The sequence below is a fragment of the Psychrobacter sp. CX5 genome (genome assembly GCF_057621535.2).
In genome coordinates this window covers 519,045-576,715 of the sequence record NZ_CM177735.1, presented here as the reverse complement: position 1 = coordinate 576,715, position 57,671 = coordinate 519,045, and the positions used below count along the sequence as shown (strand labels likewise).

The following is a 57,671-nucleotide window of genomic DNA, read 5'->3' as shown; positions in this document are numbered from 1 at the left end:
GCGCGTCTTAGCCAATCAAGCTTTAAGGAATTTTCATGCGTACACTAACCAGCACTGATGCTAATTTTGATAAACAACTCATCGAATTATTGGCGTTTGAAACGGTCAATGACAAACAGCTACTAAGCACCGTAGATGACATCATTAATCAAGTTCGGAAAACGGGCGATGAGGCTGTATTGTCTTTGACGCAGAAGTTTGACGCCCATCCAGCAAAAAGTATGCAAGACTTGATAGTAACTGCAGATGAGCTTAAAAATGCTTTTAACACCTTAGAGTCTGATATTAAAACAGCGCTTGAAACGGCAGCTAAGCGCATTAAAGATTTTCATAAACGTCAAGTACAACAGACGTGGGATTATACCGACGAGCTTGGTAATCGTTTGGGTCAAAAGGTGACGCCATTAGATCGGGTAGGCATCTATGTACCTGGAGGTTTGGCCTCCTATCCTTCATCGGTATTAATGAATGCCATACCCGCAAAGGTAGCAGGTGTTGGCGAGGTAATTATGGTAGTGCCAGCGCCAAAGGGCGAGCTGAACCCCTTAGTATTGGCAGCGGCGCATTTATCAGATGTTGATAAAGTATTTACCATAGGCGGCGCGCAAGCAGTGGCAGCATTAGCCTATGGTACTGACACCATTGCACAGGTTGATAAAATCACTGGACCTGGGAATAAGTATGTGGCGGCCGCTAAGCGTGCTGTGTTTGGTCAGGTCGGTATTGACATGATTGCTGGCCCCTCTGAGGTGTTGGTGTATGCTGAAGGGGAAGCAAATGATAATGCGGACTGGCTAGCGATGGATTTATTGTCGCAAGCGGAGCATGATACTGTGGCGCAGGCCATCTTTGTGACCACAAGCCAAGCTCAGTTAGAGGCAGTGGCGCAGGCTATCGAAAAAGCTTTAGAACAATTGCCCAAAGCTGACATCGCTCGTGAAGCCTTACAAAATCGCGGCGCTCTAATCTTAGTAAAGGATCGGGCACAAGGAATAGAGGTCATCAATCGTATTGCCCCAGAGCATTTAGAATTGTCGCTTGATAATCCTAATGAGCTGATTAACGATATCCGCCACGCAGGGGCGATTTTTATGGGACGCCACACCCCTGAAGCCATTGGTGACTACTGTGCAGGTCCTAATCATGTCCTGCCAACCTCAGGGACTGCCCGCTTTTCTTCACCCTTAGGTGTCTATGATTTCCAGAAAAAATCGTCTTTGATTTACTGCACACCTGAAGGTGCAAGACCTTTAGCGCAAGTGGCTGATACCTTGGCTATGCAAGAGAATTTAGAAGCGCATGCGCGTTCGGCACGTTTTCGCAGCGCGTAGCCGTTTCTCACAAAACGTGTAGCACTTAATTGTAAAAGCTATTTTAAATGAACTACTCAAACATTATATATTCAATATCCAATCATGCTCATAACATAAAACTTTACTTATAAAATGATGAAACAAAATTATGGAATTTAAACCCGATACTCGATTATGGTCAAATAAAACACGCCATTTAACCCCCTATGTCCCAGGGGAACAGCCAAAACATGACAATTTATGCAAGCTTAATACCAACGAAAATCCTTTTCCACCTTCTCCAAAAGTAGCGGAAGCCGTTGGTCACGTATTAGCCAATCAAGCAGATTTACTTCGGTTTTATCCCGATCCAGAATCAGAGGATTTAAAACAGGCGCTGGCGGAACTTTATGACTTAAATGCCAACCAGGTATTTGTCGGTAATGGCTCTGATGAAGTGTTGGCTTTGGTGTTTGCCAGTTTCTTTTTAAAGGAGCGTCCTTTATTAGCGCCAGATATTAGCTACAGCTTTTATCCAGTTTATGCTGAAGCCTTTGAGGTCGAGCTGATCAAAATCCCGTTACGTGACGATTTTACGATTAAAGCCGATGATTATCGTCAGCCGTGTTCAGGTATTATCATCGCCAATCCGAATGCTCCGACCGGCATTTTGATGCCCTTAGATGCCATCAGTAAGTTGGTCGGCGAGCATCCGAATGCGGTGATTGTGATTGATGAGGCTTATATTGACTTTGCGGACAGTGAACAGGGTAACGTATCTGCCGTTAGCTTAATTAATGAGTACGATAATCTTTTAGTCACTCAAACCTTTTCAAAGTCACGCTCTTTAGCGGGTCTGCGAGTGGGCATGGCATTTGGTGATCCATCGCTTATCGAAGCTTTAAATCGTATGAAAAACAGCTTTAACAGCTATCCGCTAGATCGATTGGCGCAGGTAGGAGCATTGGCTAGTGTACAGGATAAGGCGTACTTTGAAGATGTTCGTCAACAGGTTATTTCTTTACGCCAGCAATTGACTCAAGCCTTAACGGCTTTAGAATTTGAGGTGTTGCCGTCGCAAGCCAACTTCATATTTGCCCGTCCAAAGCTAGGTAATGCTAGCGACATTGCCTTAGCCCTTCGTGAGCAAGGAGTGGTTGTTCGTTATTTCGATAAGCCTAGAATCGATGAATACTTGCGTATTACCGTTGGTACCGCTGAGCAAAATCAGCGCTTAATTGAGGCTTTAAAAGAGCTGTTGAGCGAATAAGGCGTCGTGATAATCTGAGTGTTATCAATACGTCTTTATCTCGTAATATACATTGATCTTATCAAATCACTTTAAGCCCTTTCTTTATATAAGCCCTTCTTTTATAAAAGGAAGGGCTCTTTTTTTGAAGTAAAAGGGTATACGGATATGCCCTAACTCTCATTATTTAAAATACGCAGTAAATTACCCACCTTATCATGGCACTCTTGATATTCGGCCTGACACTCTGAACCGACAGTGATACCGCCACCCGCCCATAAATTTACCTCACCATATTGGTTTGCTTGAAGGGTGCGAATCAGGACATTCCATTGACCTGTCCCATCAAAATTTAGATATCCCATGGTACCGCAGTATGCACCTCGTGGACCGGATTCAAGCTCACTGATAATTTCAACTGCCCGTTTTTTTGGGGCGCCAGTAATTGATCCGGCAGGTAAACTGTCAAATAACACGGTAAGCGGATGGTGTGTTTTATTAATAATGGCGGTAATCGAGCTGACCATATGATGGACATTACTAAAGCTCTCAATTTCAAACAGCTTCGGAACCTGTACACTGCCTATTTCAGCATATTTGCCCAAGTCATTGCGCAGTAAGTCGACTATCATCACATTTTCTGCTTTGTCTTTAGCACTGTTGGCCAGTTGACACTTTAACTGCATATCTTGTTCAGCGGTCTGGCCGCGAGGTTGCGTTCCTTTGATGGGCTTGGTGAGTATCTGCTGTTTGCCATCTTCAGTTCTATTGAACTGAACAAAAAGCTCAGGTGAGCAGCTGAGTAGCTCAAAAGAGTGCCGTTTTGACTGATCATGAGCGCTGCCATAAGACGGATTAATCGCTAAATAGCCCGCAAACGGAGCCTGGGTTTGCTCATGTAGAGCAGTCAGATAATTAACCAGTTTGATACGGTGCGACATTGATTCAATAGGGTCAGTCTGATTTTGACCGTCAGACATTATTGTTAATTTAGTCGCAGAAGGGTTGTCAACACATGAGCGTTGACCTAGTCGACCTTGCCATTTTTGAGTCAGATTAATTTGGTAGCTGTCGCCTTGATACAAATAATTTTGGGTTTGGGCAAATGCACGTTGATAGTCATCAAATCGCCAGACGTGATGTAAGGATAATGCTGGCGTAGGCAGGTTAACCATTTTATTGCTATTACCATACTCATAACCACTATCATGGCTTTGTAAAGGATTGTCATCGGTTTGCGATGCTAAGGAGGCTAAACTATCCTCAAAGCGTTGCAAATACTGCAAAACAAACTCTATCACGGCCATGTCAGTTTCAGGCTGAACATGAAGTTGCCAGCCTAACGTTGTATGGTGGGTCAGATATATATCATAATGAGCCATAAAGGCGCAGGGCTGATCAGCGACCTCAATATTCGAATGAGGACTAAGCGCCTTTGCACTCAGATCATAGCCGATAAAGCCCACCAAACCGTGCTGATAGCATTGGTTTGATTTTTCTAAAGGTTTTTTGGGCTTAGGGTTGGGTTGATTATTAGTTGGGTAATGTGGTGGGGTGCTAGTATTGGCTTCATTTTTTGTATGATTAATTGTTGTAGAATTTAGTGTTTGATTAAGGTTTAACGCTACAGTTTTGGGTAAATCCTGCGCACCTCCCTTTTGATAAGAAGAATGATCATGATGCAAATTGGCATAGTCAATCAGCTCATCGATCCATTCGCTATAGGACGTTAAATAAGTGCTACTTGTGAATAAATCAGCGCTTTGGCTGAGACAGTTAGGGTTATCGTTTTTTGGAAGTTTACGGGTAGATTTTAAGATCTTAATAGTAAGACTGTGATGGCCATCCTGATTATGATTGTACTCAGGACGCTGTTTTTGTCCATCGCACTGCTTTGATGCAGATTGCTTTGGTTCACAAGAGTGTTGTTTAACCACCGTCCACGATGTTTTAGGTAATAGCCCAATGACCGCTTCACCTTCATTATTAAGCCAACATAACTGCCAAAGTTCGGAGTTGTCAAAATCAGTATTGCTAAAACCAGTCCTGTCAAAAAAGGTCACTAAACGAGGCACAAGGTGGTGCGCCGGCATATTATCAAATGAAAAGGTACGATAAATCATAAACACTCAATGTGATTAAAATAGTACAACTATAGAAACAGGGCAATGTCTAAAAAAGGATTTGTATTACTTAACATTCTTTAAAACATGGAATTATTTTACATTGAACCAAAGCCTGATAACACTGTTTAAACTGATATTGTGTGAAGGATTACATAAGATAGAGTAAATAGCGTCAAAAACTAGTGCCCTATCTTTAAATGAGTTACGGTATTTATCTTATTGAGTCTATTATCGTAACTTTATAATTGGGTCTATTATCTTAATTATATAATTTTACTGAGACGGGGAAGCTTTTATTCTTATTTAAAGGAATAAATCGACACTAGTATCTAAACAAGATAAACAATTGAATTACTTTAACTTTCAAAACTTTTAAACTTTATATCACTTAATTTATTGAGGAAATATTGTATGAGTAACAAAAAATCTAATTCAAAGTCTAACAGTAAGGTTATTAATGGTATAGATACGGTCGGCCATATTGCCCGTAATAATCTTGAGCGTTTCGGGTCGTTGCTTGATGGTATCAATGCCAAGTCAGGTAAAGCCAATCACTTTAAAGCGGTCGACTTATCTAACTTTGAGACAGGCAATGCGAATAATTTACTAAGTCAACAAACCTTAAAGACATCTCAACAACTTATGGGTGGTCGTTTTTCAACCTATGGTAAGTTTGCAAAAAAGGTGTTACCAGACAGCATGGTGCAAAAGGCAACGGATAGTGTCTTTTCACAAGTTGCCAAATTGGCGGCAACGTGGAGTCAAATTGACTTACCCAGCGAGCATCGCTTAGAAGGTATTCAAGAGCTAAATGATCAACAGCGTAATGCTTTGGCACGTGATATTGCCAATCAAAACCGCGCTTTGGCGACAATGGGCGGTGTTAGTGGGCTTGCAGGATTGCCCGGTATGTTAGCCGACACTTTTTGGTTATTATTAGTATCGTTACGCTCTGTCTATCAGTTAGCGTCTGTCTATGATAAGCCGCTCACTGGTAAGCAAGGCGTTAAAATGGCCTATGCCGTATTGTCTCATGCTGACTTAAGCAAAATGCAAGAAAAACAAACCGTTCTAACGGCGTTAGGTATTGCTAAAGGACTTGCGAGTAATGTTGACAATGCCACTGTGCGTGACGAAATTACCAAAGGCCTCGGTAATGTCAGTACCAGTGTTAAGTTTTATGCCGAGCAAGTCGACAAGTTGGCTGAGCAGTTTGACTTAGATATCAATAACGTTAACTTAGGATGGCTTACCAAACTGTTGCCAATCGCATCAGTGGCAACAACAGTACATTACAACAGCCATCTTATTGATCAAGTTATTGGCGTGGCTCAAGCCACCTTTGGTCCTGAACCTATCCCTGCTAAAGAAGCCCTTGTCGATAAAAGCGATTCTGATAAGACCGACTCTGATCAGTCAAATAAGTCGTCATCTGAGCAGTCTAAAGATAGCGCTGCGTATGAGGATAAAGACTCAGCACATTCATCAGCTAACCAAAAGTCTGAATCTGAATCTGAATCAAAGTCTGATCATCAGTCAGACAATAAAGACACTCAGAAGGATTCTGGTAAAGCGTCTAAAAACGACTCTAAGACGGATACAAAATCTGATTCAACCAAAGACAGCAGCGCTAATAATAAATAAGCAGTTATCACAATATAAGCACAACTGATTAGCACAATGGCTATAGTTTTTAAGCTATAGTCATTGTTTGTTTTTAGCTATTTATAACTAAGTTTGTTTTTGATATTAGAGTATCAGTAAAAGCAGTTAGATATCAGTAAAAGCGGTTAGATATAGTAGCCGAGTGTGAGATAGCGAAGTTGGTTGCGGTTATTTAGCGACTATTTAACTTGCAAGTAGCTTTGTAAGTCTGTAAAATTACCGCCTTAACTTCCCACTGGGGAAGGCTAGAGATGCAAATGATTGGTGTTTTGTGCTGGAATACGCCAGTGACACGATGGCTAATCATACAAATGCGCTAGTGCCTCAGTTACGTACAGCTAATACAGCTCAGCTGTATATCGGACAAAGAGAGAAATCAAAATGCGTAAAGATATCCATCCAGAGTACCAAGAAGTATTATTCCACGACACCAATGCTGACGTGTACTTCTTAACCCGTTCTACTGCAAAAACCAAAGCTACTCGTGAATACGAAGGCAAAGAATACCCTTACTACCCACTAGATATCTCAAGTGCGTCACATCCTTTTTACACAGGCGAGCAACGCAAAACGTCTAACGAAGGTCGTGTGGCAAGCTTCAACAAACGCTTTGGCGCGTTTGGTGGCCGTAGTAAAGGCAAGAAAACTGACGCTGAATAATGGCGTATATTCATTCTGAATAATAGCTCATTTTAGGGTTATTTATTTAGAAAGGGTATTGCATAGCATCAAAAAAATTGCACAGCATAAAAAAGCCACCGTTTATCGCGGTGGTTTTTTTATGGAGCTACTCTCGCTTTGCGCTACTATCTGCTTGAGCACGCATAGCGGAATGCTAAAGGATGCCGTGTCTCCTGCTTCGCGAGCCACTGCATCCTAAGCCTCCGCAATTTGCGCGCTCAAGCAGTATATCCGCTGCAATCGAGGCTAAACCGCTCTATCCTAAAACGCTTAGCACTCGTCATATAGATAGTCTAAAGTGATACAAGCTTATTAAATCCTAGCCATGTTTTAACTGACGAGGGCGGAAGCCTGACGCCAGTAATACAACGCCATATACCACAGCACCGACCGCACAGATAAGCAATAGGGCAAATACTCGGTGCCAATGTGAGGCGTTCGTAGGGAAGTATGGCAGCATCATATATAGACAGCCGACCATCACGATACTGGCAAACAAGAACTGAAAAAATAGTTTTTTCCAGTGTGGTCCAAACCGAAACAAATTGCGCTTATGCAACAGGTAGTACAATAAACCCGCATTCACAAAGGATGCGCCGGTAGTGGCCAACGCCAGTCCACCATGAAGAGGCAGTTTTAAGTAGTAGAAGAGACCGACAAATATTAAGCTAAATATCATATTGGCAACGACTGTAATAATACCAATTTTGACCGGTGTCTTGGTATCTTGACGCGCGAAGAAGGCAGGTGCAAAGATTTTAATGAGCATAAAGCCTAATATACCACCTGACATACAACGTAGCGCAAAACCACTCATACTCGCATCGTCTAGTAAAAACTCACCACGCATAAATAAAGTCTGCATCAATACATCGGATAACACAAACAGCGCAAAAGTAGCTGGCAACCCAACGACAAGAATAAGACGGGAGGCCCAGTCTAGAGTCTTACGAAAGCTGACATCATCTTTATTGGCTTCGCTGGTCGATAAACTCGGTAATATTACCGTACCAATAGCGACACCGATGAGGCCTAATGGCAATTCGGTAAGGCGTTCTGCCGCGTATAGCCAAGAAACAGAGCCGGTTATCATTAATGAGGCGAGTACAGTATTGAGTAACAAGTTAATTTGGGTAACTGATACGCCAAAGATTGCAGGTAGCATAAGCTTCAAGATACGACGAACCCCTTCATGCTGCAAATCTATTTTGGGTCCGACTAACAATTTTTGCTGATACAACTGTGGTAACTGAATAAAGAACTGTAGCAGACCCGCTATGGCAACCGCATAACCTAGCGCCATGATGGGTTTGTCAAACATCGGTGCGAATATCAAAGCTCCCGCAATCATACTTAGATTTAGTAATACGGGCGCAACGGCAGGTGCGGCAAAATGACCATAGCTTTGGAGTACACTGCCGGCAAACGCGGTCATTGAAATAAATAGCAGGTAAGGGAAGGTTAAACGCAGTAGGTCACTGGCGGTTTGAAACTTTTCAGGGTCGTCAGAAAATCCTGGGGCAAATAGAGTGATGACCCAAGGTGAGGCTATCATCACCACGACGGTCAACATACTGAGCACTAAAAGCAGTGCCCCCGAGGTACGGCTTATCAGTATTTGAACCTCTTGTAAGGTAAAGCGTTCTTTATATTCAGATAATACGGGAACAAAGGCTTGACTAAACGCCCCTTCTGCAAATAATCGACGTAAAAAGTTGGGAATTTTAAAAGCGACTAAAAACGCATCCATCAGACCGCCCGCCCCGAAGACACCCATCAATACGATATCACGTACTAAGCCCAAAATACGTGAAAGCATGGTCATGGAGCTAACAATCATAGTCGAGCGAAACAGTTTACTTTTTGCCATGTCGTCGTAACGCCTATTATTTAAAAGGTCATAAAATTTGCGCAGATTATATCATTATCTTTGGGTAAGAATGATACGCTCATATGGAACTCACGTGAATTAAATGCAGGCTCTCTCATTGAACCTTTATATTTAAGATGGAAGCCTTAACATAAAAGCTTTAACATCATGAGATGACTTCGCTGACCATACGGCGTATTTTAACCCAATCAAAATGCTCACCGGGATCTGTCTTACGGCCTGGTGCAATGTCACTATGACCTGTTAAGTGACGTCGAGTTTTAGGATAGGCTTGATAAAGGGCAGCAATGACGGTTGCTAAAGTCTGGTACTGTTTTTCAGTAAAGGGTTTAAAGTCTGAGCCTTCAAGCTCAATCCCAATACTATAGTCATTACATTCAGGCTGAGCTAAGTAGCTTGAGCGACCCGCATGCCAGGCCCTATCTTCAAAATTAACAAATTGCGTGACTTGTCCATTACGCTCAATAAATAAATGGGTTGATACCTCTATGCCTTCGATACTTTTGAAATAAGGATGTGCATCCCAATCTAGGGTGTTGGTAAATAGCGCCTTGACATAGTGCTGACCATTAGCGTCTGTTTGCTCAAATTGATCTGGTGGCAAACTGATATTGTGAATGACAATCGCACTAATATCAGTGTTGTCTGGACGCTGATTATAATTTGGCGACGGCAACCACTCGGCTGAAATCAGACGGCCAGACTTTATCTCTAACGCAGAGCTCTTAAAAGGTGTCTGATGGATAGGCGACTTGTTAATATTAAATTTTGAAAGAGGATTCTTCATAGGTATACTGTTAATTAACCGGTTTTGTTGATGAGGTTATAAGAGGTTAGATGTATATTATCTACTATATTAGCGGTATTAAAAATCTAAATGATATCTAACGGTAGGCTCGTTTTTTATGTCAGATAACAGGGTTTCAAATAAGTGTCATAGTATCATTATCTAATGTCTATAAAATAGTTTGTAAGCTAATTTCATGCGTCTTTAAGAGTTAAAAAAGTTATTGTTGTCAGTTCTATAAAATATGCTCATAAATGAATAATAAACCACCAAATAAATAAGAGCCGACTCTACTATACATAAGGTGAATCATGTTTAAGACTAGATATGTGTTATCCACGCCTCTACAGCTAGATAATGAGGTAGGTCTGAAAAAAAAAGCGGCATATTTAATGGTCTTTGGTGCGATGGCTTGTTGGACACCCTATACGCATGCAGCTGCGCAAAGTCAGTCCCAAATCGAGCCGACGCTTAGCAATAGTGTCATCAATACTGGCATAAATAGTGACACACCCACAATAGCTGATACGGCAGATATTGAAATCACTAGTATGGGTCATACTCAAGCCACTCAGCTTGCGAAGCGACTGATACAACTGGCTAATAACAAAAAGCTTGCGACTCACCCCACATGGTTGCGACTACATTATTATAATGAAACACCATTAAAGATGCTCAATCGTTCAGCAAGCCATCAATCATCAGACTATTATTCAAATTATGCTAGTAAGGTTGAGAAACCAGACTTTTTCATCAGTAAAAACGGTAAAAATAATCCTCAAACAGAATTGGAAGCGTTTATTACCAAGCTAGTGGAAGAGGGGATTGCAAAGCAAACAGCTAACAATGAGAGTGTGGCGTGTCGTTTTCCAGCCCGTACGCACTGGGTAAGCGCTGAGCTTGGAATGCAACAGCCTTCAATAAGTTGTCCTAAACTTAATGCATGGATGCAAAAAATAGACCCCCAGCGCTTCTCCATTGTATTTGCTGAAGAGTATCCGGACAGACCTGTCTCAGCTTTTGGTCACACTTTATTATTGATAGATTCGACCGCCAGTTTAAAAGATCCTACCGCTGTCGATAAAGCCTATTCACTCAACGATACGGTAGGGGGCGATCCTAACGACCCCTTTATGGTTTATGCAGCGAAGTCCATTTCTGGACGTTATCCAAATGAAATTACCATTGAACCTTATACCGCAACTCTTAAAGAGTACTTGCAACAGGATAATCGAGATGTTTGGACCTATGCACTCGATCTAAGTCATGCCGAAGTACAACAAATCATGCGTCATGTTTGGGAGACCAAAGATCTTAAATTGCCTTACTACTTTACGTTAGATAATTGCGCATCTGAGATTCTGCGGTATATCGATGTCGTTCGCCCAGAAGGTAACTTATTGGATCAGTTCAAGGTGGCAGTAGTGCCAAAAGATGTTATCCAATTGCTCAATCGACAAGGCCTTATCATACAACAAAGCTACTTGCCCTCTGATAAAACGCTTGCACAAGCCAAGCTTAATTATCCTAAAAAACAACAGCAACAGCAGACTCATTCTAAATCTTACTCTTACCCTGAGCAAAATCCCCAATTAAATGAATTAAGCCAATTGCCTTCTAGCAGTCTTGCTGATACTCAAAAGTTGGTTATCACCAACCTAACCCCTGCGGACAACAATGCCCTTGATGTGCATGCCCGCCAACAAGTTATGGTGGGAGTAGGCTCACAAGATAATACGGGCTATCTAAGCTTGGCATATCGGGGCGGCTTTAATGGGCCATTGGATCGTCCTAGTGGTTATCCACAAAACTTTCATCTAGAAACAGGGGCGGTCGAACTAAGAGCTTATAAAGAGTCAGATAAAGTAAAAGGCAACCATGACCGATTAGATCTGCAAGCGTTGACAATATTGCGTGGCCGCTCATTTAATCCCATTAATACTGCACGAAACGGTGATTCGCTATTATCCAGTTGGGGGGTTAATTTACAAGCGACACAAGTTAAAGATGGCGCACAAATGGATGTCAATGATCATAAGACTCAAGGCGACAGTCATTTAGTGGGAAGTTTTGGCTATGAAAAGGGCCTATCCGTTGCATTCGGCACCCCTAAAGCCGGTACTGGTGAGTTACCGCCACATCTATGTTATGCCCTAGGGACAGGGACAGCGCAAGTGGGTAAAAGCTTGAGTAAAGGATATCGGGTGGGCGCCGGAGTCAACCTAGGGTGTCATTACCAATTAGGTGATAGAGCACGTGTTATTAGTGAGGTGCAGTTGCCCTATTGGTACCATGGTAGCTCAAGTGTTAATCATGTCAAAAGTGGATACTGGCAACCGATCTTAAGCCTAGGTGCTCAGTATGATATCGATAAAAACCAAGCTATTAGGTTGCAAGGTAGCTATGAGCTACAGAATAGCATTGACGGTCGTGATGACATACAGTTGGCGTATATTAAACACTTTTAATACTGCGATAGTATTTAAGGACTGGTAATAGTATTTAAGGACTGGTAATAGTATTTAAGGACTGAGAATAGTATTTAAGGACTGAGAATAGTATTTAAGGACTGAGAATAGTATTTAAGGACTGAGAATAGTATTTAAGGACTGAGAATAGTATTTAAGGATTGAGAATAGATGCTAACAATACTCATCCCATCGTTATAGGTTATAGATAGGTATAGCAGTTAGGATGATTTATCATTCGATATAAACAGAGTGTTATTGAAGTCATGTCATATTTAAGATAAAAATAGTCAACTGTAGGGTGTGAATACAGCTTCTAAGTATTAATTAGATAATATACATAGTATTATGAAGTAACTTAAATGGATTTTAAACTATGACAGGCTCGAATTTACCAAATAACCATCAGGTATCTCACAATATATGTGCGCACACCCTTTCAGAACCACTCACGTTAGATAATATGCTAGCGGGTATCAGCCAGCTGTCGATTACCGGAGTTATTGAGACGACGACGATGGTAGAAGCCATGCATCGTGAAATTGCACTCCGGCCCTTCAGATTGTTTAATGATAAATATAGCCGTCTGTGGCGCATGGGCATTAGTGGGCGGGTCTATAGCGTTGTACGGAGTATTACCACGCTGGTTGGACACAGTTTGACCTTAGGTATGTCTCAATACGGACAGCTTATGCGGTATAGACAGCCACAACCTCTGCCAAACTATATGACAACCGCCGTCCATATACTCAATGGCGTATTAGGCGATCATTTAGTGACCCAAGGTAATCCCTTAGCGCTCCCTATGCGCTTTTATGATAGGGACGGCAAGCCTTATTGTCTATGCTCGGCTAAGTCAAAGTCTATATCACCATCTAAGTGGCAACAGTCAAATACTAGACAGTCGGCAAAAGTCTCCATTAATATGACTGACCAATCGTCGGATCAAGTTATCGGTCAAAACTCTGACTCAGTGTCACAACCGCTTACTGGTCCAGTGGTTATCATTATGCATGGCTTGTGTATGAGTTACTTAAATTGGCAGCCCACCAGTGAAGAGGGGTTAGGCCACTATATACTAAAAAGCTATGCTGATACTAACCAGCCAACACCTACTTTGCTATACCTAGACTACAATACAGGGCAACGCATTTCTACCAATGGACGACAGCTTTCCGAGATATTACAACGTTTAATTATGCATAACCCAGATATCACCACCATAGATTTGGTCGGGCATAGTATGGGTGGGCTGATTTCACGAAGTGCTTTATTTTATGGTAATGAGCAAAACCATGACTGGGTACATCATATTAATAAGTTGATTGCCATAGGAACGCCGCATCACGGTGCCGCTTTAGAGCGGATTGGGAATATGGTTCAGCAAACCATCGGTAAATTACCTTTTGCCAGTGCACTATCAAAGCTTGGAGATATTCGAAGTTCCGGCATTCTTGATCTGCGTCATGGCAGTGTCAGAGATGAGGATTGGCAGTCATTAACCACCCGTAGTGTGTTATCAGATGATGAGCGTTATTTTACGCCTTTACCAGATCACATTTCTGCTTACTTTTTAGCGGGTACTTTGACTGACGCGGATGATGACTCAGCAGTGGGATACTTGCTGGGCGATGGTTTGGTCAATATTGCCTCAGCGCTAGGTGAGCATACGACCGATGAGTATACGTTAGACGTACCGGATGAGCACAAAGCCATATTGTACGAAGTCAGTCACTTGGCATTGCTTTCAGACAAACGGGTCCACAAGCAAGTGGCTCAGTGGTTAATGACTTAGAAGTGATTAACAGCTTCAAATTAAGTCGGAATCTATAAAAGTTAGAACGTGTATAAGGAATAAAAATGTCACAACCCAATATGCTGATCATTGGTCAAGGTGCGATAGGTTTACCCGTGACCAATCAGCTTGCTACCCAAGGTATTAAGGTAACGGGATTGGCAAGAGGCAAGCGCGATGAGTATCAGTTGCACCCTAATGCTGGCTTTATACAATCGGATGCGTTAACACTGACGGCTGAGTCCATGAGTGAGTTCACCCATATCGCTATTATTGTAACGCCAAATCACTATCAAGCAGAGGATTACAAAAATACCTATTTGAGTATCGCTGAACGACTGACGTCACAAGCTGATAAGTTGCCGAATCTTGAAAGAGTCGTCTTTATCTCATCTACTGGTGTCTATGGACAGGACGAAGGCCAATGGATCGATGAAACAACAGAGCCTATGATTCCTAAGCGTGAAGCGTCACGTTATATATTGAAAGCAGAACATGTGCTGCAAGCGGGTTTTGGCACGCGAGCAGTCATTATTCGTCCAAGTGGTATCTATGGACCAAATCGATTGATGCGGGTTCGTAAAGCACAAGAAAATGACAAGCCCATCATGTCCCAAAATACTTGGACAAATCGTATTATGGACAGTGACTTGGTCAATATTATTGTTCAAGTTTTGACGTTAAAGGACTCTCAGCAGGTAAAGCCAATGTATTTGGCTACCGACTATGCACCAGTAACGTCGTATGAACTAACCTATTGGCTAGCTGATAAGCTTAGCAGTAGTCTACCTGATTCTGAAAACAGCACTTTAAGTGGAAAACGCTTACACAGTAATATTCCCCGTGACTGGTTACAATATCCAGATTGGAAAATAGGCTATAATTATATTTTACAGTCGCAGTGAGTCTTTCTTTTAAAATCAAACAGACTAGCGACAAAGATTAAAAGGTAGTTAATTAAAGGCTATGACTACAGGTCAAAAAACATAGGTCACGTCTAGTTACTAAAATAAGCGGTTCTGATAGAATAAACCGTTTAAAATACTGGTATGTTAAGCTTAACGGGAGGGCGTATGTCATCAATGGATAATTCTCAAGACGATGCGCAAAATAGCTCGTCACAACAGAACACGCCTAACAACACTCATTCGATAAAAGGTGCCAAGCTGTCTGAGAACCAGCTGTCTCAAAAACAGTTATCACAGAAACAGCAATCTCCGAACCAAATGCATCAAAACCAACAGAGCCACAATCTTCAGTCTCCAAGCAAGTCGCAATCTATGAGCCAAGAAGACAGTGCTATCCAAGCTTTACAAAAAGCCCTGCTTGCAAGTCAAGTGAATCATGCGGGTATCACACATCCCAATATTCAACCCAACAATCAGGCCTTAGATCCGGATCGTCCTTTAACGGACATTCCAGTGCCCGCCCCTCGATATCATCACTCTTTACAAAGTATTTTATCCAGTCAGGCAGCGACAGAGTTTCCATCAGGTCAATCTCAAGGTCAGTCGCTTGAAACGGCCTCTATGTGGGATTTAATTGCCTCTCCAGAGATGGCCTCTCACTTAGAGTTATTACAACTGGGGGGATTAATAAATCTTCCAAGCCGTTTATTTGAGCCTGTATCAGTCGTTGATTCCAAAGATAATCTCAAACTGCTAGCGCCATTAACTCAAATGACGCTACTAGATATCTCGGATATTCAACAGGTCTGTCAAAAATACCCAAACCTAACCCGCTATGGCTTTAAAACTGAGACTAAGATGGTTACTACGACGGATGACGAGACGGATAATCAGTATGCTGGATTAAAGCAACCCTCAACTGCCGAATTTGGCAATGGGGTTTATCAGTCGCAAAGCCATAAAACAAATGAAGGTGGCAATAGTGCTATTTCTGAGTTGGCAAGGGTGATGCCAGAGATGATCAACGATATATTTGCCCCCAACTGGGAGCTTGTATTATATCCAGAGCGCTTTGATAATGGGGTCGATAGCTTGACCACCGATATCTTGGCATGTAGTGTGGCAGTTCATATACTCAAACAGTGTCAACGTAGACAATCTATCAATCGGCGTATGACTGCTCAGCAAATTTGTCAATATATGCGTAGCTATGTCTTAAGCCAATTTAATAGTCATCCACAGTTTGAGAAGCAATATCGCCAAATTAGATTGTTCGCTGGACATGTGATAGTCGCTGCTGCATATTTAGGGTTTGATATCGTCCATGCCACTCAGCACTCGATTAGTTCAACTACTAATTCTAAAGGCAAGACGAGTGAGAACTTAGGCCAACCGGTTTATATCAATGTCTCTTCTCGTTCTGCCTTGTTCTGTCGTTACCCGAATATCAGTAGTTATTATATTAATGGCTGGTCATAAAGGGTTATAGAATTATAAGGGGCTATAAAAGCAGCAAAGCCAGTTGAAAGTGGCTATAATATGCCTCGACTGACACTTCCCTAAGTGACTGGTTTTTAACTTATAGTTTTCTAAGTGAACGGTTTTCTAAGTGAACAGTTTTTAACTTATAATTTTCTTAGTAACAGGTTTTCAAGTAAAAATCTTCTAAGTGACCAGTTTTTAAACCAAAGGTCTCTAAGAGTTTTAGTGCTTTTTTTGTTTTTATAGGATTTTTAATGGTAGCATCTTCATACACTCATGATTTTAGTCGCAGTCGTTTTATTCAACTTGCTCTTTCAAATGAAGTTTTGAAATTTGGGGAATATGTTCTTAAATCTGGTCGAATAAGTCCTTATTTTTTTAATGCAGGCTTATTGGCAACAGGTGAAATGCTGTCATTACTTGCCGATGGGTATGCTGAGGTGTTGGCAGATCAGGTAAAGCAGTCCGGTAATAATGAGTTGGTCATTTTTGGCGCCGCCTATAAAGGCATTCCGTTTGTGGCAGCGACAGCGCAAGCTCTTTGGAACAATCATGGTATCAACGCCCATTGGGGTTATAACCGCAAAGAAGTTAAAGACCATGGTGAGGGCGGAAATCTTGTCGGTGCCGATGTCAGCGGTCAAGCCGTTTGGGTGTTAGATGATGTCATCACAGCGGGTACGGCTATGCGTGAGGTTATTGAACTGCTTCAGACCGCGGGAGCAAGTGTGGCAGGTATCCTTGTCGCCTTAGATCGTAAGGAAAAAGGACAAAATGAGCAGTCTGCCATTCAAGAGCTGGCACAGAGCCTATCTGTTCCCGTAAAGGCGTTAGTAGATATTGACGATATTATCGACTATGTTGCCAAAAACGGCGATGCAACCCAGTTAGCAAAAATGCGTCATTACCGTGAGCAGTATGGGGTGGAGTAGCTCTTTTTAATTTATAAACTATAAAGCTATTAATTTTGAAGCTATAAATTCAAGGCTATACATTCAAAACTTTAACGTCTGAAGTTATAAATATCTTCTTTTCGACACGATAAATCACCACTTTTTAGACCGCGATAACGGAGAAATGATCCATGTCTCAAGATACCCTAAACCAGTCACTAAATATTTTAGTGGTCATGGATCCTATCGAAACCGTTAATTATAAAAAAGATTCTACGCTCGCCATGATGTGGGCGGCAGGTGAGCGAGGGCATCGATTAGGCTACTGTCAGATTCATGACCTATGGTTAGATAAAGGGGCGCTTAAAGTCGATTCGCAGGCCCTGACTGTTCGACGAGATCCTGAAAACTTTTATCACTTAGCAGATAAAGTGACTCAGCCAATCACGGACTATGATGTGATCTTAATGCGCAAAGATCCCCCATTTAATATGAGATTTTTATACAGTACCTATATGCTCGATCATGCAAAAGCTGCGGGTGTATTGGTGGTTAATGATCCACAAGCTATTCGCGAATGTAACGAGAAGCTATTTGCCACGTGGTTTAGTGATTTAATGAGTCCGACCATTGTGACAAGTAAACAGGAGCATATTCGCCGCTTTATCAGTGAGCAACAAGACGTGATTGTTAAGCCATTAGATGGTATGGGCGGAACAGGTATATTCAGACTGACAGCAGACAGCCCGAACATTGGTTCGACACTTGAGATGCTCACCGAGCTTGAAACACTACCGATTATGGCTCAGCGCTATTTGCCTGAGATTCGTGACGGTGACAAGCGAATTTTAATCGTTGATGGAAAGGTTATTCCCTTTAGTCTAGCACGCATACCGGTTAAAGGAGAAACCCGTGGTAATCTTGCAGTTGGTGGTCAAGGTGTCGCCATGGCGGTTACTGCTGAGGAAATGGCAGTGGCAAAAAAAGTCGCTCCTATCGTAAAAGAGAAAAATCTGATGTTTGTGGGGTTAGATGTTATTGGCGGCAAGATTACTGAGATTAATGTCACCAGTCCAACCTGTATTCGAGAGATTAATGATCAGTGTGGGACAGATATTGCCACCGATCTCATTATTGCCATTGAACGTCGATTTAACAAAGGCCAAGACAGCTTATAAGGGCTCATCAGCTCTTAAAATGATAGATGAGACGTTAAAATGTCACTAGTAATAATACGGTAAGATTTAACTAACTAAAATTACAAAATAATCAGTCTCATAGGGTGCTAACGGTTGATTTTTTTACATACTCTTATATTATGAGAGGGTATTATCTATTCTAGATAGTTTTTAGTATAAATAAACTTTAGTATAAAGTGTTATGAGTAACTGGTTTATTTGAAGCAGTCGAACTTTATCACTTTATCAAATGTATCGTTTAGAAGGGAGTCTACTCTTAATTTAAGAAGCTTTTAAATGTCGATGAGTTTTAAAGCTCTTGAAGCATTTAAATTTTTTAGAAGCATTAATAGATTTATTATGTAGGTTGCTTTTATATGAGAAGCCCTTCTAAATATTCTTAAACTGCTTTTACTTTTAATTCAAACAAGGATGTATCATGAATATGTTAGCCAAGTCATTATTATTAACTGCTGGTTTAGCTTTTGGTTTTAGCGCTAGTGCTGCCGATCAATTAAACAATACAAAATGGACCACTTATAACGATAAGGGTCAACCGGATGCCGTGTTGCAGTTTTCAGAAAGTAACGGGAAGCTGTCAGCGAAAATTGTTCAAGTTTTAGATCCACGTGCAGCAGGTAAAGCAGTGTGTGATACGTGTAAAGGTAAGTTTAAAAACAAACCTTTAACCGGAGCCACTGTACTTTGGAATCTAAAAGCAGACCCTAATAATCCAAATAAATATATTAGTGGTAAAGGAATAGAGCCTGAGACGGGTATGACTTTCTCTGGCAAAGCCGAGTTAAAAGGCAATACGCTTGAGCTACGTGGTTACAAAGGTGTTTCATTTTTAGGTAAGACTCGTATTTTAAAACGCCGTTAAATTTAAACTAACCGATAAAATTATGCAAATTTGGTGTTTGAAGTATTAAGAGTTTTGGGTTAACCCTTTTAGATAAATAGTGAATGAAGATATAGGTTACATTACTAATGAAAGGGTACCAATTTAAAATCTGTTTTTTTATGAATTTTTAAAATTTTGAAAGCCAAGTAACGATATATGTTACTTGGCTTTTTGTATCTGAGTTAGAAATATAGAACTGTTTCAATTTTCTGCATATCCTAAAGCTTTTTCTATATAGTCGTAGTCAAATAAATGAGGTACAAGGCAATCGAGTGTAGGTACTACTGGTGTAGGCTAAGCGAGATTAACACCGTAACTATTTTATGTGGCTATGACTATAGTATTGGATAAACTAAAAATTGATAGTATTAGCCCTAAGCTGAATAAAGTAGCACTTGCGCTTGATCGTCTTGAGTCTCATTAAGTTGCCAACGGCCATCATATTTTAAAGATGCTTTATTGATGTAAATACCCAGTTGTATTACCTGTTAGAATTAAAATATGCTATGATTTTCCAATTTAATTTTACCCTATTTTGGTCCCTTTTATATAACCATATATATCACAAAATCTCGGGAGAGTTTCTGGTGTCTGCGTCTTCTGCAATGAATAGTAATTACAAAGAGTTGGTTCCTAATGCCACAAAATTGACAACATCTCCTCAGGTATTAATGATGGCGGCTGGTACTGGTGGACATGTATTTCCGGCATTAGCCGTCGCTGAGGAGCTCACTAAAAGAGGAGCAGTGGTACATTGGTTAGGTACCCCTCAGGGCATGGAGAATGATCTTGTACGTCCAGTAGGTTATACCTTCCATACTATTGATATGCAAGGTCTCCGTGGTAAAGGTGTCGGTCGTTTATTCAAAATGCCGTTTACGTTGTCTAAAGCGGTACTGGCAAGTATTAAAGTCATTAAAAATAATAATATTGATATCGTTGTTGGTTTCGGTGGTTACGTAAGTGCGCCGGGTGGATTAGCAGCAAAAGCAACGGGGACGCCGCTGATTATTCATGAGCAAAATGCCATAGCCGGCATGAGTAATCGATATTTATCCAAGATTGCTCAAAAAGTATTGCAAGCCTTTCCTAACACGTTTGGTGATAGTGAAAGTATAGACAACCCGAAGCTTGAGACCGTGGGTAACCCTGTCAGAGAAAAGATTTGTCAGATTGACCCGCCAGAATCGCGATATGATAGTAATGACGATAGTCCCTTAAGAGTATTGATTATTGGTGGATCTTTGGGTGCAGCCGTCCTTAACCATACGGTTCCCTCAGCGTTAGCACAAGTAGATAAGCCTATTGCAGTCTATCATCAGTGTGGACGCAATAACTTGGATAGCACGCTAAAAAGTTATGAGATTGTCGATAGATCACGACACGAGGTGACGGTAGCACCTTTTATTGAGGACATGGCAGAGGCTTATGCGTGGGCAGATGTCATACTATGTCGTGCAGGTGCGTTGACGGTTACTGAAATTCAAAATGTCGGTCTGGCAGCCATCTTCGTACCACTACCGCATGCGGTTGATGATCATCAAACGGCTAATGCTCGCGCATTGGCTATTGAAGATGCGGCTTATTTAATACCTCAAAGTAAATTAACCCCTGAATATTTAGCACAAGTGTTAATGGATCTGGACCGAGAAAAGTGTCAAACCATGGCAATTAAAGGGAGAGCCTTGGCTAATCCGGGTTCTACCGTGATGACTGCAGACTATATTTGTGCTGAATTAACCGCTGAATCCCGATAAATATCATAAAATAACCCCTTTATTAAGGGGAATGGATGTTTAATTCTAATATAAAAGAGATTAAACTAAAATTGTCTTCAATTAATAGTTAATCGATGTTTGAACGTCTGTATTATTTGAATGTCTGTATTGACTATTAAATAATAAGATAAGACCTTGTTCCCCGTTTAGTTATTTAAATTTTAACTGTTATTAAGAGAGCGTTATGTCAAAAGCTGCCTTGCCCAAAAGATTAATTGAAATTCCAGAAATGCGTCGTATCAAATGCATTCACTTTATTGGAATTGGCGGTGCAGGGATGTGCGGCATTGCCGAGGTTATGAAAAACCAAGGTTATGGTGTCAGTGGCTCAGACATTAAAGAAAGTATTGTGACTAAACGCTTACAAGAGCTGGGAGTAGACGTATTTATCGGTCATGACTCTAGAAATATTGCTAATGCTGACGTGGTAGTGGTCTCGTCAGCCATCGATCGTAAAAATCCTGAGATACAAGCGGCTCTAAAAGCGCAACTGCCGGTGGTACGACGAGCAGATATGCTGGGTGAGCTTATGCGCTATCGACATGCTATTGCAGTGGCTGGCGCGCATGGAAAAACCACCACCACCAGTTTACTAACAATGATGATGACAGAAGCAGGCTTTGATCCCACCTATGTGATCGGTGGTAAGCTCAATGCTTCAGGAAAAAATGCCTCTTTGGGCGGTAGTCGTTACTTAATAGCAGAAGCGGATGAGTCCGATGCATCGTTTTTAACGCTTCATCCTATGGCAGCGATTGTCACTAATATCGACCAAGACCATATGGAAACTTACGAAAACAGCTTCGATAAACTAAAAGCGGCTTATATACAGTTTTTACAAAATATGCCGTTTTACGGATTGGCTGTGGTGTGCGGTGATGACAAAGAGCTGTATAGCATGATTGATGATATTGGTCGCCCTGTACAGACTTATGGCCTCGAGCCGTATAACAATGTTCAAGCGATAGACGTCAAGGTTGAAGGCACTAAAACCCACTTTACAGTATTGCGTAAAGATCGTGAGCCATTACCCTTAACGTTAAATATTCCAGGTCAGCATAATGTACTGAATGCATTAGCCGCTATTACTATGGCAACCGATGAAGGGGTGGATGACGAAGCGATTAAGCGGGCGTTAGCCAAGTTTGAAGGGGTAGGTCGCCGCTTTGAGCAACAAGCCTGTGTGACAAAAGAGGACGGGGATGTCTTACTTATTGATGATTATGGACATCATCCTGTAGAAGTCGCTGCAACCATTAAAGCGGCAAGAGAAAGCTATCCTGATCGTCGTTTGGTTATGTTGTTTCAGCCGCATCGTTATAGTCGCACCCGTGACTGCTTTGATGACTTCGTTTCTGTATTATCACAAGTAGACAAGCTGATGTTATTGGATGTTTATAGCGCAGGTGAGTCGCCGATTATCGGAGCTGATACGAAGTCTTTAGCGCGTAGCATACGTCTACGCGGTCAAGTGGAGCCAATGCTAGTTGATAAAGATGACTTAGCTCCTGTTATGAAGCGGGTGCTGCAAGCGGGCGATATTTTGATCACTCAAGGTGCGGGTAATGTTGGTCAAGTTAGTCAAGAGCTTGCAGCCCATAATCTTTATTTATAACGCAATCTTTATTTATAACAATGGATAGAGGGTCTCATTAGATCTGATTTCATTCATTATAATAACGGATAAAGTAGGCTGAATTGACATCACCCTTGAATACATTCTATTTTTTAATTTACCTTATATGATATTAATAACTGTAGACGCCAAAGACTATGACAAATTCCACCATCACATCAAATAATAACGCAGAACCGAAATCACAGCCAGCTACTCATACTCAAACCGCTGACATCAAAGATCCGAGTATTTTTGGCAAGGTCGCTGTCGTATTTGGTGGCAAGAGTAATGAGCGTGACGTGTCTTTAGACAGTGGCGGCGCTGTATTAAAGGCCTTGCAAGCACAGGGTGTAGATGCGACTCATTTTGATCCTAAAGATCAGGACATTACTGAACTAAAAAATTATGATCGTGTGTTTAATGTGCTTCATGGCCGGGGTGGGGAAGACGGTCAATTACAAGGGTTATTAGAATGGCTTGATATACCACAGACTGGGTCGGGCGTATTGGCATCTGCTATTGGGATGGATAAAGTACGCACTAAGCAGTTATGGCAAGGATGTGGCTTAGCTACTGCGCCCTTTTCTGTACTAACGGCGGATACCGATTGGCAACAAGTCGTTAATACCTTAGGACTGCCTTTAATGGTTAAACCTGTTCATGAAGGCTCTAGTATTGGCATGAGTAAAGTGAATCATCTTGATGAGTTACCTGCCGCTTATGAGCTTGCCTCAGGCTGTGGTGATGTGGTAATGGCTGAAAAATGGATTACTGGACGCGAGTTTACGATTGTCATCCTTGATGACGAGGCTTACCCTGTGATTCGTTTAGAGCCCGCAGATATCTCAAATTTCTATGATTACGAAGCAAAGTATAGTCGCAATGACACGGCATACCATATTCCTTGTGGTTTATCTGATGAAGAAGAGGCGCATCTACAGGCACTCAGCTTATCTGCCTTTAAAGCGGTGGATGCAAAGGGATGGGGTCGTATAGATGCTATGCAAGATTTGGACGGAAACTTTTGGCTATTAGAGATTAATACCGTCCCAGGTATGACTAGTCATAGCCTCGTACCTATGGCAGCTAAGGCTAGGGGGATGGATTTTGAACAGTTGTGTTGGCATATTTTGGCACAAACCCTATCATAAAATCAATTTTACTTAGTTTTAAGTGTTAATATACTCAATAAAATATTAAATTATTTTAAAAGATAAAGTTTGGTTAACGATAAGATTTATTAACTATCTGGTGTGTGTATTTTATTCAAAGCTGCGGTTTCATATATTAATTGTGAGTACTGTCATAAAAAGATACATGCTCAACAAACATAGGCGCTATCGCTATACTGGCAAATGCGTTACAATTATAAGCTATTAAACGAAATGGAAAAGATGGCAGCCTCTGTGAATAAAACGTCGCCGAATCTTAGCAAATTTTTATCTACAAAAGTGTGGATGGCTATCGCAGTAATGCTGTTTGTTGCTATATTTATATTAGTATCATACAGAGTTTACCATTCTCAGCCCGCCAAAGTAGTGATTAGCCCCAAAAATCTTGATGCTGCTGAGTATCAAAGATTAAATGATGTCATGAAAAATGAAGAAGTGGGGAGTTTCTTTACCGCTAAGTTACCTTGGTTGAAAGACAAAATATTGAAACAAGACTGGATCAGTCAAGTTGATATTGAGCGCAAATGGGGTGAAGGCGTTGTTATTACCGCTTTGCCTCGTGAGCCGGTAGCACGTTTCGGGAGTGAATATTTAATCGATGTTGAAGGTAAGGTCTTTAAGCCAGTTAATGAATCTGAGCTGTCAGACGATGACCTGATTATGTTGCAAGGGGATGCGGAACAATCCTCTTTGATTATGAATCAGATGCAGCAAATCAATAAGTGGTTCTCAAACCTCGGTATGAAAGTTGACGACATGGTCTTAACGCCGAGAATGACTTGGGCAATCCTTTTTGATAATGGTTTACGTATTATTGTCGATAATGAGCATACCTCACAAAAATTGATGAACCTGAGCCAAATACTGCAAAATCAATTGGCAGACAAACGCGACGATATAGAATCTGTAGATTTGAGATATAAAAATGGTTTTGTGATTGGTTGGAAAAGCGATTATCAAGAGTCAGAGGGGTTTCAAACGTCTGATAGTCATCAAGCACCTAATGATAGGCAGCCGTTAAATGAAAGCTTGGCCACTGAAGCGGACACTACATTAACTGAAAACAGCACTAATGAGTCTGATGTTAACAATAATGACGAGACATTAGTTGATGTAGATCAACACCGATAACTTTTAATAGCATTTTTTAGAAAATATTATTTAGCCTAAATGCTATTAACCACAAAATAATCAATACGATAGTTAATGGTATAGTGAACGAATCATGATGGGTATGCCGATTTGTCGTGGTAATAAGGTATGATATCTTTAAGATATTATGTATAGTATGTTAAATTACCATCCTTTTTAATTGGTTTGTGCTTTATTAGTTTTGACTCATATAGCAGTTTCGGCTCATATAGCAGTCGTTGTCATTGACTAAAATTATTATTGATGACTATATCTACTATAATCTTTATATAAACGCTATTAGTTAAGGATTTAATTCTAAAAGGCTGTACTGTGAATAGTAAATACTTTAAACCAGATTAGACAAAAGCTTTGTCTTCATCATTGATTATTTAAAACTATTAAAAGCAACACCTATACTAACCTAACTGTTTTATTAAGGATATTAAGTATATTTTTATACTATTAATCCGTTACAGTACATATATATGTTCGTACCCTTATGAGTAAATCCGAAAATCTTTTAGCTGTCATCCATCTTAGTGCTACTGCTGTCTATGTCGTTGTTGGCGATGTTGTCGCTGCAAATGATATTCGTATTAAAGGCGTGGGTGAGGTTAAAACGGAAGATTTTCAACAAGGTCAAATTAAACATTTTGATCGATTAAAAGGATCTATCCGTCAAGCCTTAATCCAAGCAGAGGAAATGGCCAATTGTCGTATCCATAGTGTTTGGTTAAGTTTATCGACACCTGAATTACAAAGTCATAATGGGTTTGGTGAAGTTAATTTAGATAGCGAGGTCGTTGAAACTCAGCACATCGTTAAGGCTTTGAGTATTGCAAAAGCCAGTGTTTTGCCGAATACCCATTATTTAATGCATTATTGTCAGCAAGGCATCTTTTTAGACGATCAACAACAAATGGTTGATGATGCTATTGGTCTTCATGCAAATAAAGCAACCGTCATGTATCATTTAATGATGATGCCAGTTGCCAGTAGACAAAACATTCAAAAACTTATTCAAGCGTGTGACGTTAGTATTGACCACGTATTGTTTGATGCCGTTTCAAGTGCAGAGTATTGCCTTATTCCGGAAGAGCGTCAGCAAGGGGTTTGCCTCATTGACATCGGTGCAAGTACCACAAGCGTTTGTGTTTATCGTGAGGATAAATTAATTTTTACGCATTGTATCGCTGAAGGTGGTAATCAAGTCACGATGGACATCTCAGCCGAACTCGGTATCACCATGATGGAGGCTGAAAAGCTCAAAATTCAGAGTGGCACCGTTGAAACAAAAGATATAGACCCAAGCCGCTTTGAGATATTCTCAAGGGTGGGTATGGCAGATGAAGTCACTATAAATATATTACAATTAGCTCAAATTATTGAAGCTAGATATATCGAGCTTTACCGTATTATATTCCAAGAACTTTCTGATGTCGGCTTAATGGACTATTTACAAGGTGGGGTAGTATTAACTGGCGGAGGTAGTCAGATACGCGGTATGGTACGTTTCTCAAAACGCCTTTTGCAAATGCCAGTCCATAGCACAACGCCGCACGAAGCGATAACGGCTTACAATCGTTTTGATAGCGATGATAAATTTAAAGAGCTTAGTACCCGGGTCAATCAACGCGCGTTGCAAACTGCATTCGGTGCTTTATTGTATAGCCAAAGCGAGCAGTTTAAGCACAGTGAAAAAAGCTCGCCAGAAGCTCTAGCTATCAATAAAAAGACTAAATTTAATATGTTCAGACATAACTTAATTGATTTTTTTAAAAACATCTTATAACTTAATTTTTTAAATTTGACAGTCATTAATTAGTGACCTCTCGAGGCTAAGACAACTGATTAGATGACACCAAGGAGTGATAATGTCTAAATATACAATGGCTACAAACAGCCACGATTTAAACAACGGCCAAGCCCACTTTACTGTATTTGGTATTGGGGGTGGGGGCGGTAACGCTGTTGAGCATATGGTAAAACAAGGGGTTAAAGGAGTAACCTTTGTCTGTGCCAATACTGATAAACAAGCTTTGGATCGACTGACTGCTGAGCACAAGCTCCAGTTAGGCGCGAATACTAATCGTGGTTTGGGCGCAGGCGCTAATCCAGAAGTGGGTCGTGAAGCTGCGGAGCAAGACGAAGAAGCCATTCGTAAGTTGCTTGAAGATTCTGATATGGTATTTATTACTGCTGGTATGGGGGGTGGTACAGGTACAGGAGCGGCGCCTGTTGTTGCTCGCATTGCTAAAGAAATGCAAATATTGACAGTCGGTGTCGTAACAACGCCTTTTAAGTTTGAAGGTGGAAAAAGAATCAAAGCTGCCAAAGCCGGTATTGATCAGCTATCTAACTTTGTTGACTCTATCATCACCATACCAAATGATAAGCTGCTCAAGGTCTATGGCACTATTTCAATGCAAGAAGCATTCAAAAAAGCAGATGATGTATTGATGCATGCCGTTCAAGGTATTGCACAGACTATTTCTAGCGAAGGTGTGATAAATATTGACTTTAATGATATCCGTACTGCGATGACCGCTAAAGGGCACGCAATGATGGGTATAGGTCGTGCAAGCGGTGATGATCGCGCTCGTCAGGCCACCGAAAAAGCAATCCGCTCTCCCTTATTGGATAATTTGTTATTAGAAAATGCCAAAGGGCTGATCGTCAACGTTGTGTCGTCTGAGTCGGTCACGTTAGATGAGCTAAACCAGATTACTGAAGTGGTCAATGACATTACTGATATCGAAGAAGCCAACATCTTTATTGGCACTGTGATTGATGAAAAATTAGGTGAAGATTTGCATGTTACGGTTATCGCCACTGGATTAACTTTAGATGAACGTAATGATGATCAAAAGGTCGTTTTATCTGCCAGCAGTACTGAAACAGTGGATCCTGCAACACACACCAGTGCTTTAAATACCCATCAAAAAGCACAAACTCAAATCCAGCCTGTTAATCCTCATGCCTCGAATACGACGACCTCTAAGCCTGCTCCGGATAAGACTAACAGTATTAAAGATTACTTAAAGCGTCAGCAGAACCGATAAGTTAGTCCATTACTATCTAGAGTTGTTACCTTGAGTAATACCTCTCAATTTAGCCAAGCTTACGCTTGGCTTTTTTTGTTGTCGGTTTTGTATCAACCTGCTTTGATGCAATCAAATAAGATGGCATGATTAAGTTTACTCAATCAATGGATAAATTATAATTAGAATTTATTATGTTAAAATTCTGCTAATCCATAAACGGCATTGTTCCATAAACGGCATTGTGATTTTTTTACTAATGATTCATCAAATCAACGTTTTAAAACAATAGATTTAAAACACACCTTAAATGTCAGGTCAAAAAATCACGCCATTAATCAATCGAGAGTATGAGCTTATGAAACAACGGACTATTAAAGAGCCTATTACAGCTGTTGGCATCGGTCTTCATAGCGGGCAGGACGTCACCTTAACGTTAGAACCTCTTCCAGTAAACTCAGGTATTCATTTTTTACGCACGGATATAGAGGATGCGCCTTTAATAGCCGCAGATGCATTTTTAGTATCTGATACCGTTATGTCATCTAACTTGGAAGTAGAAGGGGTGAAAATAGGAACTGTTGAGCATTTATTAAGCGCCTTAGCAGGGTTAGGCATTGATAATCTACTGATTAAAGTCTCTGATTCAGAAATTCCTATTATGGATGGCAGTGCTTCGCAATATGTAGACCTTATATTAAAAACAGGAATTGAAGCGCAGCGTCAACCTAAGCAGTTCTTAAAGATAGTAAAACCTGTACGTGTTAGCGATGGGGACAAGTGGGCTCAGCTTGAGCCTTATGAAGGATTTTTAATAGAGTTTCAGATTGATTTTGATCATCCAGGTATTCCTAGGGATACTCAATACTACAGCTTTGAATTTTCAACCCAAAATTACATTCAGCAGGTCGGAAAGGCGAGAACCTTTGGGTTTATTAAGGATATTGAATATTTAAAGGCACATAACTTGGCTTTGGGTGGTAGTTTGGACAATGCAATTGTATTAGACGAACAAGGTATTTTAAATCAAGAAGGGCTTCGTTATAAGGATGAGTTTGTCCGTCATAAGATTTTGGATGCAATTGGAGATCTTTATTTGGCTAAATATAGTTTAATTGCAAAATTTAGTGCTTATAAATCTGGACATGCTTTAAATAATAAATTAATAAGAGCCCTCTATAATGATCCAAAAAACTTTGAAATTGTAACTAATTATGACATAAATTTTGAGCCTATAAACTATAAGTTGTCATAATTCAAGTTGAAAAAGCAAAAAATGAAAGTAAATATAAGCGTAAATCACTTGGCTAAAGAAACATTATGGCAATATTATTCAAAGCGAGACTTCGGTTTCGCTTTTTTTTATGTCTATCGTTTTTGAGGTTGGATAATCCCAACGAGTTTCTAACTTTCAGCGAAAAGTAAATTAAAATTTTGACGTCAATTAATTGGAAATACTGAATGGCTACCATTGAGTTTATTAAAAAAATTAACTTATTAAATTAATAAAACGACGTTTGATTACATAAAAAAACATTATAGTTAGGTTCTAGTTAGGTTTTAAAAGCTTTTTTAGTGAGTTTTTCAGCCGATCATCATTAATGACATGCTCTATTGTGTGTGCTATAGTTCTCTTCGTTGGTTCGGTGAGCCCATATTTATTATGGGTTTCATCAAAACTATTGGTTAATTTTGAATTTTTTGATTTCGGTTTTAAATAATCTTGACCGTCATTTAAATCTTCTATAGATGCAGGGTAACTGACTATTACATCTATATTTTTTAGTTGGCCGAATGTAAGAGATTGTTCTTTTAGTATATGAGTTAGGTTGTTTGATTGGTATTTAAGATGATTTGCTGCGGTTGGAGACTGCACAGATAGGACGAGATGACCATTGTCGTACTTAACCACCCAAAGAGACTGTAACACTTCTTGGGGTAGCCCATTATCTAATAAGGTTTTGATCTCTAGCGTTAACCTATTTAACTCTGTCCATTTCTCTTTTAGAGACTTAGGCAAAGCAGATGCGGCAGACTTTTGATGATCGATGAGTTTTGCTAAGTGATTAGGTTTTAAAGGTTGTTGCATTGCAGGCCTCAGGATAAAAGATTTTGGTAGATCACCTTTAAATATATATATAAAGTCGTTTAAGTATAAACCGTTTTATAAGGTCATTTACCTTCAATATCTATTTTAATGTGGTATTAAATGAAAGTTAAGGTAACTATTGAACAGGTAAGTTGAATAGTTTATTACAAAGATTAATTTTGGGAGCGTTATGAAAAAGTCACTTATTATTTTGTCGTTAATGGGGCTAAGTGCCACACAAGTAAATGCATCGGTTCATCAGACCTTTGAGCCATCTGCAAGCGCTTCATTAGCTTCAGTTAGTAATACTTCTATTACGCCACTAACAGCTAATCCATCTTCTCAAAGATTAAACGTTGTTAACAACTATTCTAATGTCTCATCTAATACATCAGTACGTGTGCAAGATATTGAACTGCTAACCAGCCAAGCCCAGCGAAAAAGCGATGAGCTTAGCGCCCTTGCTGAGAAATTAGAAAGCCAATATACAGCCACTTCTTTCGCTACGACGGCCAATAGTTCAAGCTATTCAAGCGCTCGTTTAGATAGTACTGCACCTCCTGCATTAGCAGCAGCACGTGCTTCAAGAGCGGCTCATTCTAGAACCATTGGATTATGTGCACGTTACGTACGTCAAGCGCTTCAATCAGCAGGTTATAGCTTTACCCCCAACCCTTCTGCTTACCAGTATGCGACTCGTGGTACCTTATCTCAAGCAGGCTTTGTCAAAATTAGCAATAACACGTCCCCACAAGTTGGTGATATTGTCGTATATAACCGATCTGCTAAACATCCACACGGCCATATTCAGATTTTTGATGGTAGTAACTGGGTATCGGATTTTCGTCAAGCTAGAAAAAGTCCTTACAGCGATAGCTATTCGTACACCACTTGGCGTGATGCACGTTACCTAAATGATGCGTCAAACGAAGGCATCTACCTTGCTATGGAATAATTTTGTTCGCTATTAAGTTAATAGTGATTATCATCTCAGGCGACAATGACAAAGATGACAACACGAGCTTAACGTTTAAAAAGAGACAAATATAAAAAGAGGCTGCTAAATTGTCATTTAGCAGCCTCTTTTATATTGATGCAAACAATATTAAGCAATTATTTAGCAGTTTCAATGTCAGGGAGAGATTAAAAATAGCGCCAAGGTATGATCGAGAATAGTGACGGTTTAGTCGCTATAGCGGCTTAAATTTGATAGCTTAGGATTGGCATTCGGATTACGACGAAATAAAAGAGCCATACGTCCGATGCTATGAACGAGGTAGGCGCCTGTTTTATGAGCAAGCTCATCACTAAAAGCGTCACGCTCTTCTTTACTACCCGGTGGGGTCTTAATTTTAATAAGCTCATGATCATTTAATGCCCGATCCAACTCCTCAACAACGGACTCGCTTAATCCTTTATTGCCAATAATCACCACAGGTTTTAAATCATGGCCAATACCCTTTAAGCGACGTAACTCTGTGCTATCAAGTTTTGGTTGGTAGTTATTTGTTGTATTCATAATGTCTCAGTATTAATTATTAGGCCTAACTATGCCAGCCTTGGAAATGGGTTGTTCGAGTGTAAAAACAGTATAATTAGTAACTGTTTTAATAGACTCAGTTACTTTATTTACTCTATATTTACTCAATTACTGTCATCTGCCATTATAAAATAAATGCTATTTAGTATATTCTTTATTAAACCTGAATTAACCCTGATACTTTGTTAATAATTATTAAATAATAATAATACTTAACAGCTCCGCTTTGACTTCTAAAAGTAAGTCTATGCCCTTTTATTTTCTAATGGACTTGAGAAGGTCATTATAGAGAAATTTTGCTGGTATTGCATGACTAGATTAATGATTAATACTTTTAATAGAAGACTTTTATAGTTATATAAGGGGTTGTTCATTAATTAGTGCTAGAATTGAGATATAAAAAATAGATTATAGTTTAACGGATAAATAGTGAGGGTATTTTGGCAACACGTATTACCAATAAGACCTTGTCAAAAAGCAGTAAAGCTTGGATGAAAGAACACTTGGATGATCACTATGTACAGTTGGCTCAAAAAGAGGGCTACCGTGCCCGTGCTGCTTACAAGTTGCTTGAAATCAATGAGAAAATGAATTTGATTCACAAAGGTATGACGGTCGTTGATTTAGGTAGTGCCCCAGGAAGTTGGTCGCAAGTGGCAGGAAGACTTGTCGGTGATAATGGCATTCTAATTGCATCGGATATCTTGCCTATGGATACGTTGGAGAATGTGACTTTCATTCAAGGTGACTTTAGAGAAGAGTCTGTTTTTGAGCAGTTAATGAATGAAGTAGGCGATCGTCAGGTAGACGTGGTGTTATCTGATATGGCACCTAATACGTCAGGTCATGCAGCAGTAGATCAGCCACGTATGATTTACTTATGTGAGTTAGCCGTGGACTTCGCCTTAAAGGTGTTACCTAAGGGTGGCACACTGGTTATGAAAGTATTCCAAGGTGAGGGCACCCAAGAGCTACGCAAACAAATACAATCTCAATTCTCAAAAGTTCGTACCATTAAGCCTGATGCTTCCAGAGCAAGATCTAAGGAAGTATTTTGGGTAGCAACAAAGTAGCGATTTATAGGTAAAGTGTGACGTGAATAGATAGGCGAATAGACAAGTAAAGGATAGGCGAAAAGTAGCTATAGATTAACCGTTATTTAAATTGTGTCGCATATCTGCTATCTAAACGCTTCTTCTTAACAGATACAACCTAAGTTGAACAGACTATATTTATCTAATTTACGCTTGATAAATTAGAAGGTTGACCTAATAAAGGTAAGTATAAGTAACGACTCGTCAAAAGTTTTTGATTACTCACCTTAATTGATGTTCTATCTCCTTATATATCAATTATTAATTCTTTTTAAATATTTGATAGATATAAGTGACATAAAACAAATGTGGTGTAGAAACAGGGTGACGGGCCGTAATCGTTTTCTGCCTCGTGTTATAATATTAAATTAAGCAGAATTTTGAACACATCAACAAGTAAGGGATGGTATAGCTTGTGAGCGACATGGTAAAAAATACCTTATTATGGCTAGTTGTCATCGGTGTATTAGTACTGGTGTTTAGCAACTTTGATAGCGGTAATGAGCCTGATACGCTCAATTACTCTGAGTTTGTTACTCAAGTCACTGAAGATAAGATAAAAAGTATTAAAATTGACGGTGAGCAAATTACCGGCGAGAAGGTGAGCGGCTCTGAATTTGAGACCGTTCTACCAGCGGTGGCCGATGATGACCTAATGCCAACATTACGTGAGCATAATGTAGAAGTACAAGCAGCAACGCCTGAACGTCAAAGCGTAATGATGCAACTGTTGATTGCAAGTTTCCCTGTATTACTCATCATTGGTATCTTTTTGTTCTTTATGCGCAATATGCAAGGGGGTGCGGGAGGTAAAGCCGGTGGCCCTATGAGCTTTGGTAAATCAAAAGCCAAAATGCTTGGTGAAGATCAAATTAAAGTAAACTTTAATGATGTGGCGGGCGCAGAAGAAGCCAAAGAAGAAGTTGTTGAAGTGGTCGATTTTCTTAAAGATCCCGATAAATTTACAAAGCTTGGTGCGACTATTCCACGCGGTATTTTGATGGTAGGTCCTCCTGGTACTGGTAAAACGTTACTTGCTAAGGCTATTGCTGGTGAAGCAAAGGTACCTTTTTTCTCAATTTCAGGTTCAGACTTTGTTGAGATGTTTGTGGGTGTCGGTGCATCACGTGTGCGTGATATGTTTGAACAGGCTAAGAAAAACGCCCCTTGCATCATCTTTATTGATGAAATTGATGCGGTAGGTCGTAGCCGTGGTACCGGTATGGGCGGCGGAAATGATGAGCGCGAACAAACCCTAAACCAACTGTTAGTAGAAATGGATGGTTTTGAGGGTAATGACGGTGTGATTGTTATTGCAGCGACTAACCGTGCTGATGTACTAGATAAGGCGCTACTGCGACCAGGTCGTTTTGACCGCCAAGTTCATGTTGGTCTACCAGACATTAAAGGTCGTGAAGAGATCCTTAAAGTACATTTACGTAAGCTCCCGACTACCATCGGAGTCGATGTCAATGCATTGGCTCGTGGCACACCAGGTTTTAGTGGTGCGCAACTTGCGAACCTAATTAATGAGGCAGCGCTGTTTGCGGCACGTCGTAATAAAGCCAGTGTTGATATGCACGACTTTGAAGATGCTAAAGATAAGCTGTACATGGGTCCTGAGCGTAAATCTATGGTATTACGTGAGGAAGAACGCCGTGCAACTGCTTACCATGAAGCAGGGCATGCACTAGTCGCAGAGATGCTTCCTGGTACTGACCCTGTACATAAAGTGACGATTATGCCACGTGGTTGGGCATTAGGCGTTACTTGGCAGCTGCCCGAGTTTGATAAGACGAGTATGGATAAGTCAAAAATGTTAAATGACATTGCGATTTTATTCGGAGGCCGTATCGCTGAAGAAGTCTTTGTGAATCAGAAGACAACGGGCGCTTCAAACGACTTCGAGCGTGCCACTAAAATGGCACGTGCTATGGTAACCAAATATGGTATGTCTGATGCGCTTGGCGTTATGGTTTATGAAGATGATGACAGCTCACAAGGTTACTTTGGTGGTATGACACGCACTATCTCGGAAGCTACGCAACAAAAAGTAGATGAAGAGATTCGCCGTATCCTTGAAGAGCAGTATGATATTGCCCGTGAAATCATTGAGGGTAATAAAGATAAAATGCATGCGATGGTTGAAGCTTTAATGAACTGGGAAACCATTGATAGAGACCAATTGCAAGATATCTTAGCGGGTAATGAACCTCGTGAGCCTCGAGTGTATCAGGAAAAAGATGTCACCCCTAAAAAAGAAGAGGTGGAGTCTTCTGGTTCAACCCCGCCACCACTACCCGCTATGTAGCAATTAATAGTTTCATAGTCGTCAGTCCAACTGTTATATTAAGCCCTTTCGATTGCAAAGGGCTTTTTTTTATGACATATCTGTTAAAATAAATGAATAAATTAAATCTATAAAGTCTTAACGGCCCTTAATTCTGAAAAATTTACTTAAAAGATATTGGCTATGCAACTACATACTCTTCCAAGCGTTACTATCAATGTTAATACGTCAAATGGATTTAAAAAACAACTTGATCTATCAACACCGCAAGTTATGGGTATATTGAATGTTACCCCTGATTCCTTCTCAGATGGTGGTCAATTTAATACGATTGATACTGCTTTACAGCACTGCGAACAAATGCTAAAAGAAGGCGCTACTATTATCGATATTGGTGGAGAGTCCACTCGTCCGAATGCGAGTCCTGTGTCAGAACAAGAAGAGGTAGATCGCGTTGTACCTATGGTCGAGGCGATCAGAGATCAGTTTGGTGATGAGACTTGGTTATCTATAGATACCAGCTCACCGATGGTCATTGAACAAGCTGTAAAAGCAGGGGCCGATATCTGGAATGATGTACGAGCACTGGTTCGTGACGGTGCGCCACAAATGGCAGCCAAGCTCGATATTCCTGTGGTACTAATGCACATGCGCGGTGAGCCTGCGACCATGGATGACAACGCTCAATATGAAGATGTGGTCAATGAGGTGCTGTCAGAATTAGCACAGCGTATTGAGTGTGCCATACAAGGGGGTATAACGCGTCAAAATATAATTATTGACCCTGGATTTGGGTTTGCGAAAGACTATCAGCACCATAATACTTTATTAAATAATCTAAGTCGTTTTCATGAATTAGAGTTGCCTATATTGTTTGGCATATCACGTAAGCGATTTCTTAGAGAGGTACTGATTCATACTAAGTTGTCTATATTTGAAAATAATAAAGCGACTGATAGAGATGGTGTTGGTATGGCAGCAGCTTTGTTAGCGGTACAGCAGGGTGCTAGTATTATCAGAACCCATAATGTAGGTCTTACTATACAAGGCTTGGCATTGTGGCAACAACTCAATAGTTAGAATTAAGCTTTAAAAGGCATTACTTTTATCACGTCTGCGCAGTATTAAATGTTTGATTAACCATTAACTTTAGGAGTAGCTGTGTGAGTACACAACCAGAACCTACCAATGAGCAAAGAAGGATTATTTATCAGGCGCGTAGAGGGTTAAAAGAGCTTGATTTTTATATCGATCCCTATGTTAAGCAGCATTATTTGTCAGCTAGTGCCGATGAGCAAGCGACATTTGCAGCGCTACTAACCTATGAAGACCCTGATTTGTTAAACTTCTTTATGAACCAAGATACGCCTGATAATGCTAAGGTGGCTGATCTGGTTTTAAAGCTAAAAAAATTACAGCATGGTGATTTATCTTAGTCTTTATAAGCTTAAATGCTATTGTCATTCCCTTAGATGTGGTTAAAAAAGGCGTAAGACGTTGAGTCGTCAACTTGAATGCAACATCGCTCACTCTAGTGTCTTACAAAGATTGTATGCCGCAGTATTTTTATTATGTACTGGATTGGTTTTGTTAAATGTCAATCTAACTTGGAGTTGGCGTATTGCTATAATCATAATTAGTCTCATACTATATGGTATTTGTCATATAATCAGAGATCAGCCCATACACATCACCGCTTGCGATATTGATGATTCTAAGGCCAGTTGGCAACTCCTATATCAAGATCGGCGGGGACAACGACCAGTACTTTGGGAGGCGCAATTGGTAAAAGTGCAAAGCCTATCAACCTGTATACAGTTTACTTTCCTCACCACACACCCTATGACACGCAAAAAAATGGTTGTGATATGGCAAGATCAAGTACAGGCTTCAGTGTGGAGACGGCTTAAAGTGTTAGCTAACTGGTGGTAAAACAATGTCTTTTTAATTCAAGTTACACAATACACATAAACAGACATTTTACTGTCAAAATTTAGCTATAGACAATAGCTAGTCAAGTTGTCAAACTAAGGGATGATGGAGTCTTAAAAGACGATACAGTTTTTAAAATAATACCTTTTAAAATAATACCAAGGAGTTTTTATGAGTTTATTAGGAAATTTAGTGGCACAAGTGGCGCGTCAAGCAATGGATCCTGAAGACGGTAAGCGTAACCCGATTAATCAGCGTATTCAGCCACGTGCAACGGGTGGCCTCGGTGATATTTTAGGCAGCGTACTGGGTGGAGGTCATCAAAACAATCCTCAAGCAAACAGTCGCCAAGGAAATGGCTTTGGCTTGGATGATATTATTGGCGGTGCTTTAGGCGGTCAGATGGGTAGCCGAATGGGCAGCAATGGAGCAGGTGGCCTTGGCAGTATATTAGGTAGTGTTTTAGGCGGCGGTGCTGGTGCACGTAGAGGCGGCGGTGGCAAAGCTATGCTTATTGCCGCACTTATGCCTATCGTACTTAACTGGATCCAACGTAATGGCGGCTTATCTGGTGCATTATCAAAAGTTCAGGAAATGGGTTTTGGTAACCAAGCTAAGTCGTGGATGAGCGCACAGCAGCAAAATGAAAACCTAGATCCAAATCAAATCAATAAACTGTTCGATGACCAAGAAATTCATCAGGTCTCACAGCAAGTGGGTGCAGATGAAACGGAAGTACGTCAAGGTCTAGCAGAGCTATTGCCAGAAGTTGTTAATCAACTGACCCCAAATGGTGGCCTAGACAAAGAAGAAGAAGCCAATAGCGAAATTAATGACATTTTAAGTCAGATTTCGTCTACTTTGCCTAAATAGTATTTATTTATCTTAAATAATTTAGCAATGCGTTTTTATTAAAGTGGCTATTTTATGAGATAAACCTAGGCCAGATGACTTATTTATAAGTGATCTGGTTTTTCGTTATTAGGGCCTGCTTATACAGATCTTAATGACCCTAGATTTTACATCCGTTTTTTTACCCAGTTTATGATGAGGTAGTTATGTTTTTGGCAGTTGATACCGTTTTTGACCAGTGTTCTGTGGCCATCGTCCGTGAGGATTTTCAGGTATTAAGTTGCCATACTCAAACTGGGAAGCGCGAGCAAACTCAGCAAATACTTCCCATGATTGACATGGCTTTGCAACAAGCTGGCGTTAAACTAAATGACTTAACGGCGCTTATTTTTAACCGTGGTCCAGGGCCTTTTAGTGGTATTAGGATCAATACAGCTGTTATTCAAGCACTGTCAGTGGCTCACAACTTGCCCTGTGTTGGCGTCTCAAGTTTAGCGGCTATTGCACAATCTGCTTATGACAAGCACGGTATTGAGCACGTTTATACTGCGTTAGATGCTAGGATGAAACAGGTCTATTTCGGTGAGTATCAACTCAGTCAGGAAGCATCCCAGGCTATGGCTAAAGTAATGACTCAAGTAAAAGGCACGGAAGAGTATCTATTGGATTATGAACAGTCGACACCGAAGCAATTGTCAATCGCTGGCAATGGTGCAGCGCTTTTAACGACTCAGCCTGAACAAACGTTATTCACTGATATTCATCCAGATGCAGTGAGTATTGCTAAATTAGGTATTGTCCAGTATATACAAGCGGGGGGTGTCCCTGCTAGTGAAGCGCTACCGGTGTACTTACGTAATGATGCTTGGAAAACCCTTAAACAGCAAGGTGACGCTCAAGCCAATAAGGTATCGTAAAGGTGGTTGGCAGTTTTAAACGCCGACAAAATTGTTTTTAAGTTCAATGACCTATTATTTACAGTGAGCACTTATTTTGGATCTATTATTAATTCTGAAAGCCATCATCATGGGTATTGTCGAGGGTATTACTGAGTTTTTACCCATATCCAGTACTGGCTATTTGATACTATCAGCTGACATTATGAGCTTTTGGACGAAAGATAAAGCGGATTTATTTATCGTCGTTATTCAATTAGGCGCCATATTAGCGGTGATTTATGAGTATTGGGGGCGATTATGGCAAGCCTTAATGGGTCTGATAACGGGCAAGTCTGAGGGACCAAATGCATTAAAGAACCCTCGTCAATTGGGTCTCAGTCTTATTGTTGCGACTATCCCAGTCATGATCGTCGGCTTTACGATGGCGGATCAAATTAAGCAGTATTTATTTAACCCTTACACCGTTGCGACAATGCTAATCATCGGGGGTCTGCTTATATTCTACGTAGAGCGCAAACCAATCCCCGTTAAAGCGGAAGAGGCAGAAGATGTTAGTTTAAAGACAGCCTTACTTATTGGGCTGTTTCAATGTTTGGCACTTATTCCGGGGACATCACGCTCAGGGTCAACTATCATTGGCGCCCTGTGGCTTGGGGTATCGCGCAAAGCAGCCGCTGAGTTTTCATTCTTCTTAGGTATTCCTGTTATTATCGGTGCAGGCTTGCTTGATATGCTCAAGCACAAAGACGTTTTGTCCAGTAATGAAGACTGGGTCGTCTTGGGTGTGGGCGTTGCGGTATCCTTTATTATGGCATTATTGTGTATTCGTTGGTTGGTAGATTGGGTCAGCCGCCGCGATTTTACACTCTTTGCATGGCTACGCATTATCACAGGTATATTAGTATTAGTCGTCTCATGGATGTTTAATTACACGATTCAGGGTTAAATATAGGTTTTTAAATCCAATGGTTATAAAGAGGGATAAAACAGTCTTAAAAGTGCCGCTGATTTATCCTACAACCGTGGCAGGTGATACCCTCAATGAGATTGATAGCCTGATTAAAGCATTTGATTTACCCATTGAATTAGATTTCACTGAAATTGAGCAGAAGCTTACTCAAAAAATACGCAAGCAATTAAGCGCAACTTTTGATCAGCCCCTACTTCTTATTGATGATAAGCAGCAACTGTCTTTGCTCATTAATCAAATAAGTGTGTCGCCCGAGTGGAAACATTTGCAACGCCGAGTGGTGAGTGCAGGACGAAAGTCTGAATTGCTATTACAAGCGTGCAAAATAACAGACGATAGCCGAGTGCTTGATGCCACAGCCGGCTTTGGACATGATAGTCTAATTTTAGCCAGTACAGGGGCGCAGTGTCTCTTATTAGAGCGAAATCCATGTATGGCGCTGTTGTTAAGCTATGAGCAGCAACAAATGGCTAAGCAAAAAAACTGGCAAAAACTAATGGCCAGATTGCAAATACGCTGTGAAGAAGCACTAGGATACATGACAGAGCTATCAAAGCAGATACAATCAAAATCCACGACAACGAGTCTTGAAGTCAATAAACAAGATGCTATCTTGTTTGATGTGATTTATCTTGATCCAATGTTTCCTGAAAATAGTTATGAGCATAGCAGCACGCATAAAGGCGCTAAAGTAGGCAAACATATGCAAGCGTTGCATCATATCGCTCTACCGCCAAAGCTGATAGAAGAACAACAGTTATTAGAACTTGCATTAAGTTGTATAAAACCGGGCGGCAGGGTTATTGTTAAAAGACCAGTCACTGCCCCCGTATTTGCCAATAAATTGGCAGATGCTAGTTGGCAAAACGATGTGGTTCGTTTTGATGGGTATTTAGGTTAGCTGTTATCTATAGTTTGTATCTAATAGTCAATAATCAGCTCTCGTTATTCACCCTTTTTATTAATATAATTTAAGTTACTGCATTATAGTTGAACGTTAAGGCATTACTTAATTTCGTCAAGAACCTACTTGATTTATTTAAAAACTTTCTAAATTTAAAGACTTACTAAATTTAGGTTTAAATGCTAAGCTAACTTAAAATAAATGATGTACAACATTAATTATGACTCAATCCTCACCCCAGTCAAACCATGCACACCCAACAGCCGTGCAAAGCATCTTTAATTTGCCAAATAATTTAACCATCGCTCGTATTATGATGATACCGTTATTTGTGGCTATTGCATATTGGCCGCCAGCGTTAGGTATTGGCGTGCCGATGATATCTGATAATGCAATTGCAAATATCGGTATGAACATGGAAGCCTTTAGTGACAGTATGCTGCGCCACTTATTATTGACATTATTGTTTGTATTGGCGGCACTAACTGACTGGTTGGACGGTTATTTGGCGCGTAAAATGAATATAGTCTCTGCCTTTGGTCGATTTTTGGATCCAGTGGCAGATAAGCTGATGGTAGCTGCGGCCTTAATCGTACTGGTTCAGTGGCATCCAAATATCATTATGTCTATTGCAGCAATCGTTATTATTTCAAGGGAAATTGCGGTGTCGGCTCTACGTGAATGGATGGCAGAATTAGGCGCACGTACCAGTGTGGCGGTGTCTTATGTAGGTAAACTTAAGACGACGTTTCAGATGGTTGCTATTACTGTACTGTTATTAAATATTGAGTCTCTTGAGATACTAGGTTATATATTAATGATGGCAGCGGTCATATTAACGCTATGGTCTATGATGATATATATGAAAGCAGCCTGGCCTTATTTAAAACAGGGATAGGATTTTAAATAGAGCTAAACTTGAATTATTTTAAGAGGTTATAGCTTCTGTATAAAATTACCTAACCATTATAGGCAAGGTTTAGGCATAGGTTTAGACTCGGTTAAGCTTACTAAACCTATTGTTTGTCTTGTTTGTCGCGAAAGATATGTTTTGAAAAACGTTCTAATTAAAAAACGCCTCAATTTATCATTGAGGCGTTTTAGATTTGAAGAGTATCTGAATAGTAGTGCTAAGAATAGAGCATAAACGTCAACTATAGTCAAAGAACTTTAAAGTAGTCACAAGGCAACCGAGTTCAAGTACTTCTGGAGTAGGCTTAACGAGGTTAACGCGGTGACTCTTTATAAGTTCGCCGACTATAATTAAAACGGCGACTGATTAAAACTCAATAGAGAAGTTTTCACCCATGTCTTCTGCTGTTTTTCCATCTTGAACGGCTGCTGCAGCCATTTTAAATATATTGATGATGCCATTTCCACTAAACCAATATTCTGCACCATTTGGTACGACTTTAATCAGCTGGATATCGTCATCTTCTTTGCCATGCTCATAAAATGAGGCCATAACGGGTGACCACAATTCATCGAGCTTGTCTTTATCCTCTACCAATTCAGCTTTACCATTGATTGAGACATACTTTTTTTCGTCAGGGCTTGAGTAAGCTAAGTTGATCTGAGGATTACTTTTAATATCTTCAACAAGATCTGAACCTTTACTACCAACGAACCAAATTTCACGTGCCCCTAGGCCAAATTCAGCCGTGGTCATTGGGCAAGAGTGTAAATGACCTTCATTGGTAACACTGGTTACCATAGCATAAGTCACTTGATTAATAGCGTCAGCGATTTTGTCGATTTGGGCTTGTTTACTCATTATAATTTCCTAAGGTTAGTTTAAAAAAATATTTTTAATAATTTATTTTTAACAGTTAATAAAATAATAATTTATTAAAAATGAGAAAAATTTCTAATTAGCTAAATGAAATCTTAAATAACCTCAATTATAGAAAGTAGATAAAGTAGGTAATGGCTTGTGAGTCTTTGTAATTTTCACAAGCTTTGAGTAAATAATCTTTGGATGAATTGAGTTAAGTAGGCAACGTTTGAGCAGACTTCTTGCTATAATAACGCCTAATTAAGACGATGCTAGTCTATTTCAAACACTAGCCTGATTAACCTTTAATACTCTTTTTTAATATATTGTTTCTACTAATTGTTTCTACTTCAAACTTTGATACTTCGGAAATTGCCTTATGATGACCCTCGCTGGACACCGTTTTTTAACCGAGTTTAAAACCAATCAACTGATTGAGCAGTTAAATAGCCAAACGTCGCTGAGTAAGACAGGCGCAGTGAGAAAAATAGAGACTCAGCAAGTATACGTCCTATCACGAGAGCTTAATGAGGCTGAGCGTAAAAAGGCGCTGGACCTATTAAATCAAGGCGAAGAAGTGGTGCCTATTGAGGTGCAATCTGACCAAATACAAGTGATTGTCAGCCCACGGTTTGGCACTATCTCACCATGGTCTAGTAAAGCCACTGATATCTTTAATAACTGTGAGCTTGATGTAGAACGAGTTGAGCGAGTCGTTGTCTTTACCTTAATGGGTGACAATCTGCCCTCTAAACTACCGCATGATGCTGAGCAGATCTTGCATGATCGTATGACCCAAAGCTTAGTGTATGACATGCGCAAACTTGAGGCGTTATTCGATGATCATAGCCCAGCGCCTCTAAACCATGTAGATATCATGAATGAAGGTCGCAGCGCCTTAGAGCATGCCAATCAAAAATTCGGGTTTGCGCTGTCGACAGAAGACATAGATTATTTAATGAACGCATATGGCGAGGCGCTTAAGCGCAATCCAACCGATGTTGAACTGATGATGTTTGCTCAGGCCAACTCAGAGCATTGCCGTCATAAAATATTCAATTCTGAGTGGACAGTGGACAATGAGGTGAAGCCAAAATCATTGTTCAAAATGATTCGTAACACCCACGAGAATAATCCGCAAGGTATCTTATCCGCCTACAAAGACAATGCTGCGGTTATGGAAGGCTTTAAAGCAGAGCGCTTTTATCCACTACCGACGGTTCAGCTTGGTGGCGCACTGGATGAAGACATTTTATCAAGCGAGATGCACCGATATGACTTTCATGATGAATCTATTGATATCTTGATGAAAGTTGAAACCCATAACCACCCAACCGCTATTGCCCCTTATGCCGGTGCATCAACGGGTGCCGGTGGGGAGATCCGTGATGAAGGCGCAACGGGGCGTGGTGGTAAGCCAAAAGCTGGCTTAACGGGATTTAACGTCTCGCATTTACATTTGCCAGATTTGCCAGAAAAATGGGAGCAGTCAGGTAAAGTCAGTAGTAAAGACTATGGTAAGCCTGATCGCATGGCGTCAAGCTTAGAAATTATGACTGAAGCACCGTTAGGTTCAGCAAATTTCTCGAATGAGTTTGGGCGTCCGAATCTATGTGGTTATTTCCGATCGTTCCAGTTAGATACCAGTAAAGAGCAAGATGGTAGTCAAATGCGTGGCTACCATAAGCCAATCATGATCGCTGGTGGTTACGGTAATATCAAACGCAACTTAGTCGAGAAAAACAGCATTATCGAGGGCGATTTACTGATCGTACTGGGTGGTCCTGCAATGCAAATCGGTCTTGGGGGTGGTGCGGCGTCATCCGTAGACAGTGGTGAGCTTGATGAAGGCTTAGACTTTGCTTCAGTACAGCGTGATAATGCGGAGATGGAGCGTCGTTGCCAAGAAGTGATTGACCGCTGTTGGGCTTTGGCTGGTAATGATGCAGATGCCAGTCAGGCCATTAAAGATGGCAATCCGATTGTCTCAATTCACGACGTTGGGGCAGGCGGGTTATCTAACGCCATGCCTGAGCTGGTCAATGACCATGAAATGGGCGCGATATTAAATCTGCGTCATATTCCGTCTTTAGAGGCGGGCATGTCACCGATGGCAATATGGTCAAATGAAGCTCAAGAGCGTTATGTATTGGCGATACGTCCAGAGAGTAAAGCCTTATTTGATGCAATCTGTAAACGTGAGCGTTGTCCCTATGCTATCTTGGGTACGGCGACTAAAGTACGTCACTTACAGGTAGACGATGAGTTGCTAGAGGAGCAGCCAGTTGATATGCCAATGCAAGTGTTGCTTGGCGGTACACCACAGATGAAGCGTTCATTTGAGCGTGAAAGCAGAGAGCTTGCGCCATTAGATTTAGCAGATATGCCTTTAAGCAATCAAGTAAGCAATCAGGATGAAGGAACTAAGCAAGATGCAGGCTTTGATCTAAAGCAAGCGGTACACGATGTATTACGTCATCCGACTGTGGCGAGCAAATCATTCTTAATCAGTATCGGTGACCGATCTATTACAGGTATGGTCACCCAAGATCAGTATGTGGGTCGTTACCAAGTACCGGTGGCTGACTGTGCCGTGACCAGCTCAGGCTTGTTGTCAAACACCGGTGAGGCGATGAGTGTCGGGGAGCGTCCACCTGTTGCGTTAATTAATCCAGCTGCGTCAGCACGGCTAGCGGTGAGCGAAGCCATTACTAATATCGCAGGGGCGCGTATTAACAAAATTTCTGACATTACCTTATCCGCAAACTGGATGGCCGCCTGTGGTGAAGACACCGAGGATGCTGCCTTATACGATGCTGTCTATGCGATCGGCGAAGAGCTGTGCCCTGCATTAGGTATCGCCATTCCAGTGGGTAAAGATTCACTGTCTATGCGTGCTAACTGGACGGAGGATGGACAGGATAAATCGGTCGTTAGCCCCATGAGTCTGGTAATTACTGCCTTTGCCCCTGTGCAAGATGTGAATAAAACCCTGACACCTGAGCTTAAAAATACAGATGCCGCGCTTTACCGCTTAAACTTATCAAAGGGCAAACTGCGCTTAGGCGGGTCTATCTTGGCACAAACCCAAAGTCAACTGGGTAATGAGTGTCCCGATCTCGCTGATCCACAAGATCTCATTAACTTCTTTAACTTCATCCAAGCTGGTAATGAAAATGGCGTTATCAGTGCATATCATGATATCGGGGATGGGGGCTTGCTCGCGACGGTGGCTGAAATGCAGTTTACCAATCGCTTAGCGATCAATCTAAACCTTACCAATGACAATCTGCTAGGTCAGTTATTTAGCGAGGAGCTAGGCGCTGTGATTCAAGTGTTACCTGAGCATCTTGAAGCGGTGATGGCGCTGGCTGATGAGCATGGCGTTAGTGATATGATGAGTCTCATCGGCCAAACGTTTGAAACCCCATTAGGCGGTAGCAATCAAGACCAGCTCACCATTATTACCCCGCTTCATCAAGGTGAGGATGCTTTAGTCTTTAACCGTAGTGACCTACAGCAAACCTGGTCGCAAGTGAGCTATCACATTGCCAAACGTCGTGACAATCCAGAGTGTGTTCAGCAAGAGTTTGACTTAATTGCCGACACCAAGCATCACGGTTTGATTGCACAAGCACAGTATGACCTTAATCAAAAAGTAGAAGAGCCGTATCTGGGCAGCCGTCCTACAAAACCAAAAGTCGCCATTCTACGTGAGCAAGGCGTCAACGGGCAGTTAGAGATGGCAGCAGGATTTGTGCGCGCAGGTTTCGATGCTGTCGATGTCCACATGAGCGACTTGCTGTCAGGTCGCATTGACTTACGTGACTTTAATGGCTTGGTTGCCTGTGGTGGCTTTAGTTATGGTGATGTCTTGGGAGCAGGCTCCGGCTGGGCAAACTCCATCTTATTCCATGACGAGTTACGCATGCAGTTTGTGCGCTTCTTTACCCGTCCGGATACCTTTAGCTTAGGGGTGTGTAACGGGTGTCAAATGATGGCGCAGCTAAAAGACTTAATCCCAGGCGCAGAGAACTTCCCACGCTTTACATACAATAAATCAGCGCGATTTGAAGCCCGTACCGTCAATGTCAAAATTGAGCGGAATAAATCATTGTTCTTCAAAGGTATGCAGGACAGCATCTTACCGATTGCGGTCGCCCACGGTGAAGGTTTTGCCACCCTTACCCAAACTGATATTGATGGGATGGCTCACCATGGACAAATCGCCATGCGGTATGTGGACAGTCGTGGCAACCCAACTGAGACGTATCCATTGAACCCGAACGGTTCGATTGGCGGCGTAACTGGTATCTGTAGCACTGATGGTCGTGTGACTTTGATGATGCCGCATCCTGAGCGTAATCTACGCGCGATTAACCACAGTTGGAAGCCTGATGAATGGGCGGATGATGGAGCGTGGATGCGTATGTTCCGTAACGCACGAGCATGGCTGCGCTAGGAGTGTTTAAAGTTGATTTGGGGTTTTGCGTCAAGTGTGGTTAGCCAAGCGTAACCCGCTAGTTATCTATCAATAGCGCTAGATTTGAAGTTAATAAAGAAGTCAATAAAGAAGTTAATAAAAAGGTGAGTCAGTTATCTGGCTCACCTTTTAGTTTGCATAATGAATGGTCTTTTATAGCGTATATTAGATAATGTCGGAGCTATTACCCGCTTTCGCTGCTATCTTGGCTCGCACTGTGGCGTGCGCTAATGCTAAGTGTCGTTCCTGCTGCCACGATACCGCCACTTACCAAGCGCACGCATCACAGTGCTACACCAAGTATATCCGCTACAATCGGGGCTAAAAAACCTTGTTTGGGAATCTCTCAAAGCCTTAAACATTCATCTTTGCTTCTTTTGAAAACAGGGTGTCGTGTTATGAAGTAGCGTGGGTAGAGAAAAAAAGTAACCCAGCTTTTACTTGCCGTAAAAATAATAATTATGATCTACATATGGTGGGTTACGCTTCGCTAACGCCACCCTACGGATCGTGCAAGCTATCGTAGGGTGCGTCTCACGCACCAATGGCATATGAAATATCTATTAAGCCCGCGTAGGGGTGCATGCATAATATTGAATTTTAATAAAATATTACCACGATAACTATCTGTAAGAGCTCGATCTGACCGCTAGCCCTGACATGAGCGGTATCCTGACGACGTCAATGGCGATGCAGACTGTGGCTTGAGGCAGTGTCGAGGTAACAGCAATGACTCAAGCCAAAATAGTCTGCACGCCATTGCCTAGGCAGATACAAGCAGTTGGCAGGATTAGCTACTGTATTATGTTCCGTCTTCTATAGCTAAACCTGAGTTATCAGAGACATCTAAAAATCCGTGGGTTACGCTTCGTTTCACCACACGCTATAACTATTGTTGAATGAAATACAGTGTTGACTATAGCTATTTTATTAATCTAGAGACTTTAGCTGTCTAAGTTTTCTTTGATTAGATTTAAATCCGGTAAAGGCGGTAAATCCTCTAGTTTTTCAAGACCAAATGCATCCAAAAATTCAGGCGTGGTGTGCAAAAGGGCAGGGCGACCTAGCGTGTCGCGATGGCCCTTTTCCATTATCCAGCCTTTATCAAACAGCTGTCTTAATATGTTGCTCGATACCGTTACGCCGCGCACTTGCTCGATATCACTACGGGTTACGGGCTGTTTATAAGCGATAACGCTAAGGGTCTCAAGTAGTGCTTGGCTTAGATTCTCTAATCGCTGCGGGAAGACTTCTTGAATCAAGGCGCTGTATTCATTGCGAATTTGGAGCCGATAGCCACTGGCCGATTCAGTAACACTCAACACTCCTGTGGTCAGGCGTTGTTGTAGCACGACCAAAGCTGTCTCAAGCTCTTGCTTCGAGAGAGATAAATATTTCTTTAATTGAGCGGCGGTCAGCGGGGTTTCTGAGGCGTGTAACAATACCTCGATTCGACGGCTTAATTGGTCATAACGATTAAAAGTGGTTAAATCTGTCGGAGCCTTAGAGCTTGTCTGATCTGGTGAATTGGACATAGATAAATCGTTAGACATAGTAGAAGTAAACATCAATAAAGGGAGAGTTGAGTTGTGGCATTTGTTTTAAGGCAATGTCGGTTGATGTCTTTAATTGCCTAATGCTTGAGATACAAATATAGGAAACGCCAATATTTAAAACGCTCATAAATATCAAAGGCGACGGTCTTAAGCCACCCATTTTAGAGTTAAACTTGATAAGGTATAAGCCGGTTCAGTGCTGTCAATCATATCAGAAAGTGAGTGTAGGGTAGTACTGTCTTTCTCCGCTTCATTATTATTAGAAGGGATGTCTTGTTGCTGGTCTGAAGATTGCTGATTTGAAGGTTTCTGGTCTGATAAATGCCTCATTTGTTGTAGCCCACTAGATGACGGACTATCAACAACATCAATAATATGTCGTTTCATTAATTCTAATACCGCCACAAAACTGACCACCACACCCAGTCGACCTTGGCTAGAGTCAAGCAACTCAATAAATTTGCCTTCACCACGCTCACTTAATTGCCTGCTAATACTGGCGATACGATCTGATAATGGGATAGGGTCAACTTTTATATTGTGCATCTGGTAATCAGGTTTAAGCTGCATTTTAAGGAGGCTTTCAACCAGCATCGTTGCCGGATAGCTGGGTAGCTCCGCCGCCATAATCTCAGGGTCAGGCAAGCTTGCCATCGCCAAAAATACATCTCGTTCCAAACGTATCAAGTTATCTAAACGTCGCGCAGCTTCCTTAATTTGTGCATAGTCCTCAAGACGAGAGATCAGCTCGGCTTTCGGGTCACGCTCATCCTCTATCTTTTCGGGTAGGGGCAATAACAGTTCCGTTTTAATCGCGATCAAAGTGGATGCCATCAATAAATAATCGCCTGCCAACTCAAAGTGATCAGCATCAAGCTCTTCTATATACGCCAGATATTGCTCAGTAATGGGCAAGATTGCAGTATCGGTGATATCAAAGTTATTTTTTTTGACCAAATACAGCAGAAAATCGAGGGGCCCTTCAAACTGGTCGAGCCAAATAGCAAATGCCTGAGGCGGAATGTATAAGTCCTCAGGCAATGATTGCACCGGCGTCGTATAAATCCGAATGCTAAGCTCGTTTGCAGGAGTAGATTCAGAGTCGCTATCAATCTGTTCTGCCTGCTGCTTCAAGTTGCCTGAGAGCGTATTCAAGTCCGTATTTACCTTAATCTAAGTGAGTGAAGTCGCTAATGATCATCCTGCATTTACTTTAGCTTAGCCAGTGGCTTAATACCAATAGCTCGGCGGGTCTTGTCCAGTTGTTTACGGCTATAGCGGCGAGCCTTATCTGCCCCCATCTGTAGTATTTCTTCAAGCTCTTTGGGGTTGGCCATTAGCTCAAAATAGCGCTCACGGAAGGGCGCAATTTCGCCATTGATCTTTTCAAATAGGATTTGCTTGGCATCGCCCCAAGCAATACCGGCTTCAAACTGTGAGCGTAAGTCGGCAACTTCTTCAGGGGTCGCAAATGCTTTATAAATCTCAAAGATTACCGAGTCATCGGGGTCTTTGGGTTCTTCTGGGGCTTGTGAGTTGGTGACAATCTGCATCACCGCTTTGCGAAGCTGCTTTTCAGGATCTGTTTGTGGGTTGTATTCCCCAAATAAAGGAATGGTATTGCCATAACTTTTGCTCATTTTGCGACCGTCAAGACCTGTCAACAGGGGCATGTCATCATCAACGACTGCTGACGGTAGGGTAAATAAGTCTTTGTACTTATGATTGAAGGTGCCGGCAATATCACGCGCCATTTCAATATGTTGGATTTGATCACGTCCGACAGGCACATGAGTGGCATTGAACATCAAGATATCTGCAGCCATTAAAACAGGGTAGCCAAATAGCCCCATGGTAATATTATGGTCAGCGTCGACATTGGTCTTTTCTAAGTTAGCATCAACCGCCGCTTTATAAGCATGCGCACGGTTCATCAGCCCTTTTGAGCAAGAACAATTTAAAACCCATGCAAGCTCTGGTATTTCAGGGACATCTGATTGACGATAAAATACAACCTTTTCTGGGTCTAGACCACAAGCTAGCCACGTTGCGGCAATGGCTTTGGTTGACTCATGAATTTGCTTAGGGTCGTAGCATTTAATAATGCCATGATAATCTGCTAAGAAGAAGAAAGACTGGTCTTGGTCATTCAGGCTATTGTGTGAGGACTGTATGGCAGGGCGGATAGCACCGACATAATTTCCTAAATGCGGAATACCTGTTGTGGTAACTCCGGTTAAGATACGTTTAGGTTGACTGTCTATTGCGGTTTTTTGTGTTTGATTGGTATCAGTGTGGCTCATAATGTTCCCGATTTATAAAATAGCTTATTTGAGTTGTTATGGATAAGGGGGTAAGGGAGTCAGGTTAATAGTCGAATTTCAACGAATAAATAAGTGCCTAAAAATGTAATGGAACAGTATATCAAATCTTTGTTGTTTTTCTGAATGAGAGTTCAATAATTATCAAGCATAAGAGGGTTTTATCATCTTTAAACCCAATGCAAATAGCTTACTTTAGATATTAACCTAGTCTAAATGAAATTTATAAGTTGATTATTTGAAATTTTTACATAATAATTGAGTGATATGGCGTACTTAAGGATAAAACGCTATTGCATCCAAGCTATTACCTCTTCCTTCACCAACTCAATTATCATACTCCCTCAACTACGTAAGGATACACGTTATGGGCATGTTCGACTATAAAAACTACTCCGTTCAAGAATCTACAAAACTAGTAGAAGACACCAGTAAACTGGCTGCATATACCAATTCGCTTAACTTTTTTAATTTTATACCAGGTGCTGATGCTCTTAATTTACTCGGTACACTTACGGGTGACTTATTTGCCAATGAAACCAATGTCGGCATACCCGATGGATGGAAAGAGCTAACGCCAACTGATTTTGGCGTCAGTGCGGACAGTGTCGATCATGCCGGTTATTTTACGATTCCAAGTCTGTATAGTGGCACGGCATTACCAGGACCTCAAGCCAAAATCTTTGGTCAGTATGATGAGGCTGGTGATCTGGTCCGTATTAACTTTAATGTAGCGGGCACGAATGCTCTCGCAGACATACTTGATTATTTTAATCTGAATACGCGTGAGGGTGTTGAGCTGTATGAGCCTATTTTAGAAATGGTGCGTGATTTTGCCCTTGATAATGGGTTAGATGCTACTGATGTGGTATTTAGTGGCTATAGCTTGGGGGCATCTGTTACCAATGTGTTGGCAGCAGAGCGAGAAAATATCGTAGATGGCTTTTTTACCGATTCTGATTTCATTGCGCATGCCGTGCCGACGATTTATGACAATGGTGATGTGGTCCTAAACGTCGGTTATGAAAATGATGTGACGCATCGTGTGACAGGTAATGAACCTGATTTTTTATCTGCCATTCAAGCTGCAGACCCTGGCCTTGTTAATCCTGATAAGGAGTTTAGTAGCTCTACTGACAACTTTGTACTCTATAATGACGTATACGCGTCTCCGATATGGGATGTCAGCCCATTCTCTTTTATAAACATAGCAACGGGTTGGTATGCACATATTAATGGTATCACCACAGATGCTATTTCTCGTGTGATTGATTCTTCATTTTATGAAGATACCAAACAAGACAGCACGGTTATTGTATCCGATTTAAGTTCTATTAATCGTGGAATGATTTGGGTTGAAGATGACGCTGCCCCTACCAGCTCAAGCCACTTTGGCACCTCAGCTTTTTTAATTGGCACTCAGTATGGCGATAAAATAGCAGGCGGCACTAACTATGATTATATCGATGGTGGTCAAGGTGATGATATTATCAGAGCTGGCATCGGTGTTGATCATATCGATGGCAATACTGGCGTTGATGAAGTGCGAATAGAAGGGCGTAGTGGTGATTGGGACATGTACAAAATGTCCGATGACACCTTATTCTTTGTCGATAAAGATGGCATAAATTTAGTAGAAGCAGATAATGTTGAATCTGTCAGCTTCCAAAATGAGATATTCAGTCATTATTCCAATTACGACATCACTAACAGTGGCTTACAAGACAGTCGTTTCTTTATGAAGTGGTTTAAACGTGGTCAAAAAAGCTTTTTAGATCATGAAGAAGGCACTATCGGAGATGATGATCTAGCTGGTCAAACTGTTTTCGCTCGTGAAGGTAACGATACTGTCACCGGTACTAGCAAGGCCGATATCTTACATGCAGGACGTGGCGATGATGTCATCATGGCGATGGGTGGTCATGATCGTGTCTATGGCGCTGAAGGCGATGATATTATTAATGGCGGTGCGGGAAATGATACGTTAATCGGTGGCGTAGGCAACGATATATTTGTTTTCGATGCCCTATCAGGAAATGATGTTATCAAAGACTTCAACAATGATGCAGGTTATAAAGACATCCTACAGTTCTCATCAGACCTATTTAGTGATGTCAGTGTGCTCAGCACTAAAACCAGTCAAAACGGTGACAATGTTTCAGTGGCGCTTGGCAATGACTATGTATTAACAGTTGAAAATTGCTTAGTTGATGAAGTGCTAAGTTGTGCTGTTGTTATTTAAGAGAGTGTTATTTAATTCAGAGGTTTAATCAGGTGTTATCTAACACGACACTATATGGTTAAACGTCCTTAATCTCATTAACTAAATAGTTTTATGATAATTATATAGGGTCGATGCTGATTAATTAGCAGCGACTTTAAAATTTATAGGTTATACATAAAAACAGGTTAAACTAAACAAGAAAAGTTACACTATAAAAGACAGATCAGTTGATGGGTGCTTGTATAGCAAACCGGACTGATGCTGTCTTTTTATATTAGCATCTTATTTATAATAGTCAGTTCGTCCAGATTCACCATGTTTATAGCGTTTGTGAAACCACATCCACTGAGTGGGATCTGTTCGAATTAAGCTTTCTAAGACCTCATTCACTCGAGTAGCGTCAGCCCGTTCATCATCAGTAGGGTAGTTGTCTAGTGGCGGTGTAATGGTGAGATGATAATGAGGCCGTCTGCCACGGCGAAGCTTATCTGGGGTTTGTCTATAAGTGTGTAGAGCCATAACAACGGGAGGATTGGACTTGTTTCCGAGACGAGCCAGACGTCGAGGGGCGGTAACTGTAGCAGCCGGTACGCCAAAAAATGGTGCCATAATGCCGTGCTTTAAGCCATAATCTTGATCGGGAGAATACCAAACTATTTTTCCGTCTCTAATTCTAGAAACAAGTTTTTTCATATTATGGTGATCAATTTGCTCATCAAAGATTTGACGACGTCCGTTATAGATTAGCCAGTCTAGTAGCTTATTATTTTGAGGACGATACACACAGTCAATGGGTAGAAACTGGGTAAATAGTCGACCACCAAGATCAAGCATCGTATAGTGACCGCCTAATAATAAGACTGCTTTATCTGCATTTTTTGCGTCAATTAAGTGGTGTAAGCCTGATATAGATACGGTACGCGTAAAGACATCAGGACGATACCAAGCACATAGCGTCTCAAAAAGCCCGATCCCTTGATTGATGAAGACCTGCTTTGCCATACGCTCACGCTCTTCAGGCATTTTTTCTGGAAAGGCAAGCTCTAGATTGACAAGTGTCACCTTGCGACGACTCTTAGCAACTGTATAAACCAAGATACCCAGTTGCCTTCCTATCCAAAATTGGAAACGTAATGGCAAGTATATTAAGGGCATTAACATAGCAAGAAATAACCATATGCCCCAGTACTGTGGCAGTAGGAAGGTAAACTTAAAAGGCTGCTTGTTAGCCTTATGGGTTTGTTTATGATTTTCGCTAATAGTTGGCATACCCTCTGGGATAGCTACGGGCTTAGGCGCTGAGCTTAATGAGTTGTCAGAGAGGTTAACTGCTGACCTAGTTGATCTGCCGGACTGTGATAGGGAGGCAGACTCGGGATTAAACTTCTGTACTGCAGAGTGAACAGGAATCTTTTTAGATTCCTGCTTAGGTGACAATTTAGGGTTATTGATAGAGTCTGTCATAGTCAGTCATCACAATTTAGCGTCAGCTGCTTGCTACGAAATCTTAATTTTCCAATTCATCCCAGCGTTCAAGCTTGAGCATTAATGCGTCATCAATATCAGCAAGTCTCTCGCTGGCGGCCGTGGCTGCATCAAAGTCTGTCGTAAACCAACTACCATCCGCTAATTTGAGTTGTAATTCAGCTTGTTCTTGTTCAAGTTGAGCGATTTGCTCAGGCAGAGCATCAAGCTCGCGTTTTTCATTATAACTAAGTTTGCGTTTAGGTGTTGTGTCGGTGATGTTGTCATTACTCTTGTTGACAGACGTGTTTGACTTATCTCTGGCTTTAGATGTATTACTTTTCTCAGAGTTATTTGGTTTTATATCACTTTCACGCTGCTTTTGGATCAAATAATCTTGATAGCCACCCACGTATTCTTTGACGATACCCTTACCGGCGTCATTTTTATCAAACACCCAGGTTGAGGTTACCACATTATCCATAAACGCACGGTCATGGCTAATGAGTAATATAGTACCATTAAAGCTGGCAACTGATTCCTCTAATAGTTCGAGTGTGGCCATATCTAAGTCATTGGTTGGCTCATCGAGTACCAGTATGTTGGCAGGCTTCAATAACTGTTTTGCTAAAAGAACACGATTACGTTCACCGCCTGATAAGGCTTTAACAGGCGTACGGGCACGTTCTGGCGCAAATAAGAAGTCTTGCAAATAGCTCATGATGTGAGTCTTTTTACCGCCAACATCAACGAAGTCAGAGCCTTCAGAGACGTTTTGAGCGACACTGGCTTCTAAGTCTAACTGATCACGAAGTTGGTCAAAAAACGCAATCTTCAGATTGGTGCCCATAGTGACACTGCCAGTTTTGATGATTTCATTATCAGACTCATCCAAAATGGCCTTTATTAGTGTGGTCTTACCAGCCCCATTTGGACCAATAATACCGATCTTATCACCACGAATAATGGTCGTGCTAAAGTTATCTACCAACACATCACCATCATACTCAAGGTGTAAATTTTTGACTTTACACACCAGTTTGCCACTTTTATCACCGCTAGTCATCGTAATATTGACATTACCTACTTGCTCGCGGCGTCTTTTGCGCTCTTCACGGAGCTGTTGTAGTTCACGTACGCGACCCTCGTTACGAGTACGACGTGCTTTAATACCTTGGCGAATCCAAACCTCTTCTTGTGCTAGTTTTTTATCAAAATTGGCATTGTTTTTTTCTTCCGCTAATAGCTGCTGCTCTTTAAGCTCTTGATAACGTGCATATCCGCCAGCCCCTTGAGTAACGTCATAACTGGTTAATTTGCCGCGGTCTAACTCAATGATACGAGTAGCTAACTTATCAACAAAAGCCCTATCATGGGTTACAAAGAGCAGGGTAAGACCTTGCCAATCTTTTAGGAACTGTTCTAACCATTCAATACTCGCCACGTCTAAGTGGTTGGTCGGCTCATCAAGCAGTAGGATATCAGGCTTGGTAACCAAGGATCGCGCCAGCAAAACGCGTCGTTTTCGGCCACCAGATAGGGAGGATAAGTCATCTTCTGGATCAAGCCCCATAGTCGTAAGAATTTGTCGCGCTTCTCGTTCTAAGTCCCAGCCATGAGCAGCGTCAATATCATGTTGGAGGTCAGACATTGCCTCACAAGCCTTCATATCACCTGAGGCACATGCATCCGCTTGTTCATTATAGGCAATCAATAGTTCAGCCGTTTTTTTGTCGCCGCCCATGACGATGTCGAGAATACGACCTGTACTTTCAGGGACATCCTGTTCAAGCATAGCCACTTTTACGCTACTATTAACAATGACTTCGCCACTATCGGGGGTAATTCTGCCATCAATTAATTTGAATAAAGTGGATTTGCCTTCTCCATTACGACCGATTAGACAGACGCGCTCTCCAGCTTCAATGCTAAGATCGATTCCATCAAGGATAGGGGCTACGCCGAAGGCAAGATGAATGTTCTTTAAGTTAATTAGTGCCATAAACTTCTGATTACCATTATTATATAGAGAGCTAGTACCCCATTATTACTGTAGTTAATACATAATGACATTGATACTAGCAACTCGATAGAATTACTTTAAGAGAGTTATTTTAAGAATAAGTTACGTGTTAAAATTGAGCACAGTATATCATGCACTTAGCCGTTCATGAGTTGACAATATTTCGTATCCATTAAAATTATTCGCCTGATAAACTATTTCAAGGTATGAACGTATCATTTTAGAGCTTAATACTTTAGAGATTAATACCGTTATTAGTCTGCAATTAGTCTGCACGAAGGTCACTATAACTGTCTTATATAAGAAGTCAAAAATGTCAAAACCCCTAATGCCAAAACCATTAAATACTGAAATTAACCCGCTATCGCTTCAAGAACAACTCACGGAATTACAAGCTAATGTGGCATATTTAGAGCTCACGGTGGATAGTTTAGACGTGGTTATCACCAAACAAGATAAGCAAATACGAGATATGCAGCGTCAACTACAACTGATGTATCTACAGTTAAATAAGCAAAGTGACTCTGGCATCGCGCCTTTCGACGCTGAGTCTGAAGTGCCACCTCATTATTAAATAATTATTTAATAATATTTTAAACCTATGAATGAACCCTATATCGACACTCTTCATCTAAAACGTATCAATACGGTTTTAGGCGAACGTCTGTTCAGCCTCTCTTAGGGCGAGTTCTATTATCACTGGACCTAATCTTTTATGATGCTGGTATATTAGATATATTAAACGTTCAATTAGATCCTAATATTTATTATATCCGTTATGTTTATCATTGGCGTCTTATAAATGGTCTTTAAGACTTAAGACTAGAATATTTTGTATTTTTCTAAACTTAATTTAAATATAAACTAACGTTGTTTAAATTAAAAAACATTTATAGCATTATCAAAGTGTTGCATTTTATTTAGTGATTGAGTAGTATTGTCACGAACTGAACATATGGTGTAATAAAGTAACAGCTATATTAATAATTGTTTTACTAGTGGTTACTTTACGTTTTAAGTCTAGTAACGTGAATGATAGCTTTATCTCGCTATTGCTTCAGTCATACCCCCTGACCTTTCTTTCCTAATCTTAACGTCATCCTATAAATGGATTTTTGGAGTACTCAATGCGTCCATTGTTTAATATTAAACCCCTTGTAAGCACAATCACTGTTTTGTCAATAGCTAGCACGG

Annotated in this window: 44 protein-coding genes (1 of these 44 only partly in view); 33 read left to right on the top strand and 11 right to left on the bottom strand. The window is 41.0% G+C overall.

Annotated features, from left to right (window positions below; genetic code table 11):
* Nucleotides 1-35: 35 nt before the first annotated feature.
* Together hisD and hisC are read left to right on the top strand one after the other, a co-directional pair.
* On the top strand, nucleotides 36-1,331 hold the full coding sequence (gene hisD / locus AC21OG_RS02120) for a histidinol dehydrogenase (protein WP_487377380.1): 1,296 nt from the start codon (nucleotides 36-38) through the stop codon (nucleotides 1,329-1,331).
* Between the two features lie 130 nt (nucleotides 1,332-1,461).
* A complete protein-coding gene (gene hisC / locus AC21OG_RS02115; RefSeq protein WP_487377381.1) occupies nucleotides 1,462-2,562 on the top strand; it encodes a histidinol-phosphate transaminase in 1,101 nt (366 codons plus the stop codon).
* A 152-nt stretch (nucleotides 2,563-2,714) separates the two neighbouring features.
* On the opposite strand, the gene AC21OG_RS02110 is transcribed toward hisC, so the two are convergent.
* Nucleotides 2,715-4,664, bottom strand: coding sequence for an anthranilate synthase component I family protein (locus tag AC21OG_RS02110; RefSeq protein WP_487377383.1), 1,950 nt, complete (start codon nucleotides 4,662-4,664; stop codon nucleotides 2,715-2,717).
* 414 nt (nucleotides 4,665-5,078) lie between these two features.
* On the opposite strand from AC21OG_RS02110, the gene AC21OG_RS02105 reads away from it, so the two are divergent.
* Complete coding sequence (locus AC21OG_RS02105) at nucleotides 5,079-6,311, top strand: EcsC family protein (RefSeq protein ID WP_487377384.1); 1,233 nt, start codon at nucleotides 5,079-5,081, stop codon at nucleotides 6,309-6,311.
* Nucleotides 6,312-6,713: 402 nt separating this feature from the next.
* The gene (locus tag AC21OG_RS02100; RefSeq protein ID WP_486545882.1) at nucleotides 6,714-6,992 is read left to right on the top strand and encodes a type B 50S ribosomal protein L31; all 279 of its coding nucleotides are present in this window, start codon (nucleotides 6,714-6,716) and stop codon (nucleotides 6,990-6,992) included.
* Between the two features lie 340 nt (nucleotides 6,993-7,332).
* On the opposite strand, the gene murJ is transcribed toward AC21OG_RS02100, so the two are convergent.
* Together murJ and ampD are read right to left on the bottom strand one after the other, a co-directional pair.
* On the bottom strand, nucleotides 7,333-8,883 hold the full coding sequence (gene murJ / locus AC21OG_RS02095; RefSeq protein ID WP_487377385.1) for a murein biosynthesis integral membrane protein MurJ: 1,551 nt from the start codon (nucleotides 8,881-8,883) through the stop codon (nucleotides 7,333-7,335).
* A 166-nt stretch (nucleotides 8,884-9,049) separates the two neighbouring features.
* Nucleotides 9,050-9,691, bottom strand: coding sequence for a 1,6-anhydro-N-acetylmuramyl-L-alanine amidase AmpD (ampD, locus tag AC21OG_RS02090; protein ID WP_487377387.1), 642 nt, complete (start codon nucleotides 9,689-9,691; stop codon nucleotides 9,050-9,052).
* A gap of 311 nt (nucleotides 9,692-10,002) precedes the next feature.
* Here ampD and AC21OG_RS02085 point away from each other — a divergent pair, with 311 nt between their 5' ends.
* The 14 genes from AC21OG_RS02085 to lpxC all read left to right on the top strand — a co-directional run bounded on the left by AC21OG_RS02085 (nucleotide 10,003) and on the right by lpxC (nucleotide 29,317).
* Nucleotides 10,003-12,159 (top strand): Lnb N-terminal periplasmic domain-containing protein, encoded by a 2,157-nt coding sequence (locus AC21OG_RS02085; RefSeq protein ID WP_487377389.1) that lies wholly within the window; start codon nucleotides 10,003-10,005, stop codon nucleotides 12,157-12,159.
* A 376-nt stretch (nucleotides 12,160-12,535) separates the two neighbouring features.
* Nucleotides 12,536-13,954, top strand: coding sequence for a PGAP1-like alpha/beta domain-containing protein (locus tag AC21OG_RS02080; protein ID WP_487377391.1), 1,419 nt, complete (start codon nucleotides 12,536-12,538; stop codon nucleotides 13,952-13,954).
* 65 nt (nucleotides 13,955-14,019) lie between these two features.
* Nucleotides 14,020-14,859, top strand: coding sequence for an SDR family oxidoreductase (locus tag AC21OG_RS02075; RefSeq protein ID WP_487377393.1), 840 nt, complete (start codon nucleotides 14,020-14,022; stop codon nucleotides 14,857-14,859).
* A gap of 168 nt (nucleotides 14,860-15,027) precedes the next feature.
* Nucleotides 15,028-16,341, top strand: coding sequence for a hypothetical protein (locus AC21OG_RS02070; protein ID WP_487377394.1), 1,314 nt, complete (start codon nucleotides 15,028-15,030; stop codon nucleotides 16,339-16,341).
* Nucleotides 16,342-16,598: 257 nt separating this feature from the next.
* Entirely contained in the window at nucleotides 16,599-17,276 is a 678-nt protein-coding gene (gene pyrE, locus AC21OG_RS02065; RefSeq protein ID WP_487377395.1) for an orotate phosphoribosyltransferase, read from the top strand.
* A 152-nt stretch (nucleotides 17,277-17,428) separates the two neighbouring features.
* Nucleotides 17,429-18,415, top strand: coding sequence for a glutathione synthase (gene gshB / locus AC21OG_RS02060; protein WP_487377397.1), 987 nt, complete (start codon nucleotides 17,429-17,431; stop codon nucleotides 18,413-18,415).
* Nucleotides 18,416-18,854: 439 nt separating this feature from the next.
* A complete protein-coding gene (locus AC21OG_RS02055) occupies nucleotides 18,855-19,298 on the top strand; it encodes a DUF2147 domain-containing protein (RefSeq protein ID WP_486545868.1) in 444 nt (147 codons plus the stop codon).
* Nucleotides 19,299-19,924: 626 nt separating this feature from the next.
* A complete protein-coding gene (murG, locus tag AC21OG_RS02050; protein ID WP_487377434.1) occupies nucleotides 19,925-21,076 on the top strand; it encodes an undecaprenyldiphospho-muramoylpentapeptide beta-N-acetylglucosaminyltransferase in 1,152 nt (383 codons plus the stop codon).
* A gap of 205 nt (nucleotides 21,077-21,281) precedes the next feature.
* A complete protein-coding gene (gene murC / locus AC21OG_RS02045; RefSeq protein WP_487377398.1) occupies nucleotides 21,282-22,712 on the top strand; it encodes a UDP-N-acetylmuramate--L-alanine ligase in 1,431 nt (476 codons plus the stop codon).
* A 236-nt stretch (nucleotides 22,713-22,948) separates the two neighbouring features.
* The gene (locus AC21OG_RS02040; protein ID WP_487377435.1) at nucleotides 22,949-23,866 is read left to right on the top strand and encodes a D-alanine--D-alanine ligase; all 918 of its coding nucleotides are present in this window, start codon (nucleotides 22,949-22,951) and stop codon (nucleotides 23,864-23,866) included.
* A 243-nt stretch (nucleotides 23,867-24,109) separates the two neighbouring features.
* Nucleotides 24,110-25,018, top strand: a complete 909-nt coding sequence (locus tag AC21OG_RS02035; protein ID WP_487377399.1) for a cell division protein FtsQ/DivIB — start codon at nucleotides 24,110-24,112, stop codon at nucleotides 25,016-25,018.
* A 502-nt stretch (nucleotides 25,019-25,520) separates the two neighbouring features.
* Nucleotides 25,521-26,813: a cell division protein FtsA gene (ftsA, locus tag AC21OG_RS02030; protein ID WP_486545862.1), complete on the top strand. Its 1,293-nt coding sequence runs from the start codon at nucleotides 25,521-25,523 to the stop codon at nucleotides 26,811-26,813.
* Nucleotides 26,814-26,895: 82 nt separating this feature from the next.
* Nucleotides 26,896-28,083 (top strand): cell division protein FtsZ, encoded by a 1,188-nt coding sequence (gene ftsZ / locus AC21OG_RS02025; RefSeq protein ID WP_486545861.1) that lies wholly within the window; start codon nucleotides 26,896-26,898, stop codon nucleotides 28,081-28,083.
* 337 nt (nucleotides 28,084-28,420) lie between these two features.
* The gene (gene lpxC / locus AC21OG_RS02020) at nucleotides 28,421-29,317 is read left to right on the top strand and encodes a UDP-3-O-acyl-N-acetylglucosamine deacetylase (RefSeq protein ID WP_486546321.1); all 897 of its coding nucleotides are present in this window, start codon (nucleotides 28,421-28,423) and stop codon (nucleotides 29,315-29,317) included.
* Between the two features lie 294 nt (nucleotides 29,318-29,611).
* Here lpxC and AC21OG_RS02015 read toward each other — a convergent pair whose 3' ends face one another.
* Nucleotides 29,612-30,151 carry a hypothetical protein gene (locus AC21OG_RS02015; RefSeq protein ID WP_487377400.1) on the bottom strand — a complete coding sequence of 180 codons (540 nt, stop codon included), beginning with the start codon at nucleotides 30,149-30,151 and terminating at the stop codon, nucleotides 29,612-29,614.
* A 190-nt stretch (nucleotides 30,152-30,341) separates the two neighbouring features.
* Here AC21OG_RS02015 and AC21OG_RS02010 point away from each other — a divergent pair, with 190 nt between their 5' ends.
* Nucleotides 30,342-31,106 carry a CHAP domain-containing protein gene (locus AC21OG_RS02010; protein ID WP_487377401.1) on the top strand — a complete coding sequence of 255 codons (765 nt, stop codon included), beginning with the start codon at nucleotides 30,342-30,344 and terminating at the stop codon, nucleotides 31,104-31,106.
* 228 nt (nucleotides 31,107-31,334) lie between these two features.
* Here the strand turns inward: AC21OG_RS02010 and AC21OG_RS02005 are convergent, their stop codons facing one another.
* Nucleotides 31,335-31,670, bottom strand: a complete 336-nt coding sequence (locus tag AC21OG_RS02005) for a YhbY family RNA-binding protein (protein WP_487377402.1) — start codon at nucleotides 31,668-31,670, stop codon at nucleotides 31,335-31,337.
* Between the two features lie 461 nt (nucleotides 31,671-32,131).
* Between AC21OG_RS02005 and rlmE the strand changes: the two genes are divergently transcribed.
* The 10 genes from rlmE (at nucleotide 32,132) to pgsA (ending at nucleotide 41,530) form a co-directional block, all read left to right on the top strand.
* Complete coding sequence (rlmE, locus tag AC21OG_RS02000) at nucleotides 32,132-32,764, top strand: 23S rRNA (uridine(2552)-2'-O)-methyltransferase RlmE (protein WP_487377403.1); 633 nt, start codon at nucleotides 32,132-32,134, stop codon at nucleotides 32,762-32,764.
* Nucleotides 32,765-33,209: 445 nt separating this feature from the next.
* Nucleotides 33,210-35,096, top strand: a complete 1,887-nt coding sequence (gene ftsH / locus AC21OG_RS01995; RefSeq protein ID WP_486546320.1) for an ATP-dependent zinc metalloprotease FtsH — start codon at nucleotides 33,210-33,212, stop codon at nucleotides 35,094-35,096.
* A 162-nt stretch (nucleotides 35,097-35,258) separates the two neighbouring features.
* A complete protein-coding gene (gene folP / locus AC21OG_RS01990) occupies nucleotides 35,259-36,155 on the top strand; it encodes a dihydropteroate synthase (protein ID WP_487377404.1) in 897 nt (298 codons plus the stop codon).
* 83 nt (nucleotides 36,156-36,238) lie between these two features.
* On the top strand, nucleotides 36,239-36,511 hold the full coding sequence (locus AC21OG_RS01985; RefSeq protein ID WP_486545851.1) for an FAD assembly factor SdhE: 273 nt from the start codon (nucleotides 36,239-36,241) through the stop codon (nucleotides 36,509-36,511).
* A 61-nt stretch (nucleotides 36,512-36,572) separates the two neighbouring features.
* Nucleotides 36,573-37,007: a hypothetical protein gene (locus AC21OG_RS01980; protein WP_487377405.1), complete on the top strand. Its 435-nt coding sequence runs from the start codon at nucleotides 36,573-36,575 to the stop codon at nucleotides 37,005-37,007.
* A 171-nt stretch (nucleotides 37,008-37,178) separates the two neighbouring features.
* The gene (locus AC21OG_RS01975; protein ID WP_486545848.1) at nucleotides 37,179-37,880 is read left to right on the top strand and encodes a YidB family protein; all 702 of its coding nucleotides are present in this window, start codon (nucleotides 37,179-37,181) and stop codon (nucleotides 37,878-37,880) included.
* A gap of 185 nt (nucleotides 37,881-38,065) precedes the next feature.
* On the top strand, nucleotides 38,066-38,776 hold the full coding sequence (gene tsaB / locus AC21OG_RS01970; RefSeq protein WP_487377406.1) for a tRNA (adenosine(37)-N6)-threonylcarbamoyltransferase complex dimerization subunit type 1 TsaB: 711 nt from the start codon (nucleotides 38,066-38,068) through the stop codon (nucleotides 38,774-38,776).
* Nucleotides 38,777-38,852: 76 nt separating this feature from the next.
* Nucleotides 38,853-39,704: an undecaprenyl-diphosphate phosphatase gene (locus AC21OG_RS01965; RefSeq protein WP_486545845.1), complete on the top strand. Its 852-nt coding sequence runs from the start codon at nucleotides 38,853-38,855 to the stop codon at nucleotides 39,702-39,704.
* A gap of 19 nt (nucleotides 39,705-39,723) precedes the next feature.
* A complete protein-coding gene (locus tag AC21OG_RS01960; RefSeq protein WP_487377407.1) occupies nucleotides 39,724-40,629 on the top strand; it encodes a class I SAM-dependent methyltransferase in 906 nt (301 codons plus the stop codon).
* A gap of 223 nt (nucleotides 40,630-40,852) precedes the next feature.
* On the top strand, nucleotides 40,853-41,530 hold the full coding sequence (pgsA, locus tag AC21OG_RS01955; RefSeq protein WP_487377408.1) for a CDP-diacylglycerol--glycerol-3-phosphate 3-phosphatidyltransferase: 678 nt from the start codon (nucleotides 40,853-40,855) through the stop codon (nucleotides 41,528-41,530).
* 381 nt (nucleotides 41,531-41,911) lie between these two features.
* On the opposite strand, the gene AC21OG_RS01950 is transcribed toward pgsA, so the two are convergent.
* Nucleotides 41,912-42,406, bottom strand: coding sequence for a pyridoxamine 5'-phosphate oxidase family protein (locus tag AC21OG_RS01950; RefSeq protein ID WP_487377409.1), 495 nt, complete (start codon nucleotides 42,404-42,406; stop codon nucleotides 41,912-41,914).
* A gap of 379 nt (nucleotides 42,407-42,785) precedes the next feature.
* Here AC21OG_RS01950 and purL point away from each other — a divergent pair, with 379 nt between their 5' ends.
* Nucleotides 42,786-46,868, top strand: a complete 4,083-nt coding sequence (gene purL, locus AC21OG_RS01945) for a phosphoribosylformylglycinamidine synthase (RefSeq protein ID WP_487377410.1) — start codon at nucleotides 42,786-42,788, stop codon at nucleotides 46,866-46,868.
* A 965-nt stretch (nucleotides 46,869-47,833) separates the two neighbouring features.
* Here purL and scpB read toward each other — a convergent pair.
* From scpB to trpS, 3 genes are all read right to left on the bottom strand, one after another.
* On the bottom strand, nucleotides 47,834-48,424 hold the full coding sequence (scpB, locus tag AC21OG_RS01940; RefSeq protein ID WP_487377411.1) for an SMC-Scp complex subunit ScpB: 591 nt from the start codon (nucleotides 48,422-48,424) through the stop codon (nucleotides 47,834-47,836).
* 168 nt (nucleotides 48,425-48,592) lie between these two features.
* A complete protein-coding gene (locus tag AC21OG_RS01935; protein ID WP_487377436.1) occupies nucleotides 48,593-49,579 on the bottom strand; it encodes a segregation and condensation protein A in 987 nt (328 codons plus the stop codon).
* Nucleotides 49,580-49,653: 74 nt separating this feature from the next.
* On the bottom strand, nucleotides 49,654-50,748 hold the full coding sequence (trpS, locus tag AC21OG_RS01930; RefSeq protein WP_487377413.1) for a tryptophan--tRNA ligase: 1,095 nt from the start codon (nucleotides 50,746-50,748) through the stop codon (nucleotides 49,654-49,656).
* 385 nt (nucleotides 50,749-51,133) lie between these two features.
* Here trpS and AC21OG_RS01925 point away from each other — a divergent pair, with 385 nt between their 5' ends.
* A complete protein-coding gene (locus AC21OG_RS01925) occupies nucleotides 51,134-53,008 on the top strand; it encodes a calcium-binding protein (protein ID WP_487377415.1) in 1,875 nt (624 codons plus the stop codon).
* Nucleotides 53,009-53,272: 264 nt separating this feature from the next.
* Here the strand turns inward: AC21OG_RS01925 and AC21OG_RS01920 are convergent, their stop codons facing one another.
* Complete coding sequence (locus AC21OG_RS01920) at nucleotides 53,273-54,259, bottom strand: LpxL/LpxP family acyltransferase (protein ID WP_487377437.1); 987 nt, start codon at nucleotides 54,257-54,259, stop codon at nucleotides 53,273-53,275.
* 238 nt (nucleotides 54,260-54,497) lie between these two features.
* A complete protein-coding gene (locus AC21OG_RS01915; RefSeq protein WP_487377416.1) occupies nucleotides 54,498-56,456 on the bottom strand; it encodes an ATP-binding cassette domain-containing protein in 1,959 nt (652 codons plus the stop codon).
* A 334-nt stretch (nucleotides 56,457-56,790) separates the two neighbouring features.
* On the opposite strand from AC21OG_RS01915, the gene AC21OG_RS01910 reads away from it, so the two are divergent.
* A complete protein-coding gene (locus tag AC21OG_RS01910; RefSeq protein WP_487377417.1) occupies nucleotides 56,791-57,051 on the top strand; it encodes a SlyX family protein in 261 nt (86 codons plus the stop codon).
* 553 nt (nucleotides 57,052-57,604) lie between these two features.
* On the top strand, nucleotides 57,605-57,671 hold the 5' portion of the coding sequence (locus tag AC21OG_RS01905; RefSeq protein WP_487377418.1) for an OmpP1/FadL family transporter. The gene runs 1,307 nt beyond the window's last position; the window shows 67 of its 1,374 coding nt (coding positions 1-67); it begins with the start codon at nucleotides 57,605-57,607; its stop codon lies beyond the right edge, outside the window.

Excerpts from the sequence above, each read along its gene's own strand:
- hisD (WP_487377380.1), top strand. The coding sequence starts at position 36 with ATGCGTACACTAACCAGCACTGATGCTAATTTTGATAAACAACTCATC.
- hisC (WP_487377381.1), top strand. The coding sequence starts at position 1,462 with ATGGAATTTAAACCCGATACTCGATTATGGTCAAATAAAACACGCCAT.
- AC21OG_RS02110 (WP_487377383.1), bottom strand. The coding sequence starts at position 4,664 with ATGATTTATCGTACCTTTTCATTTGATAATATGCCGGCGCACCACCTT.
- AC21OG_RS02105 (WP_487377384.1), top strand. The coding sequence starts at position 5,079 with ATGAGTAACAAAAAATCTAATTCAAAGTCTAACAGTAAGGTTATTAAT.
- AC21OG_RS02100 (WP_486545882.1), top strand. The coding sequence starts at position 6,714 with ATGCGTAAAGATATCCATCCAGAGTACCAAGAAGTATTATTCCACGAC.
- murJ (WP_487377385.1), bottom strand. The coding sequence starts at position 8,883 with ATGGCAAAAAGTAAACTGTTTCGCTCGACTATGATTGTTAGCTCCATG.
- ampD (WP_487377387.1), bottom strand. The coding sequence starts at position 9,691 with ATGAAGAATCCTCTTTCAAAATTTAATATTAACAAGTCGCCTATCCAT.
- AC21OG_RS02085 (WP_487377389.1), top strand. The coding sequence starts at position 10,003 with ATGTTTAAGACTAGATATGTGTTATCCACGCCTCTACAGCTAGATAAT.
- AC21OG_RS02080 (WP_487377391.1), top strand. The coding sequence starts at position 12,536 with ATGACAGGCTCGAATTTACCAAATAACCATCAGGTATCTCACAATATA.
- AC21OG_RS02075 (WP_487377393.1), top strand. The coding sequence starts at position 14,020 with ATGTCACAACCCAATATGCTGATCATTGGTCAAGGTGCGATAGGTTTA.
- AC21OG_RS02070 (WP_487377394.1), top strand. The coding sequence starts at position 15,028 with ATGTCATCAATGGATAATTCTCAAGACGATGCGCAAAATAGCTCGTCA.
- pyrE (WP_487377395.1), top strand. The coding sequence starts at position 16,599 with ATGGTAGCATCTTCATACACTCATGATTTTAGTCGCAGTCGTTTTATT.
- gshB (WP_487377397.1), top strand. The coding sequence starts at position 17,429 with ATGTCTCAAGATACCCTAAACCAGTCACTAAATATTTTAGTGGTCATG.
- AC21OG_RS02055 (WP_486545868.1), top strand. The coding sequence starts at position 18,855 with ATGAATATGTTAGCCAAGTCATTATTATTAACTGCTGGTTTAGCTTTT.
- murG (WP_487377434.1), top strand. The coding sequence starts at position 19,925 with ATGAATAGTAATTACAAAGAGTTGGTTCCTAATGCCACAAAATTGACA.
- murC (WP_487377398.1), top strand. The coding sequence starts at position 21,282 with ATGTCAAAAGCTGCCTTGCCCAAAAGATTAATTGAAATTCCAGAAATG.
- AC21OG_RS02035 (WP_487377399.1), top strand. The coding sequence starts at position 24,110 with ATGGCAGCCTCTGTGAATAAAACGTCGCCGAATCTTAGCAAATTTTTA.
- ftsA (WP_486545862.1), top strand. The coding sequence starts at position 25,521 with ATGAGTAAATCCGAAAATCTTTTAGCTGTCATCCATCTTAGTGCTACT.
- ftsZ (WP_486545861.1), top strand. The coding sequence starts at position 26,896 with ATGTCTAAATATACAATGGCTACAAACAGCCACGATTTAAACAACGGC.
- lpxC (WP_486546321.1), top strand. The coding sequence starts at position 28,421 with ATGAAACAACGGACTATTAAAGAGCCTATTACAGCTGTTGGCATCGGT.
- AC21OG_RS02015 (WP_487377400.1), bottom strand. The coding sequence starts at position 30,151 with ATGCAACAACCTTTAAAACCTAATCACTTAGCAAAACTCATCGATCAT.
- AC21OG_RS02010 (WP_487377401.1), top strand. The coding sequence starts at position 30,342 with ATGAAAAAGTCACTTATTATTTTGTCGTTAATGGGGCTAAGTGCCACA.
- AC21OG_RS02005 (WP_487377402.1), bottom strand. The coding sequence starts at position 31,670 with ATGAATACAACAAATAACTACCAACCAAAACTTGATAGCACAGAGTTA.
- ftsH (WP_486546320.1), top strand. The coding sequence starts at position 33,210 with ATGGTAAAAAATACCTTATTATGGCTAGTTGTCATCGGTGTATTAGTA.
- folP (WP_487377404.1), top strand. The coding sequence starts at position 35,259 with ATGCAACTACATACTCTTCCAAGCGTTACTATCAATGTTAATACGTCA.
- AC21OG_RS01975 (WP_486545848.1), top strand. The coding sequence starts at position 37,179 with ATGAGTTTATTAGGAAATTTAGTGGCACAAGTGGCGCGTCAAGCAATG.
- tsaB (WP_487377406.1), top strand. The coding sequence starts at position 38,066 with ATGTTTTTGGCAGTTGATACCGTTTTTGACCAGTGTTCTGTGGCCATC.
- AC21OG_RS01960 (WP_487377407.1), top strand. The coding sequence starts at position 39,724 with ATGGTTATAAAGAGGGATAAAACAGTCTTAAAAGTGCCGCTGATTTAT.
- pgsA (WP_487377408.1), top strand. The coding sequence starts at position 40,853 with ATGACTCAATCCTCACCCCAGTCAAACCATGCACACCCAACAGCCGTG.
- AC21OG_RS01950 (WP_487377409.1), bottom strand. The coding sequence starts at position 42,406 with ATGAGTAAACAAGCCCAAATCGACAAAATCGCTGACGCTATTAATCAA.
- purL (WP_487377410.1), top strand. The coding sequence starts at position 42,786 with ATGATGACCCTCGCTGGACACCGTTTTTTAACCGAGTTTAAAACCAAT.
- scpB (WP_487377411.1), bottom strand. The coding sequence starts at position 48,424 with ATGTCCAATTCACCAGATCAGACAAGCTCTAAGGCTCCGACAGATTTA.
- trpS (WP_487377413.1), bottom strand. The coding sequence starts at position 50,748 with ATGAGCCACACTGATACCAATCAAACACAAAAAACCGCAATAGACAGT.
- AC21OG_RS01925 (WP_487377415.1), top strand. The coding sequence starts at position 51,134 with ATGGGCATGTTCGACTATAAAAACTACTCCGTTCAAGAATCTACAAAA.
- AC21OG_RS01920 (WP_487377437.1), bottom strand. The coding sequence starts at position 54,259 with ATGCCAACTATTAGCGAAAATCATAAACAAACCCATAAGGCTAACAAG.
- AC21OG_RS01915 (WP_487377416.1), bottom strand. The coding sequence starts at position 56,456 with ATGGCACTAATTAACTTAAAGAACATTCATCTTGCCTTCGGCGTAGCC.
- AC21OG_RS01910 (WP_487377417.1), top strand. The coding sequence starts at position 56,791 with ATGTCAAAACCCCTAATGCCAAAACCATTAAATACTGAAATTAACCCG.